Annotated in this window: 50 protein-coding genes (2 of these 50 cut by a window edge); 26 read left to right on the forward strand and 24 right to left on the reverse strand. The window is 36.9% G+C overall.

All coding sequences use genetic code 11. The features are described 5' to 3' along the window. Positions 1-229, forward strand: the 3' end of a protein-coding gene (locus ACMGDK_RS18410; protein WP_436809273.1) for a patatin-like phospholipase family protein. 572 nt of this gene lie to the left of the window's left edge; the window shows 229 of its 801 coding nt (coding positions 573-801); its start codon lies off the left edge, out of view; its stop codon occupies positions 227-229. A gap of 29 nt (positions 230-258) precedes the next feature. On the opposite strand, the gene ACMGDK_RS18415 is transcribed toward ACMGDK_RS18410, so the two are convergent. The 4 genes from ACMGDK_RS18415 to ACMGDK_RS18430 all read right to left on the reverse strand — a co-directional run bounded on the left by ACMGDK_RS18415 (position 259) and on the right by ACMGDK_RS18430 (position 3,236). Then, on the reverse strand, positions 259-702 hold the full coding sequence (locus ACMGDK_RS18415; RefSeq protein ID WP_436809274.1) for a hypothetical protein: 444 nt from the start codon (positions 700-702) through the stop codon (positions 259-261). Positions 703-760: 58 nt separating this feature from the next. Next, complete coding sequence (locus tag ACMGDK_RS18420) at positions 761-1,798, reverse strand: hypothetical protein (RefSeq protein ID WP_436809275.1); 1,038 nt, start codon at positions 1,796-1,798, stop codon at positions 761-763. A 6-nt stretch (positions 1,799-1,804) separates the two neighbouring features. Further along, the gene (locus tag ACMGDK_RS18425) at positions 1,805-2,506 is read right to left on the reverse strand and encodes an ABC transporter ATP-binding protein (protein WP_436809276.1); all 702 of its coding nucleotides are present in this window, start codon (positions 2,504-2,506) and stop codon (positions 1,805-1,807) included. 160 nt (positions 2,507-2,666) lie between these two features. Next, positions 2,667-3,236 carry a hypothetical protein gene (locus ACMGDK_RS18430; RefSeq protein ID WP_436809277.1) on the reverse strand — a complete coding sequence of 190 codons (570 nt, stop codon included), beginning with the start codon at positions 3,234-3,236 and terminating at the stop codon, positions 2,667-2,669. Positions 3,237-3,805: 569 nt separating this feature from the next. Here ACMGDK_RS18430 and ACMGDK_RS18435 point away from each other — a divergent pair. Further along, positions 3,806-4,306 carry a GNAT family N-acetyltransferase gene (locus tag ACMGDK_RS18435; RefSeq protein ID WP_436809278.1) on the forward strand — a complete coding sequence of 167 codons (501 nt, stop codon included), beginning with the start codon at positions 3,806-3,808 and terminating at the stop codon, positions 4,304-4,306. Between the two features lie 116 nt (positions 4,307-4,422). Here ACMGDK_RS18435 and ACMGDK_RS18440 read toward each other — a convergent pair whose 3' ends face one another. Then, positions 4,423-5,523, reverse strand: coding sequence for an alkene reductase (locus ACMGDK_RS18440; protein ID WP_436809279.1), 1,101 nt, complete (start codon positions 5,521-5,523; stop codon positions 4,423-4,425). Between the two features lie 77 nt (positions 5,524-5,600). On the opposite strand from ACMGDK_RS18440, the gene ACMGDK_RS18445 reads away from it, so the two are divergent. The 12 genes from ACMGDK_RS18445 (at position 5,601) to ACMGDK_RS18500 (ending at position 20,368) form a co-directional block, all read left to right on the forward strand. Then, positions 5,601-6,458 carry an AraC family transcriptional regulator gene (locus ACMGDK_RS18445; protein ID WP_436809280.1) on the forward strand — a complete coding sequence of 286 codons (858 nt, stop codon included), beginning with the start codon at positions 5,601-5,603 and terminating at the stop codon, positions 6,456-6,458. A 136-nt stretch (positions 6,459-6,594) separates the two neighbouring features. Beyond that, positions 6,595-7,590, forward strand: coding sequence for an alpha/beta hydrolase (locus ACMGDK_RS18450; protein WP_436809281.1), 996 nt, complete (start codon positions 6,595-6,597; stop codon positions 7,588-7,590). Between the two features lie 181 nt (positions 7,591-7,771). After that, positions 7,772-8,902, forward strand: a complete 1,131-nt coding sequence (locus tag ACMGDK_RS18455) for an alpha/beta hydrolase-fold protein (protein WP_436809282.1) — start codon at positions 7,772-7,774, stop codon at positions 8,900-8,902. A 61-nt stretch (positions 8,903-8,963) separates the two neighbouring features. Next, positions 8,964-9,839 (forward strand): helix-turn-helix transcriptional regulator, encoded by an 876-nt coding sequence (locus ACMGDK_RS18460; protein WP_436809283.1) that lies wholly within the window; start codon positions 8,964-8,966, stop codon positions 9,837-9,839. Between the two features lie 230 nt (positions 9,840-10,069). Beyond that, on the forward strand, positions 10,070-11,602 hold the full coding sequence (locus tag ACMGDK_RS18465) for a long-chain-fatty-acid--CoA ligase (protein WP_436809284.1): 1,533 nt from the start codon (positions 10,070-10,072) through the stop codon (positions 11,600-11,602). After that, positions 11,599-12,477, forward strand: coding sequence for a prolyl oligopeptidase family serine peptidase (locus tag ACMGDK_RS18470; protein WP_436809285.1), 879 nt, complete (start codon positions 11,599-11,601; stop codon positions 12,475-12,477). Before ACMGDK_RS18465 ends, ACMGDK_RS18470 begins: the two co-directional genes overlap by 4 nt. Continuing rightward, the gene (locus ACMGDK_RS18475; RefSeq protein WP_436809286.1) at positions 12,464-15,151 is read left to right on the forward strand and encodes a TonB-dependent receptor domain-containing protein; all 2,688 of its coding nucleotides are present in this window, start codon (positions 12,464-12,466) and stop codon (positions 15,149-15,151) included. Before ACMGDK_RS18470 ends, ACMGDK_RS18475 begins: the two co-directional genes overlap by 14 nt. Positions 15,152-15,155: 4 nt before the next feature. Beyond that, positions 15,156-16,340, forward strand: coding sequence for an alpha/beta hydrolase (locus ACMGDK_RS18480; RefSeq protein ID WP_436809287.1), 1,185 nt, complete (start codon positions 15,156-15,158; stop codon positions 16,338-16,340). Between the two features lie 675 nt (positions 16,341-17,015). Then, positions 17,016-17,801 carry a hypothetical protein gene (locus ACMGDK_RS18485; RefSeq protein ID WP_436809288.1) on the forward strand — a complete coding sequence of 262 codons (786 nt, stop codon included), beginning with the start codon at positions 17,016-17,018 and terminating at the stop codon, positions 17,799-17,801. Between the two features lie 81 nt (positions 17,802-17,882). Continuing rightward, entirely contained in the window at positions 17,883-18,494 is a 612-nt protein-coding gene (locus tag ACMGDK_RS18490) for a ferritin-like domain-containing protein (RefSeq protein WP_436809289.1), read from the forward strand. A gap of 234 nt (positions 18,495-18,728) precedes the next feature. Further along, a complete protein-coding gene (locus ACMGDK_RS18495; RefSeq protein WP_436809290.1) occupies positions 18,729-18,857 on the forward strand; it encodes a hypothetical protein in 129 nt (42 codons plus the stop codon). A gap of 2 nt (positions 18,858-18,859) precedes the next feature. After that, complete coding sequence (locus ACMGDK_RS18500; protein ID WP_436809291.1) at positions 18,860-20,368, forward strand: FAD-dependent oxidoreductase; 1,509 nt, start codon at positions 18,860-18,862, stop codon at positions 20,366-20,368. 89 nt (positions 20,369-20,457) lie between these two features. On the opposite strand, the gene ACMGDK_RS18505 is transcribed toward ACMGDK_RS18500, so the two are convergent. Together ACMGDK_RS18505 and ACMGDK_RS18510 are read right to left on the reverse strand one after the other, a co-directional pair. Continuing rightward, the gene (locus tag ACMGDK_RS18505) at positions 20,458-20,919 is read right to left on the reverse strand and encodes a PA2169 family four-helix-bundle protein (protein WP_436809292.1); all 462 of its coding nucleotides are present in this window, start codon (positions 20,917-20,919) and stop codon (positions 20,458-20,460) included. A gap of 3 nt (positions 20,920-20,922) precedes the next feature. Continuing rightward, a complete protein-coding gene (locus ACMGDK_RS18510; protein WP_436809293.1) occupies positions 20,923-22,197 on the reverse strand; it encodes an NAD(P)/FAD-dependent oxidoreductase in 1,275 nt (424 codons plus the stop codon). Between the two features lie 319 nt (positions 22,198-22,516). Between ACMGDK_RS18510 and ACMGDK_RS18515 the strand changes: the two genes are divergently transcribed. Next, positions 22,517-23,113, forward strand: a complete 597-nt coding sequence (locus ACMGDK_RS18515) for a Crp/Fnr family transcriptional regulator (protein WP_436809294.1) — start codon at positions 22,517-22,519, stop codon at positions 23,111-23,113. A 385-nt stretch (positions 23,114-23,498) separates the two neighbouring features. After that, positions 23,499-25,034: a membrane-binding protein gene (locus ACMGDK_RS18520; RefSeq protein ID WP_436809295.1), complete on the forward strand. Its 1,536-nt coding sequence runs from the start codon at positions 23,499-23,501 to the stop codon at positions 25,032-25,034. Between the two features lie 219 nt (positions 25,035-25,253). Here the strand turns inward: ACMGDK_RS18520 and ACMGDK_RS18525 are convergent, their stop codons facing one another. Next, on the reverse strand, positions 25,254-25,694 hold the full coding sequence (locus ACMGDK_RS18525) for a hypothetical protein (RefSeq protein ID WP_436809296.1): 441 nt from the start codon (positions 25,692-25,694) through the stop codon (positions 25,254-25,256). A 170-nt stretch (positions 25,695-25,864) separates the two neighbouring features. Continuing rightward, positions 25,865-26,011 carry a hypothetical protein gene (locus ACMGDK_RS18530; RefSeq protein ID WP_429934505.1) on the reverse strand — a complete coding sequence of 49 codons (147 nt, stop codon included), beginning with the start codon at positions 26,009-26,011 and terminating at the stop codon, positions 25,865-25,867. Between the two features lie 315 nt (positions 26,012-26,326). Between ACMGDK_RS18530 and ACMGDK_RS18535 the strand changes: the two genes are divergently transcribed. Both ACMGDK_RS18535 and ACMGDK_RS18540 read left to right on the forward strand, forming a co-directional pair. Beyond that, positions 26,327-26,953 (forward strand): hypothetical protein, encoded by a 627-nt coding sequence (locus tag ACMGDK_RS18535; protein ID WP_436809297.1) that lies wholly within the window; start codon positions 26,327-26,329, stop codon positions 26,951-26,953. Positions 26,954-27,150: 197 nt separating this feature from the next. After that, positions 27,151-27,717 carry an REP-associated tyrosine transposase gene (locus ACMGDK_RS18540; RefSeq protein ID WP_436809298.1) on the forward strand — a complete coding sequence of 189 codons (567 nt, stop codon included), beginning with the start codon at positions 27,151-27,153 and terminating at the stop codon, positions 27,715-27,717. A gap of 77 nt (positions 27,718-27,794) precedes the next feature. Here the strand turns inward: ACMGDK_RS18540 and ACMGDK_RS18545 are convergent, their stop codons facing one another. The 10 genes from ACMGDK_RS18545 to ACMGDK_RS18590 all read right to left on the reverse strand — a co-directional run bounded on the left by ACMGDK_RS18545 (position 27,795) and on the right by ACMGDK_RS18590 (position 38,692). Beyond that, positions 27,795-28,778, reverse strand: a complete 984-nt coding sequence (locus tag ACMGDK_RS18545) for a toxin-antitoxin system YwqK family antitoxin (protein WP_436809299.1) — start codon at positions 28,776-28,778, stop codon at positions 27,795-27,797. Next, a complete protein-coding gene (locus ACMGDK_RS18550) occupies positions 28,771-30,360 on the reverse strand; it encodes a hypothetical protein (RefSeq protein ID WP_436809300.1) in 1,590 nt (529 codons plus the stop codon). The genes ACMGDK_RS18545 and ACMGDK_RS18550 overlap by 8 nt, the downstream gene beginning before the upstream one ends. A 32-nt stretch (positions 30,361-30,392) precedes the next feature. Then, complete coding sequence (locus ACMGDK_RS18555) at positions 30,393-30,563, reverse strand: hypothetical protein (RefSeq protein WP_436809301.1); 171 nt, start codon at positions 30,561-30,563, stop codon at positions 30,393-30,395. Continuing rightward, positions 30,550-31,419, reverse strand: coding sequence for a hypothetical protein (locus tag ACMGDK_RS18560; protein WP_436809302.1), 870 nt, complete (start codon positions 31,417-31,419; stop codon positions 30,550-30,552). Before ACMGDK_RS18560 ends, ACMGDK_RS18555 begins: the two co-directional genes overlap by 14 nt. A gap of 18 nt (positions 31,420-31,437) precedes the next feature. Beyond that, positions 31,438-31,920 carry a hypothetical protein gene (locus ACMGDK_RS18565; protein WP_436809303.1) on the reverse strand — a complete coding sequence of 161 codons (483 nt, stop codon included), beginning with the start codon at positions 31,918-31,920 and terminating at the stop codon, positions 31,438-31,440. Beyond that, positions 31,917-33,584, reverse strand: a complete 1,668-nt coding sequence (locus ACMGDK_RS18570) for a hypothetical protein (RefSeq protein ID WP_436809304.1) — start codon at positions 33,582-33,584, stop codon at positions 31,917-31,919. Before ACMGDK_RS18570 ends, ACMGDK_RS18565 begins: the two co-directional genes overlap by 4 nt. 81 nt (positions 33,585-33,665) lie before the next feature. Next, positions 33,666-34,481 (reverse strand): hypothetical protein, encoded by an 816-nt coding sequence (locus tag ACMGDK_RS18575; protein WP_436809305.1) that lies wholly within the window; start codon positions 34,479-34,481, stop codon positions 33,666-33,668. After that, positions 34,468-35,043, reverse strand: coding sequence for a hypothetical protein (locus tag ACMGDK_RS18580; protein WP_436809306.1), 576 nt, complete (start codon positions 35,041-35,043; stop codon positions 34,468-34,470). Before ACMGDK_RS18580 ends, ACMGDK_RS18575 begins: the two co-directional genes overlap by 14 nt. Next, on the reverse strand, positions 35,024-36,703 hold the full coding sequence (locus ACMGDK_RS18585) for a PAAR-like protein (protein ID WP_436809307.1): 1,680 nt from the start codon (positions 36,701-36,703) through the stop codon (positions 35,024-35,026). The genes ACMGDK_RS18580 and ACMGDK_RS18585 overlap by 20 nt, the downstream gene beginning before the upstream one ends. A 105-nt stretch (positions 36,704-36,808) precedes the next feature. Then, complete coding sequence (locus ACMGDK_RS18590; RefSeq protein ID WP_436809308.1) at positions 36,809-38,692, reverse strand: type VI secretion system Vgr family protein; 1,884 nt, start codon at positions 38,690-38,692, stop codon at positions 36,809-36,811. 453 nt (positions 38,693-39,145) lie between these two features. Between ACMGDK_RS18590 and ACMGDK_RS18595 the strand changes: the two genes are divergently transcribed. The 6 genes from ACMGDK_RS18595 to ACMGDK_RS18620 all read left to right on the forward strand — a co-directional run bounded on the left by ACMGDK_RS18595 (position 39,146) and on the right by ACMGDK_RS18620 (position 47,681). Beyond that, on the forward strand, positions 39,146-39,274 hold the full coding sequence (locus ACMGDK_RS18595; RefSeq protein ID WP_436809309.1) for a hypothetical protein: 129 nt from the start codon (positions 39,146-39,148) through the stop codon (positions 39,272-39,274). Between the two features lie 500 nt (positions 39,275-39,774). Beyond that, complete coding sequence (locus tag ACMGDK_RS18600; protein ID WP_436809310.1) at positions 39,775-40,170, forward strand: hypothetical protein; 396 nt, start codon at positions 39,775-39,777, stop codon at positions 40,168-40,170. A gap of 564 nt (positions 40,171-40,734) precedes the next feature. After that, on the forward strand, positions 40,735-42,129 hold the full coding sequence (locus tag ACMGDK_RS18605) for a DUF4960 domain-containing protein (protein ID WP_436809311.1): 1,395 nt from the start codon (positions 40,735-40,737) through the stop codon (positions 42,127-42,129). Between the two features lie 711 nt (positions 42,130-42,840). After that, entirely contained in the window at positions 42,841-45,345 is a 2,505-nt protein-coding gene (locus ACMGDK_RS18610) for a PIG-L family deacetylase (protein ID WP_436809312.1), read from the forward strand. A gap of 100 nt (positions 45,346-45,445) precedes the next feature. Then, a complete protein-coding gene (locus ACMGDK_RS18615) occupies positions 45,446-47,137 on the forward strand; it encodes a sodium:solute symporter family protein (RefSeq protein ID WP_436809313.1) in 1,692 nt (563 codons plus the stop codon). Between the two features lie 25 nt (positions 47,138-47,162). Beyond that, on the forward strand, positions 47,163-47,681 hold the full coding sequence (locus ACMGDK_RS18620) for a DUF2911 domain-containing protein (RefSeq protein WP_436809314.1): 519 nt from the start codon (positions 47,163-47,165) through the stop codon (positions 47,679-47,681). 416 nt (positions 47,682-48,097) lie between these two features. On the opposite strand, the gene ACMGDK_RS18625 is transcribed toward ACMGDK_RS18620, so the two are convergent. Beyond that, positions 48,098-49,879 carry an alkaline phosphatase gene (locus tag ACMGDK_RS18625; protein WP_436809315.1) on the reverse strand — a complete coding sequence of 594 codons (1,782 nt, stop codon included), beginning with the start codon at positions 49,877-49,879 and terminating at the stop codon, positions 48,098-48,100. Positions 49,880-49,899: 20 nt separating this feature from the next. Continuing rightward, on the reverse strand, positions 49,900-51,024 hold the full coding sequence (locus ACMGDK_RS18630) for an alkaline phosphatase (protein WP_436809316.1): 1,125 nt from the start codon (positions 51,022-51,024) through the stop codon (positions 49,900-49,902). Positions 51,025-51,305: 281 nt separating this feature from the next. On the opposite strand from ACMGDK_RS18630, the gene ACMGDK_RS18635 reads away from it, so the two are divergent. Both ACMGDK_RS18635 and ACMGDK_RS18640 read left to right on the forward strand, forming a co-directional pair. Then, positions 51,306-54,071 (forward strand): SusC/RagA family TonB-linked outer membrane protein, encoded by a 2,766-nt coding sequence (locus tag ACMGDK_RS18635; protein WP_436809317.1) that lies wholly within the window; start codon positions 51,306-51,308, stop codon positions 54,069-54,071. 22 nt (positions 54,072-54,093) lie between these two features. Beyond that, positions 54,094-55,830 (forward strand): RagB/SusD family nutrient uptake outer membrane protein, encoded by a 1,737-nt coding sequence (locus ACMGDK_RS18640; RefSeq protein ID WP_436809318.1) that lies wholly within the window; start codon positions 54,094-54,096, stop codon positions 55,828-55,830. A 136-nt stretch (positions 55,831-55,966) separates the two neighbouring features. Here ACMGDK_RS18640 and ACMGDK_RS18645 read toward each other — a convergent pair whose 3' ends face one another. The 3 genes from ACMGDK_RS18645 to ACMGDK_RS18655 all read right to left on the reverse strand — a co-directional run. Next, on the reverse strand, positions 55,967-56,545 hold the full coding sequence (locus tag ACMGDK_RS18645) for a peroxiredoxin family protein (protein WP_436809319.1): 579 nt from the start codon (positions 56,543-56,545) through the stop codon (positions 55,967-55,969). Positions 56,546-56,902: 357 nt separating this feature from the next. Next, positions 56,903-57,376, reverse strand: a complete 474-nt coding sequence (locus ACMGDK_RS18650; protein ID WP_436809320.1) for a hypothetical protein — start codon at positions 57,374-57,376, stop codon at positions 56,903-56,905. A 2-nt stretch (positions 57,377-57,378) separates the two neighbouring features. Further along, positions 57,379-57,671, reverse strand: the 3' portion of a protein-coding gene (locus ACMGDK_RS18655) for a hypothetical protein (protein WP_436809321.1). The gene runs 64 nt beyond the window's last position; 293 of the gene's 357 nt are visible here — the last part of the coding sequence; its start codon lies off the right edge, out of view; it ends in the stop codon at positions 57,379-57,381.

Here is a 57,671-nt window from a genome sequence, read left to right on the forward strand (position 1 = left end):
CATTAAAGCAATTGTTTCCCGTTCCTACGACCTTCTTTCCTATAGAGTGGAAAAAGGAAAATTCGATTACTGTGACTGGTTTATTTCCTCCCAGAAACTTTCCTCATACGGAACTTTTGAGCGCAAAAAAGACCGTCTGGAAGAAATCTTTAACATAGGATATAAAGCTGCTGAAGAAAGCTATGAAACAAGCAGTTTCCATACACAGCTGAGACAGTTTGGTTCGTAATATTAAAACTTTAATCAGTTCTTTTACTTTTATTGCTTCACTACAAACCCGTCCTGGCGCACAATTTCCTGATCATTCTCATCATTTACGGTCAGTGTGTAAGGTGCTTTGGAAGCTGAATCGGTAAGGTAATTTCTCCAGATCTGATAGGTGTGGCCCTTATTTACAAAATTGAAATAGTAATTTCCTCCGGAACCATCCGGGATAAGCTCACCGTCACTAATGATCATGCTTGGCTTTGACGTGAGCCTGGCATTGGCAGCCCATGACTGGTAAAGATATTTTCCATTAGGCTGTTTGTCGATCCTGATTTTAAATTTTTTCGTTTTGATGATCACTGTTTTCGGAATTTGCTGAGAAGGAAGTATCTCGCTGGAAACAGAAATGAAATTGGATGCTACCGGCTTTTCGATTGCATAAGCAAAAGAAAACTGAGCCATACAAAAGGCTCCTAATAAGATTCTTTTAATCATTGCACAATAGGTTATTGGTTAGATTAATAAACCCATCAAATATGAAGCCACGGGCCATTTATCGTAAGATGGTTTCCTTGATCCATACATTCAGCTCCATTGTGTTTCTAAGGGTTGTCAGGAACCATAAATTCGTTTTTTGTCTTTCAGAATATTGAGGTGAATATACATTTAAACCCTTTTTGAAACTAAAGAAGCTAAGGTGAACGTTATCCCTTAAAAAATCGAGCCGCCTGTCCAGCCACTTTCTATCATCTGTAGAACCGGACTCGTGATGCCTGATCAATACTTCAATGATAGAGGTGTCAATTCTTTCCGATTCTTTCAGCATTTTATCCAGGGCATTGGTCATTTTTTCATCATTGATAAAATTAATGTTGGGCAGATTTTCATCGTTATTCTGAAAAAGATGCTCAAATTCAATATCCTGAAGTAAGTAATGCGCTCCATGCATGATTTCTGATGTATGACTGTAGTCGTTATTATCTTTTACAACAAAAACTGCCGGGATATCCATTTTCAAACGGATGTATGCTTCAATTTTATGGTGTCCGTCCAAAACAAAGGCACAGCTCATCATTGGATCCAGATGGTAAAGACTGTAAAATACAACAGGTTTCGGGCGGCCTCCTTTTCTGATAAGATCCATGTAATATTCTATTCTTTTGGGATCTATGCTTTTACTTTCCAGCGTATACAGATAATTAAAATCCTGGAAAGGGTAGAACCAGCCGGAAAATCTCTGGTCAGAAGCATTTTCAGCAGCAGGTAAAGGTCTGGCCATATAAAACTTGGAATTGTCAAACGGGATTTTACCCAGATTGACCTGGTAACTGCCATTCTCAAAAAGGGTAAGGAAATCCTCAATTCCAGCCATGATCTCAGCTTCTGTTCCATCCGTAAGGGCATGGTTAAGACTGTCAGACAAAGTTATTTTCTCTTCTCCGGAGAGTTCTGATACCGCATAATATTCACCCACACTTCCTCTGGAATCCGGCCAGTTAACGGCCACAGGACGTCTGATGATTAAGCAGCTGGCAAAACCATCGTACAGAACTTTGATAATGTTCTGTCCGTGAGTGATGTGTATTTCCATGAGTAATTAAGAAACAGCCGTATAGCTCGCAAAAGCTTCTTCCAGACTGTCGAATCTGCCTTTAAATTCATCAATAGGGCAGTCCTGAAGAATATTTCCCTTATGAATCAGAATGACACGTGAGCAAAGCGCTTCCACTTCCTGCATAATATGAGTAGACAGAAGTACTGTTTTCTGTTGCCCGATTTCTTTCACTACATTTCTTATCTCAATAATCTGGTTAGGATCCAGGCCGTTGGTTGGTTCATCCAGGATCAACAGGTCCGGCTGATGAATGATGGCCTGCGCAAGACCAACCCTCTGTTTATATCCTTTAGACAGCTGCCCGATCTTTTTTGACTTTTCCGGAGTAATTCCCACAAGCTCAATCACTTCATCTACTCTGGCTGCAGATATTTGATGGATGTTAGCAACAAACTGAAGGTATTCTTTTACATACATTTCCAGGTATAACGGATTGTTTTCGGGAAGAAAACCTATTTTTTTCTTGCTTTCGATCTCGTTTTCGGAAATATTCATTCCGTTAAAGATAATTTCGCCCTGATCAATTTTCAATGCCCCGACAATAGATTTCATCAGTGTGGATTTTCCGGCTCCGTTAGGACCCAAAAGGCCAATGATTTCATTTTTATCAATAGAAATATTGATGTTGTTTAGTGCAGTCTGTTCCCCAAATTTCTTGGTTAAATTGATTATCTGAAGCGGCATAATAAATAATGTCTTTATGCAAAAGTAAAAAATAAAAAACTCATTTCGTAATGTACGGTTGCGTAATATTAGAAATAATAGTGGTATATCCGGGATTTATCTTAAAAATAAAAAACTCATCCGGGTGAATGAGTTTAGTATTATTGAAAAATAAATATGATTATTTTCTTGATTTTTTGTTTTTACTGCCGCTGTTTGATGCTGGTGCTGCAGTGGATGCCTGATTTGAGGAAGATTTTGTACCATTAATCTGGTGCATGGTAGCAGGCTTCTCATACATCGCGGATTTACCGTTTGTTCTTCCAAATACTTTATCTACCTGCTTTTTGGTTAAAAATTGTGATTTTCCAACATACTTCCGGTTTTTATTGATGTATTGGATAAACTGTACAGTCGGCTGGCCGTAATTCTTCTCGTAATGAAGTTCAACAATATCATTAGGAAGTTCCAGGATGATGTTTTCGTCCGGGGAGGATATGAACCCGTCCATGAGCAGTTTATACAGGCCGGATACATCGCTGTTCAGATTCTGGAAGGAAAAAGACCTTATCGTATTCAGGTTACTTGTATTCAGGTCCTGGTAGTTGATGGTAAATTTATCCTCTTTTTTATATAAACCTACGGAATTATCTTTGCCAATTTCCACCAAGCTTTCATTTTTCAACACTTTAATCTGTGAGAAAACTGAAATACCGAACATGCATGTAATGAGTAGAATTATTTTTCTCATGTGGAAGGGATTTTAATGTTTTATAAATTTGTGTCTTAAAATTACTAATAAAAAGTTTCAAAGCAATTTTATTATTTCAAACAAAAGTAAGATTTTTTTTTAATATCCATGATGGGAAAGCTGTTGATATTATGCATGCCATTGCATGCGGGAAGGTTTGCAAATCATTTGGTGGCAGACGTTTATAAGTTATCTGCATCATTTCCAAAATATTAAATAAGCTGAATAAGCTTTTTAATGTTGTAAACTATTAATTAACGGGACTTTAAATTATTCTGAGTTTATTTAGTGTCCGTAGCTGACCACTCTTGAAATTTTCCACCCGTCAGGAGTCTTTTTCCAGACGTGAACAAACTTAAATGTTCCACAGTTGGCCAGAGAGCTGTTTTGCTTTTCAATTTGTTCAGAGATAATTAATTAAGTTTCAAAAGCTGCGAAATATAAAGTTTCTGAATGAACAGACTATTACAAAAGTGCCTGCTTTCAAAAAATATGAGTGATCAGCATTATAATGTTGATAAAGCTATATAATTTGTAATTTTATCCTTTCATTAGTATAATTTTCCAATATGAATATTCTACATCAGGATCAAAGCTTTATTATCCGCCAATTTTCAGTTGAAGAACAAAACCTGTTTTGTGACCTTTTTGAAGATGCGGAGGTTACCAAATATCTTCCTTATCGTTCACCTGAACAGTATATAGAAATGTTCGAAATAGCCCTGGAGGATTACCTTGAAGGCCCGTTTGGCCGTTTTGGAATATTTGATTCCGAAAATAATGATTTTATCGGAATGTGCCTGGCCAGGAACTTTGCAGATGCCACCGGTCAGGTTGAAATAGGATATACTTTAAGTAAAAAATATTGGGGGAAAGGAATAGCAACAGAAGTGAGCCGTGCTCTCATAAAATATTGCTTTTTAAAGACTGAGACAAATGAAGTTGTAGCCGTAACTGATCTTGATAACATCGGTTCACAAAAAGTATTGGAAAAAGCAGGTTTTGTGCGTTCGGATAACCTGAAAAGAGCAGATGGTGAATTAGCTTATTATATTGTTAAACGCAGTTAAAACCGTACTCTGAAAGATAAAATCCCCGTGAAGAATCAGAGGGATTTCGAAGATACAATTCGATGACATGAACATGAAGGTACTATTTCTATAGCAACAATGGTTGAAATTTGTTTTTAATAATTGACACATTTGCTATAAGAGAAATTTGGATAATCAATGTATCCTTTGTCTCCACCGTGATAAAAAGTCTCCTCATCCCAATCTGCCAGCGGAAGATCATTTTTTATACGTTCTGCCAAATCAGGATTTGAAATATAAAGTTTGCCAAAGGCGACCAAATTGACAAGCCCTGTTTGCAAAATCTCTTCAGCTGTTTTTACCGTAAAGCCACCTGCAATCATGATGATATTTTTAAAACGCTGTCTCGCATTCTCTAAAAAGCTCAATGGAATTGAAGGTTTTCCATCAGCTACCGCATTAGAAAAGTGAACATACAAAATATCCAGTTTCTGTAGTTCATCAAGGATGTATTCGTGGGTTGCCAGTTCCTCAGGATAAGTCTTCAGATCATAAATTTCGCGGAAAGGGGAAAGTCTTATACCTACTTTATTCTTACCAATTGCTGCAATAACTTCCTGCATGACTTCAAAAAGAAACCTCGTTCTGTTTCCCATACTTCCGCCATATTCATCCGTTCGGGTATTGCTCAGAGGATTGATGAACTGGTCGATCAGAAAGCCATGAGCTGCATGAATTTCAACACCGTCAAATCCCGCTTCCATTGCGTTGATAGCTGCTTCTTTAAAAACTTTTACCCAAACCGGAATCTCTTCCGTGCTGATAGCATCAGGGATGGTCATGCTTTGATAACTGTTATCAGGAATACGGATAGTTTCATTCACAGGTATGGCAGACGGTGCTACCAATGGCTCATTATTTTGGATGGCCGGATGGCCAACACGGCCTGACTGTACCAACTGGGCAAATATTTTTCCGCCTTTTGCATGGACTCCTTCCACCACTTTTTTCCAGGCCAATTTCTGTTCTTCGGTATATATTCCCGGGGTGTTTATATAGGCTCCGCCGTTAGAGGAAACAGCAATGTTATCCGAGATTAATAATCCGGCACCGGCTCTCTGCTGATAATAGGTAATCATGGATGGTGACGGGATGCCTTTAATGGCTCTTCTACGGTTCATGGGAGCCATTACGACTCTGCTGGAAAGGGAAATGTTTTCGCTGATTAATGAGGTGGTTAACTTTTTCTGTATCATATTTTTTTGACAAAATTAACACGAACCAAGAGGTAAAAACAGGGATATCGGGCGGTTTTTTTTGTACATTTCGGGTAATGAAAACTAAACATTTACATAAACCTTTAGATATATTTGTATCCGATATGGAACACTGGCGTGAACGTCCGCTGATCTATCAGTTCTTCGAAATTGTACAGATCATAGACGGTGAAGGCATCAGGATTATTAATGAAAACAAGTTTCCATATACTAAAGGCAGTATTTTTTTATTTACCCCGCTAGACTGCAGAGGCTTTGAGAGCACTACCCATACCCGCTATTGTTCCATCCGGTTTTCCGCAGTCTTTCTTGAACAGTACAAAACCAAACACGAAAAAGAAAGAGTCATAGAATGGTTAAAGCAGCTGGAAACTATTTTCACGCATCACAACCGCTTTGAGCAGGTATTGATTAAAGATGAGAGAGACTGCAACATGATAGCTTCATTAATTGAAAATATGGTCATAGAATACAACAACAAGCCTTCTTATTTTGATGAAAACTTGCAGCATTTGGTCGTTCTTGTGTTAAATGTCATTTCTCGTAACGTTAATCCTCAACAGGTTATATCAGATACAACCATGGATGAACCTTTGATTAATAAAATACTCGTTTATCTGCACCAGAATATACACAGTCCTAAGAATTTAAGAATAAAACATCTTGCAGAACAGTTTAACCTGTCGGCAAATTATATCGGCGAATATTTTAAGAACCTCACCGGAGACAGCTTACACTGTTATCTCACTCAGTATAAAATGAATATTGTAGAACAGCGGCTAATCTACAGTGAATATTCAATAGGACAGATTGCAGACGATTTAGGGTTTTCTGATGAAAGTCATTTAAGCAGACAGTTCAAAAAGCATAAAGGAATGACTGCTGCTGCTTTCCGGAAACAGTTTAAAAGCTAAAGAAAAAAACTGCTTACAAATTTGAAAATCCGGTTATAAAAATTTCTTTTTCGTATCACAAAATTTCCTTTTCGTATCATTTGATGATAAGCATAATATTACTTTTGAAAGAATACAATCCGTCATTACCGCTATTATGAAAAAATGTCTGTTATTCTTAATATCTTTCCTGATCCCGGGCCTATCACTTGCACAGGAATATCATCCACTGACTCCTCAGGAAGCAGAAAAGAGATTACTGCCTCAGTTTCAGGTGATAGATAACACTCCGATCCGGAATATTACGTTTGAAGAAGTGAAAAAAGACCGCAAAATTCAGGCAGAAATGCCTTGGCCGGAACTGAAAAACAAAGACAGCGTTGATGTAACCCAGTCTAAAATTCCAGGACTGAATGCCAAAGATCCTGAAATCCCGGTAACGATTTATAAACCCAAAAACGCGAAAAATCTTCCCTTGTTTCTTTGGTTCCACGGGGGTGGTTTTGTATATGGAACACCCAAATGGGATCATCAGAGGTGTGCAGGTTATGCTTTGAAAGGAAATACTGTTGTTATCAATATAGATTACCGTTTCGCTCCGGAAAATCCTTTTCCAGCAGCCCTCCATGATGCTTATGCCTCATTATTATGGGGCAATGAAAATGCAGGAAATATAGGTGGAAATCCAAACCTCATTGCAGTGGGAGGTTCCAGCGCGGGAGCCGCTATAGCCGGAGGTCTGACACAATATACAAGAGATCAGAAAGGTCCGAAAATTAGTTTACAGGTTTTGGAAATTCCGCCGGGGGATTTCAGAATGGACTATCCATCGGTTATTGAATTTAAAAGAATCCGGGGTCTTAAAAGTGATGATTTTCCAGTTTTAAAAGACTTCTATATAGGGAAAAATAGCAATTCAAAAGAAAAATATGTGTTGCCTGGGAACATTAAAGATGTCTCTAATCTTCCGCCAGCTGTAGTTTTTGTTGCCGGAACAGATCCTTTACGGGACAGTGGTATCGCTTATGCAGATCGTCTGATAAAAGAAGGTATTTTTACCGAATTACATGTCTTTGCAGGCTATGCCCACGGAATGCCACTCCCGGAAAGCATGGAAATCACGCTGAGAATGATGAATCAGTTCCTTAAATAATCAGGACAGGGATGAGGCAAAAATCTGGATTTCAAACTGTCACAGAATAATATTCTATAGATCCGGATAAAGAAAAAATAATTTCCTTAATATTGATGTAAGATCATAGGATTAACAGAAATAACAAGGCTCCTTTTCAGGAAAGCCGTCTGACTGTGAATCATATTTTAAAACTAAAATAATGCAGTATTCAAAAAAAATACCCTTAATTCTTGTTTTATTTTCTTCAGTTGTATTTTCCCAGGCTTATAAAACTTCTTCAACAGTTTTACCGGGAAAGGAATTTCCGAGAATAGACTCTGAGAAAAAAGTAGAATTTCGTGTTTACTTTCCGGATGCAAAATCTGTAATTTTAGATGGAGGAGACGGGATGAAAAGTATAAAATCTTCCGTTTCCAAAGATAAAGATGGCTTTTGGAACATTTCCACGACACCTATGGAAATAGGCTTTCATTATTACTGGTTCAATGTGGATGGCCAGCGTACCAACGATCCCAATACGCAGCTGTATTTCGGGTACGGCCAGCCGACCAGTGGAATTGAAGTTCCTTCCGCTGAAGATTTTTTCCTGGAAAAAAATGTAAAGCATGGGAAAATCATTAATGATAGTTTAAACTCACAAATTACCCAGGGTAAACGGAATTTTAAAGTATATCTTCCTCCCAATTACGGTGCTAAAAAATTACCTGTTTTATATCTGTACCACGGTACCGGGGAAGATATTACAGGCTGGGAAAAGCAAGGGTATATCCTTAACATTTTAGACAATCTTTTCGCAGAAAAAAAAGCACGGGAAATGATAGTGGTGATGGACTATGGGGTTGCCCTGAATCCCGAACAGGAAAAAATGCCTGATAACTATCCCAGAACGGTACTTTCTTCCAAAAATCTTGATAAAATCATTACTCGGGAACTGATTCCTTATATTGAGAAAAAATATAAAACTTCAGGTAAAAAAGCCATCGCAGGACTTTCCCGTGGCAGCTATCAGGCTATGCTTATTGGTACTTCTCATCCTGAAGCATTTTCGGCGATCGGAGCATTTAGTCCTGTGATCTATGAAGGAACTGAGGCAGAACCCTTTAAAGAACTTCCCATCGGAAACTTACTGAAATCCAAGAAAAAACCTTACTTCTTCATCGGAATCGGGGAAAAAGAAGACGTAATGTTTTTTAAATTTAATCAATTATTGACGGATTTTTTAAACCAGAATAATTATCCTTATTTCCAATATAAATCTCCTGAAACCTACCATGAATGGCTTACGTGGAGAAGATCTCTTTATCAGTTTACCCAGAAGATTTTTAAATAAAAAACATGATATTTGTCATGTTTTAAAATTTTATTAACTTACACCAATAAATTACCGTTGTATGGAATTACTCCTTCCTTATCTGGAGCCAAATGGTTTTAAACAAGGTCTGATGCAGGATTACAGGTTTTGTGATAAAGATTTCCTGAACTCTACTGTTCTGGAAATGCCGGAGGATTTAGGAACCGGGAAGCTGATACTTTTCAACAAAAGGAATTTTCATTTTTTCCGCGGAACATGGAACTTTCATGAAGAAACTATTTTCCATTCTCCACATAAAGTCGGTGACAACGGAATGATGGATTTCCGGATCAATAAAGAAGGGAAGATCAGCAGTAATTTTATCAATAATGAAAAAGAATTTGAGCACAATACGACAGATATTGACGGGGTAAGAATTTTTGTCCCGAAAAGTATCTTTCCAAAAGATAACGGACTGCTGAAAGAGAAGCTGGAAAATGCACAGCGCAATTATATGAGCCAGGATAAGCTCAAAACTATTTTCGATACTCCGTTTGATGATGCTTCCTGCAGTATCATTCTCGAAAGCAGGATTCTGGAATTCTTGAGTTACTGGATTCATTATCTTCTTTCTGATGAAAAAACCTTTGAGCATAAAAAGGCATTTGAAGACAAAATAAAACTGGCGAAAGATTTTGTGGATACCAACACATTCCAGACCTTGGCCATCAGGGAAATCAGCCGTTACTGTGGGCTCAACAGCAGTGATCTGAAAAAAGGATTTAAAGACTATACCCAATTGCCTATCCATCAATACATCATTAAAGCCAGAATGGAAACAGCCCGTTCCATGCTTCTGGAAACCGAAAAATCGGTAGGAGAGATCAGCGATTTTATCGGGTATAATAACCGTGGGCATTTTTCCCAACTTTATCTCCGTCATTTTGGGAAGCTTCCTTCCGAAGAACGTCTGTAAAACTTAAACACTTTTATACGGAATATCGTGAATGTCTGTTATACCTGACATTTGCTTGAAGTTACATTTTTATACACTTGGAAAAAATTTCCTTTTCGTATCACGGAATTTCCTTTTCGTGTCAGCACCTGTTCAGCATATCATTAATTTGGAGTTAAGATTAGTTCATATGAAATATCCTTTAACCAAGGCCCTTTTCATATCAACATTAACTCAATATGAACAAAATTATGCTGAACTTATCAATTTTAGTGGAAGAAAGTGCAAGAAGAGATCCGGGAAAGCCCGCTTTAAGCCTTGGAGACACTACAGCCAATTATAGAATCTTCCATGAAAAAATCTGTCAGGCGGCCAATGCATTGACAAAAAAAGGAATAGGTTACGGAGACAAAATTGCTTTGCTTTGTCCTAATATTCCTCAATTCCCGGTTATTTTTTTTGCCATATTAAAGACCGGAGCAACTGTTGTTCCACTTAGTATTTTTCTTAAGCCTGAAGAGATTGCCTATCAGCTGTCCGATTCTGACAGTAAAATGTTTCTGTGTTTTGCAGGAACTCCGGAAATGCCTGTTGGAAAATTCGGGAAAGAAGGCTTTGATAAAAGTGCAGCATGCAAAGACTTTATCAGTATAGGACATATAGCAGAAGATATCCGGAATTTTGATGATTTCATTAAAGATGAAAAAACAGATTTCGAATCTTACATGACCTCATCAGAAGATACGGCCGTCATCATTTATACTTCAGGAACTACAGGAAAACCAAAAGGGGCGGAGCTTTCGCATATTAATCTTTTTACCAATGCAGAAGCAAGCACCAGCATAATCGATTCTGCTGAATTTGAAGCCCAGTTAGTTGTTTTGCCATTATTTCACATTTTTGGTTTAACGGTGATGATGCTTGCAGGAATCCGGAGATCACTTCATCTGATCCTGATGCCAAAATTTGATGCCAAAATGGTTTATCAGCTCATTAGCCGTTTTGATACCAGAATTTTTGCCGGCGTTCCTTCCATGTATTGGGCACTTTTGAATGAAGAAGATACCGATGAAAACAGAAGCATCATTAAACAATTAAGAATATGTGTTTCCGGTGGAGCTTCTCTTCCTGTAAAAATCATTGACGAATTTGAAACCCGTTTTGGCGTTCCCATTATTGAAGGATATGGAATGTCCGAAGGCTCTCCTGTGGTGACATTCAATCAGCTGGCAGTGGGACGAAAGCCCGGTTCTATCGGAACTCCAATCTGGGGAGTTGAAGTAAAGATTGTAGATGATCAGTGTAATGAGCTTCCGGCTGGTGAAAAAGGAGAACTTATCTATCGCGGTCCCAATGTGATGAAAGCCTATTACAAAAGGCCTGAAGAAACTCAGGAAGTTCTGAAGAACGGATGGATGTTTTCCGGAGACATCGCAGTAAAGGATGAGGATGGTTTTTTCTTCATCGTTGACCGTAAAAAAGAAATGATTATCCGGGGCGGAATGAACGTTTATCCCCGTGAAGTAGAGGAAGTGATGATGAGAAATCCTGATGTTTCCATGGTGGCCATCATCGGAATTGATGATGAAAAACTGGGTGAAGAAATTAAAGCATTTGTAGTAAGAAAAAAAGAAAGCAACGCTTCCGAAGAAGATATCAGGCAGTGGACAAAAGAAAGAATTGCCAAATATAAATATCCTAGAATTATCGAATTTATAGACGAGATGCCTTTAAGCGCTACAGGAAAAATACTTAAAAAGAATTTAAAAAAACAACTGAAATGAATTATTTTAAAATCGCAGCCCTGTCCATTACATTATTGACAGTAAGCTGTTCAACACAAAATGTTGAAAACACCAAAACGGTTTCTGTAAGCCAGAAAGAAGAAAAAATTACCGGTATACAATACGGTTCACACGAAAGAAACGTAATGGATGTTTATCTACCTGCAGACAGAAGCCCGAAAACCGCCTTTCTTGTTAACATCCACGGAGGAGCCTGGACGCAAGGTGACAGGACATATGATGGTAAAATTTCCGAATATCTTCTCTCACAGGGAATTGCTGTTGCCAATCTCAATTACCGTTATGCCAATCTTACCGATACCCATCTTCCTGAACTTTTAGATGATATTGATAACGTTGTAAAATATCTTTCTTCCCATGCCAATGAATGGAATACCAGAAAAAACGGGTTTTCAATTTCCGGAGGGAGCTCCGGTGCCCATGTTTCGCTGATGTATGCCTATACAAAAAATCCTCAGATCAAAACCATCATAGAAATGTGCGGTCCCGTAGATTTTACAGATGTTCAGACTCTGACGTATGTAAAAGCAGCTAACCTTTTGGAGGTTCTGGATAAAATGTCAGGAAACAAAGTAGTCTGGAAACCCGGTGATGCGATCCCGGAAGCTTACGCTAAAACCAGTCCTGTAAAATTTGTCAATCAGATTCCCACAATGATTATTCATGGCGATAAGGATGAGGTAGTTCCTATCCAGCAGGCTTATATTCTGGAAAAAGCACTGAAAGCAAAAGGTGTTCAGCACAAATTGGTGGTAGTTCCCGGAGCAGGACATCTCATTACAAAATTACCGGCGGATGAGCAGATGGTATTCACTCATGTGGCGGAATGGCTTAAAAAGTATGGCACAAATTAATGATTATAATATTATGAAGACTACATTTTTAAATACAAAAATCACGGTAGCAGTAATATTCCTGGCAACCTTTTCCAATCTAACAGCCCAGAAAAAAGAAACTGACACAGCAAAAACAAAAGATATTGATGAGGTGATCATGACCGGAGTATTTGATAAACGGACAAGAATGAATGCACCCGTTGCGATCTCTGTTCTGAAAAGCGATGTCATTGAAAAACAGGTTCCCAACAGTGCTGCGGACCTGCTCAAAAATGTCCCCGGAGTCTATGTGAATTCATCCTTGGGGGAAATCAGGAATAATGTAAGCTCCAGAGGAATCAGTGCCGGTTCTTCAGACGGTACGTTTGCTTACGAATATATATCTATGCAGGAAGACGGCTTGCCGGTAACTAATACTACTTATTATAATTACGGTCCCGACTTTTTTCTAAGAGCAGATGCGACCATTTCCCAAATTGATGCAGTAAGAGGAGGCCCTGCTTCTATTACGGCTGCCAATGCACCGGGCGGAATTTTCAATTATATTTCCAAAACAGGCGGCAATAAATTCGGAGGTGAGATCCGGGCCAAATATGGAGTTCAGGGAGCAGATAATTCCGGATATCACAGAATTGATGCCAACTTTGGTGGGCCTTTGGGAGACAACTGGTTTTTTAATATCGGCGGCTTTTACCGATACGATTTAGGGGCCAGATATGCCGGATATCCTTTTAATAATGGAGGACAGGTAAAAGCAAATATTGTAAAAAAATACAATAAAGGAAGTCTGAAAGTATTTCTAAAGTATCTAGACGACAAAAATGGCTATGCCCAATTGGTTCCTACAAGAAATTATACAGATCCAGAGCCGGCAGAAGGGTTCAGCAGCAGTTCATCCTTGCTGATTCCGAAACTACAGTATAATTCTCCGGATTTTATTCATGGAGGGAATATAGATTATAACTCAGGCCGTCTGGTTAGTAATAAATACCGTTCCGTAGGACTGAACTGGGACCATAATCTTGGAAATGGCTGGAAGCTTTTCCTGGCAAGCAAATATTCTGATAATGATGTGGTGCAGAACAGCGTAGGAAATTCTTTTCTTACATCGCTGGATGATATGACTTCTTATTTTTTAGTCGGCGGACTGGGAGTGGGAACTTATTCTTTTAAGGATGCACTTACAGGCCAGGAGCTTGCCAGTGTGAATGCCGCCCTGGGAGCCGGAGGATTGCCTGTTTACCAGATCACCAAGAATCAGTTGCCGGGTCAGTCTATTCAGAATAATTCATTTGTAATGTCAGCCCTTAATTTTTATGAAAATAAAGTGAAGGAATCTATGAACCAGTTGACTATCAATAAAAAATGGAATACTATGAATTTCTCATTTGGCGGTTATTACGGCTACTCGGATGTATGGCGATTTTCAGGAATTAATGGGATTGGGCTTACCACCTTAGAGAACAGGCCAAGAATGATGACTTTAAGCTTAACAGGGGTTACCACTTTAGATTTTACAAAACCCGGTGTGTATCAGCTGACTAATAATGATGGCTTTGCACAGGCAGCCGGAAGCACGGGAGATTTACTGGAATTCAAAGCTAAACAGCAGCAGGGTGCCGTGTTTTTCGGACATACCTGGGATATTACGGATCACCTGACGCTGGATTGGGGAATACGGTATGAAAAAGTCTGGATCAAAGGGGATAATACCCGAACCTACCTGTTTTCAGATAAAAACGGAGGTACAGATAACAGCATTTATACCCTTTACAATAATAATGCTTTGACAAAACTTACTAACGTTGTTTATAGCAGACAGCCGGAAAACTTTTCCTATTCAGCTGCAGTGAACTATAAATTTAATAATAACCTCGCCGTATATGCCAGATATTCCAAAGGAAGCAAATCTCCGGACCTTGACATGTTCTTTGCGGCCAACAGACCGGAAACCATAGGTTTACTCGATCCGCAATCCAGAAAAACGCAGCAGGTGGAAATGGGGTTTAAGGCTAAAACAACCTATTTCGATGCTTTTGTAACCCCGTTTTACAGTTTACTGAGCAATGTTCCCTACAGCTTTCTGGCAGATGACGGAAAGGGCGGGTTTTATACAACCCCTTCACTATACAATAAGAATGAAACCTATGGTATTGAACTGGAAACCAATATAAGACCCACCGATAATTTCAGTGTCAGGGCTGTGCTTACATTACAAGACCCAAAAGTGAAGGAAGGCTATCTGTGGAACCTGGGAAGCGCTCCCGGGCCATCGGATGATACGGTATCTTCATATTCAGGAACTACTATTGCCTATACACCGAAAATTATGGCCAATATAACTCCCAATCTGAAAATTGGTAAAGCATTCGGATTTGTAACCTGGAATTATATGGGGAAAAGGGAAGGTAGTAATACCAATGTTTACAAATTGCCGGGATTTTCACAGTTTGATCTGGGACTTGGATACAATTTAAATGAAAATCTAAACATGTTGATCAATGTAAACAATGTATTTAATAAATATGGAGTAATGAGCTACCAGAGACCGGGAACTCTTCAGCAACAGCTTGCCGGCTTCGAAAACTTTACCCAGGCCGAATATGCTTCTGCAGTGGCTAATAATACTCCTTATTTTACAATTGCAATTCCGCCCACTTCCGGATATTTTACGGTAACTTATAAATTTTAATCCCATGAAAAAGTTTTTAAATATATTCTTTGCAGTTGTGCTCTTCATCATTCTGATATTATTGGTTGTTCCCATGATTTCAGTGTATCTGAAAGCACCCATGCTTCTGAGCGGTTACAGCAGCTCGTTTGCCATGCAGTTCAATTCACAGTTTGTTGTTTTGGGCTTGGTTTTACTATTGATCTGTTTTCTTTTCTACCGATATGGAAAATACTGGCGGAAATTACTGATAGCCAATTTGATCCTTTCCGTTCTGTTTTTTCTTGCCCAGATTTACTTCACTGCCGTCATGTTTTCTACTGCAAAAAAATACAATACTAAAGTTTCCTTTTCCCAGGGATTAAAAAGTTCCGGAGAGCCGGTAAAGCCTACGGAGACCTATTCTTATCTTACGATTTACAATGAAGAGCAGCATATAGATGTTTTCCGTCCGGAAACAAAATCTTCTGCGCCTGCAATTCCCGTTATTCTTGTGCATGGCGGTGCTTTTATTGAGGGAAACAGAACCCAGGTCGGCTATGCTGCCAACTGGTTTAAAGATCATGGATATGTTGTTTTCTCCATCGATTATCCTTTAGGAAAAGAAGACCGGCACAATTGGGAATCTGCTGTTAATTCAGTGGTGACTTCGATGGGATTCGTTGTGAAAAATTCAAAAAAATTCAATGTTGATCCGGAAAAAATAGTTTTGGTAGGCGGCTCCGCTGGGGCAGCTTTAGTGATGCAGGCCGATTTAGGATTAAGGAAAGGTTTTGCAAAATCTTATGATTCCGCGCAGCCTCCGCTTCCGGCTGGAGTTATTGCTATTTATCCGCCTGTCAGCCTATCCGAGCTTTGGCAGAAAATAGATGAAAAAAAGAATATTGACCTCAAACATGCAGCCAGAAAATACCTCGGAGGTTCACCCACCGAATTCCCACAACGCTATGCACAACTGAATTTAATAGACCAGCTTTCCGAAGGAATTTCCCCTACATTTATTATTGCAGGAGAAATAGATCATGTTGTAAACGTAGAAGCGACAAGAAAATTTGTGAAAAAAGCGGAAGAAATGAAGCTTCCCGTTTCCTATGTTGAAATTCCTTACGGAGAACATGTTTTTGATGCCAATTCCAATTCTATTGCCGGACAGATTGAATGGAATAAAATAGAAGAGTTCCTAAAGATTAATCATCTGGAAAGCCGATAGGAGCAAAGAGATAATCTTTTCTGAATAATTTTTAAACCTAATATATTTGGGCCTTCCTACTCAGGAAGGCTTTTTTGTATCCAAAATCTTTGTTATTATATTTTGATTTTTATTGAATAATATAATTGTTAAAATATGTTATTTTTATGTAATAAAATATAATTTTGTGATTATGTTGAAGAATGTTTATCTTTATGAGGTAAATCATAAAAATAAATTATACAGAGTTGTACTTTTGAAATACATGCAACCACAAAATTTAATATTATGAAAATCTATTACATCAGCATAAAACATATATTTTCTCGTCACACGTAAAAAATTATCTCATACATTCCACCTGGTAACACCTGGCATATTTTACCGGAATCAGTGTGAAGATAGCGGCAAAACAATCAAGATGATGGAGAAGGACAATAGTCTAACGATCATCAACAGAAAAATTTTATATTAAATTATTCAATATGATGCGAGTCATAAACACGGGAATTATTCTGTTGTAAATTTGAGATATCAAACCGATTAAAAATCGGATTCTTCCCTAATGGGAGTTACACGTAAGCTGTTCAGCTTAATGAAAATTATCATTAATACACTAAAACCATTGCTTTTCTGATACTAGTTAAGAACAGCAATACATCACTTATATATTAATTTTTTTTAAAACATTCGATTATGAACACTAGAAATTCAAACAATCGTAGTTCAAGAAGTAATTCTTCAAACAGTGAAAGATCTACTTTAGAGGAAGTTTATCAGTTAGGATATGACCATGGTTATAACGATGCATCTGAAGATGAAGATTATGATGATGATTTCTCTGATTATGAGAATTATTATGATGATTATGAAAACAGCTATGATGATGACGACTACGAGGATGATGATGATGAAGATTATGATGAGTATGATGATAACGAGGACGATAACGATAACGATAACAGAGGACGTGTAAGCTCCGGAGGAAGAGGAGGTTCCAGAGGAGGTAATCAACAGAGAGATAACCAGGGAAGATTTGCTTCTGGAGGCAGAGGAGGCTCTGGATCAGGTTCTGGTTCTAGATCCGGCTCGTCAGGAAGAGGAAGATCATCTTCAGGTTCAGGAAATGGAACTTCAAGAAGAGGCTTTGCATCCCTGAGTAAGGCAGAGCGTACCAGAATCGCCCGTATGGGAGGAGAAGCTTCCCATGGAGGCGGACGTTCTTCCAGTTCAAATTCAGGAAGATCGGGCTCAGGCGGTAGTTCAAGAGGTTCAGACTCAAGATCAGGAAACGGTGGTGGATCAGGCCGTGGTTCAGGCTCAGGAAATTCAGGAAGCGGAAATTCAAGAAGAGGTTTTGCTGCTATGAGTAAGGCTGAGCGTACCAGGATTGCCCGCATGGGAGGACAGGCTTCTCATGGTGGCGGAAGGTCCTCTGGTTCAGGAAGATCAGGATTTGGAGGCAGACGTAATAATTCATAATTTTTTAGATTACCTCTTTATAAAGCTGTAAAGAGGTAATCTTTTAATTTAAATTTCAACACCACATCATATACATATATCATGGCAACAAAAACAACAGAAAATAGTACAGCCACATCTGCAGGCACTGTAACCACATCTGCTGCAGATAAGAAAATGAAAGTAGATAATGCTTCGGTAGACAAAAACGAAATGAAAAATTCTCCACTGCACAAATTCTTTGTGACTTCACTTAAAGATATTTATTTCGCAGAAAATGCCATCATCGACGCACTGGAAAAAATGCAGGAAGCAGCAACAACCGAAGAGCTGAAAGAGGCATTTGAAGACCACCAGCTTCAGACCAAAAAGCATGTAAGCCGTTTGGAAAAAGTTTTTAAGCTTATCGATGAGACTCCTGCAAAAAAAGAATGTGAAGCAATAAAAGGAATCATAAAAGAAGGCGAAGAGGTTATAAAATCTACCGAAGAAGGCTCTATGACAAGAGATGCAGCTCTGATTATTGCTGCGCAGAAAGTAGAACATTATGAGATTGCAACCTACGGCGGCCTGGCCCAGCTTGCCATTACCATGGGTCACGATAAGGCAGCAGACCTGCTCGAAAAAACACTTCAGGAAGAAGAAGATACAGATTATAATCTTACTGAAATTGCTGAAACCTTCATCAACTTTGATGCAGAACAGGAGGATTAAATCAAATAATACATCATGCCATATGGATTTCAAAATCTATATGGCATTTTAATCCGGAAACTACCAGAGATATTGTCTGAATAAACTCTTCACACCACTAAATATTAACATTATGAAGCCGGATGATATTATTACGCACCCTCTTTCCCTTGAAGATGTTTCTAAAGGATACGAAATCTTTGACAAAACCTTTTTCAAACAATAAAATAATAGATAACCCCTAACAAAAAAAATATGAAGACAATCATTTTAATGGCATTTTGCCTTGCGAGTTTAGCAGCCTGCCGTTGTGAGGTAGACGAGGATGAAGCACACAGGAAAAACGATCTGAGAATAAAAAGTGACACTTTAAAAGCTAAATAGTGATGAACAGGGATGGAGCCAGAAAAAGCATATGGCAGGAGGAAATTAAAAAAATTTCTTTAGGTCCAGCCTTGGAGAAACATTATGATGTTGCCATCGTTGGAGCCGGTATTACCGGCATTTCTGCTGCAATAAGACTACAGAAAGAAGGTCAGAAATGTATTGTCCTGGAAGCTGCCAACATTGGCTTTGGAACTACCGGCGGAACCACAGCCCACTTAAATGACTTCTTTGATACCACCTATGCCCAGGCCATTAAAGATTTTGGTTTAAATAACGCAAAACTCCTGAAATATGTGGGCATTGAAGCCAAAAATATCATCAGGAATAATATCAGAGAATTTAACATCGACTGTGATTTTGAAAACAAAACAGCCTACCTTTTTGCCTTGGACGAAAAGCAGGAAAAACAATTGGAGGATATTGTAAAAGGGGCATCACAGGTAGGACATCAGATGACGTTCACCAATGAAATTCCTTTTCCTTTTGCATTCAAGAAAGCAGCTGTTATTCCCAATCAGGGGCAGTTTCATCCCATCAAATATATCAGGAGCCTGGCAGAGGCATTTATCAGCCTGGGTGGAACGATCTTAGAGGGCTGCGTGTGTGAAGGGCATGATGAACAGGAAAACTCAGTAGTTTTGCAAACTTCAACAGGAAATATTAATGCAGGTCATGTTATTTATGCCACTCATATTCCTCCCGGAGTGAGTATCCTTCATCTGATGAATGCTCCTTACCGCAGTTATGCCATTGCATTTAGTCTGAAAGGAGATCATTATCCTAAAGATCTCGGGTATGATCTTACCGATCCCTATCATTACTATAGAATTCAGAATATAAATGGTGAAGATCTGCTGATTGCCGGTGGTGAAGACCATAAAACAGGACATACAGAGGACACCGGAGAATGCTTTTCAAAACTGGAAAACTATGTCAGAGAGCATTTTGATGTAGATACTGCTGTTTACAGCTGGTCCAGCCAGTACTATGAGCCAACTGACGGGCTCCCTTATATTGGAATATTGCCGGGATGTAAAAAGATCTACACAGCCACGGGATTCCGGGGGAATGGGATGATTTTTGGAACCATTGCCTCACAAATTCTTGGGGACTTAATCTTAACCGGTTCCAGTAAGTATAAGGAACTTTTCGATCCGGGAAGGATAAAACCGGTGGCCGGCTTTACTAATTTTGTGAAAGAGCAGGCCAGTGTAGTATTGGATTTTGTAAAAGACAAATTGTTTATCGAGAAAATAAATTCCCTGACCGAACTGACTGAAGGCGAGGCGAAGGTTGTAAAATACGAAGGCGAATCTTACGCTGTATATAAAGACAGTGGAGGAAAGGTACATCTTGTTAAAAGTACATGCCCTCATTTAAAATGCGAAGTACGCTGGAACAGTGCAGAGATAAGCTGGGACTGCCCCTGTCATGGTTCCAGGTTCAATGTCAATGGGAAAATGCTTACAGGTCCTACGGTAAAGGATCTGCATAGAATTGAACTTTAGACCCAAATAGTAAAGTTAACTATGATCGATTAAAAGCCACCTTGTGGTGGCTTCATTAATTATTGCTATTTTTCCTATAGTATTTTTTCTTATTCTTTCTTTTTATACTCTTCAATCTTTTTAAACTGATTATAAGATACCTTCAGGCTGTGTAATTGTTCTGAAACAATTTTTTCACTTTTTTCACAGAGATTTCCGCTGTCAAGAGCTTTTTGATAGGCCTCAATAGCAGCTTTTTCACCAAAGATCACAATCTCTAAAGTAGATTCTTCGAGATTTCCCAGGGTAAAAGAATTTTTAATATCTATCCATGTTCTGTGGAGAGCTCCTGCAATAGAAGTTGAATCTTCAGGTTTTCCGTTTTTTTCAGTGATCAGGTTAATCAGCTCATTTTTCATGATTTTTGACTGGTAAATCATACGGTCATACTCATCTTTTATTCCAGGATACATTTCCCATATTTTTCCTTCAACTTTTTCAAATCCTTCTATCCTGTCATTCGTAATATGCAACAGGTCATTGAGGACAGCTACTGTTTCTTCTGTTTTCATACTTTATTTTTTTTGTTGAGTTGTATTTCTTTTTGGATAAAGAATTAAACGGATGGATGGGTTATTGGTGATAAACAGCCGGAACCAATCCAGTGCTAGCCTGATTTTACTTCTAAAACCTACCAGTGGGATGATGTGGATAAACAGCCAGGTAAGCCAGGCTGGAAAACCTTTGAAAGAAAATTTAGGAAGGTCTACCACAGCATTGAATTTTGAAATGATCGCCATACTGCCCTTATCATTATATTCGAAGGGAATAAGTGCTTTTCTGTCTTCAAGCCTGATGAAATTTTTAGCCAGATTTTTACCCTGCTGTATGGCCACCTGGGCAAGCTGTGGATGTCCTTTCGGGAAGTTTTTATCGGTTAACTGAAGAGCAATATCACCTACAGCATGAACATTTTCCATTCCTTCAACCCTGTTGTATTCATCGGTTAAAATTCTTCTTCCTTTTCCGATTTTGTCTTCCGGAATTCCCGGAACTTCCCGTCCTATAACTCCGGAGGTCCAGATCAGGGTTTCAGTGTCTATAGACGTTCCGTCGGACAGAAGCACCTGATTATTGACATAGTCTTTTACTGAAACATTAAGAAGTATTTTTACACCAAGCTCCTGTAAAGTCTTGTAGGAAGTCTGCTGCGCCATTTTACTCATTGGGGAAAGGAGAGTAGGCAACGCATCAATCAGATACAGATTGGAAAGGCTAAGCTTAATCTCCGGATACTCTTTTTCAGCAATATATTTCCCCATTTCCGCGATCATTCCTGCCAGCTCCACACCGGTAGGACCGCCACCTGCTATAACCACATTCTGTAATCTTTCTGCAGTTTTCGGGTCTTTATTTCTGGCGGCTTCCTCGAGATTGAGGAGTATATGATTTCGCAGATAAAGCGCCTCTTCTATATTTTTCATAGGAAGCGCACATTTCTGTACATTCTCCATTCCGAAAAAGTTGGATTCGGTACCCAATGCAATAACCAGATAATCATAGGTCAGATTTCCCGTATCTGTTTTTATGGTTTTGCTTTCGGGATCAATTCTGAGAAGGCTTCCCATATGAAAATTCACATTTTTGTATGTTGAAAATAATCTCCGGAAAGGGTAGCTGATATTGGATGCCTGAATAAAAGAGGTAGCCACCTGGTAAATAAGAGGAGGAAAGAAATGATAATTGTTCTTATCAACAAGCGTGATAAGAAATCTATTGTCATTTTTTAAGGATTTAATAAGATTAATTCCTGCAAATCCTCCACCAACAATAATGATATGCTTTTTCATGTTAATTGATATTTGGAATGGTTTTAATTATCCTCCAATAATGGCACCAAAAAATAGATCAGTATGTTACGATTAATTTAACAAGAGATCAGAAATGCAATGCTTTATAAAACCGTGTTGTTTCAGTTTGCCATTAGGCATGCTAATCTTCATAAAATTAGCAAACACTTATCATTGGTATTATTATCTTGATCATAATCAACTTATTTTTTATTTAAATATTTTTTGCAACAATAATCGAATATGGCTTGCTTTTTGATATTGAAAAAGCACCAATTTCTCCTAGGATGTTCATTACTTAACAATAAAATTTTAAGATATGATAATCAGTGAAGACCTTTTGTTAGCTTATGGAGGTGAATATGAAACTTATTTACCTAATGAAACTATTTTTAGTGAAGGAAGCTTTGCTAAATTTTATTATCAAATTGTTAATGGTGTTGTAGAGCTCAATAACTACCATGAGGATGGTAAGGAATTCACACAGAATATTCTTTCTGATGGGCAAAGTATTGGAGAATCATTACTTTTCAATGATAAGCCGTATCCCATGAGTGCGGTTGCTAAAATACAATGTACCGTCCTGAAACTTTCTCAGACGGATTTCTTTTCACTCATTCATCAAAATAAGGATGTGATGATGGATATGTTTAAATGTATGGCCGACCGGCTTTATTACAAATATTTAATGCTTTTTAATATTTCATCTACAGATCCGCATTTCAAAATCAAAACGGTCATGGATTATTTAAAGGCAACGCAATGTAATGACAATAACCAGACCTTTCAGGTGCCCTATACCAGACAGCAAATTGCCAACCTTACAGGGTTACGTGTTGAGACGGTCATAAGAACCATTAAGAAAATGGAAAGTGAAAATATGGTAAAAATTGAAGGCCGGAAAATACTTTATTGAGCTTTATAACCGGTCTTTAATTTATTAACATATTAATTAATATTTATAAATAACGCCATATGATTCATATGGCGTTATTTGTGAACTTCACAGTAGAAACATAATATAAATCGGCAGCATTGTGATGTAATTATCCCTTTTATTGAGAGCGGTCATTCTCAGGTATCAATTTTCCCATTTGTAATTTTTTATTGACAAATACCATTACATAAATTAGCTGAAAGCAGGGATTTTCTGCAGTTGTGATTTTCCGGATCTTTGTTTCAGTCATTTCAGGACACAAAAAACACATTGATGAAATTTTTTCCTTTTGTCGAGAAAATATAATATAAAACGATGATAGAGCTGTTTTACTGCTTTTGCATACATCTAAACCTTTAAGAACATGAAGAAATTATTTACGTCAGCGGTTTTCGCCCTGATCATAAACATTAACGCAGGTGCACAGCAAAAAATCTATTTTGATGAAAACTGGGAGAAAACCACTCAGGACAAAATGGAATTTTACCGTGAAACTGAAAATAAAGGAAAACTTACTTTAATCAGGGATTTTTATAAAAACAGAACACTTCAGATGGAAGGACTTGTTTCGGATGCTACACCGGGCAGCGAAATCTATGAAGGTAAAATTACCTGGTACAATCCTGAAGGTAAAGTATTGAGCACAGGGACATACGCCGCAGGTCGGCAAATTGGACCGGCCATGTCTTTTGATGAGCAGGGAAGGCCTTTGGAGGATCTGATTTATAAAGCGGACGGTACTTTTACGGGAAAAATATACAACTATAAAAATCCCGAGGAAATGTCTTATTATAACATTCTTACAACGTATGAAACTCCCGATAGTTTCAAAACGATTGTTTATGATGAAGATATTAAAGGAATCCGTTATGAAGCCATTGCTGACGGTAAAGGCTTGCTTGAAACTAAATTTTATGGTGAAAAAGGGAAATATATTGGCTCCAATAGTTCCGGCGATTCCGGTGATAAGGTAACAGTAGAGTATTATCAGGATCCGATGAGGGTCTCAAAAATCGAAAAGCAAAGTAAAGAAGGAAGGGTAACGGAAAGTATCATCTACTCCCAAAAAGGGGGAATTTTGCAGGAAGAAAAGAAGAATAAAAAAGGAGGTTATCAAAAAACGTATGATGAAGCGGGTAAGCAGATAGGCAGTCTTACCTACATGTATGATAAAGAAATCAATGATTACAAGCCGCAGGACGGAGAAGAGTATGTTTTTAATTATGAATTCTCGGGATTCACTGCTGTTAATGTTTATAAAAACGGGTCTGCAATCCTGAATAAATATTTTGATGAGAATGGGAAATTATCTTCCGAGCAGGTATTAAAAGATGAGGTAACCCAGGAAATCAGATATTATCATCCGGACGGACGGCCAAAAGGTTCTGTGACGTATAAAGATGATATGCCTTATAATGGTACGCTGTACGAGGGACTTATGGAACAGCATTATAAAGACGGCATTTTAGTGCACTCGAAGTCTTTCAGGCTGGAGGGGAATTTAAAAACGGAAACGAAAATCAATGCAGATCAGACGGTATACAATTCTACTGTTTATGATGAAAATGGAGCTGTTGCCTACACTTACAGTCATCCGCTTGAGCAGGGTGATGGTTTCACAGCGCAGATTGTACAGTATGCCAAGGGAAAGCCTGTCAATAAAGCGGTTGTAAAAGGCGGCGTCCTTGAAAGTGGAAAACTTAAGTACAAATCTGAATTCGGGTTAAAGGAACTGGAGCGCAGTGGAAAATGGATTATCGTAAAAATTTATAATACGGAAGGAAAACTGGTTCAGGATTCTAAAGTACTTGCAGAAACGCAGGAGCCGGATGCTTACAATTCATTAAATACGCAGATTACTGAGGCTGATCTTCAGTATGAACCTTTTGAGACTATATAAATTGAAGGTCAATTATTAATTCTGCTGTATCTTTTATGCAATCTTTTAGGATGTTATCTGATATTATGGAAAATGAAATCTCCAAAGTCGGTAGACCTTGGAGATTCTATATTCTGTAAATATCTAGTGATTATTTTGTTGACCAGTACGACAGACTTTGTAGATTCCGGAATAAAAACTTCTGATATTTTCTATAATTACCGGAAAAGGTTAAAAAAACTAGCGGATAAGAAGATAGATTCCAACACCAATTGCAGCATAAGCTGTAACCGTAAGAATATCAGCTATGGGTTGTGAAAAGCGTTTTTCTGCAATTTTCTCAGCATTGATCTGGTTCTTATGGAATTTCAGAATTTTTTTAGGATTATGAACCGGGTGTGCCACCAGACTGTCGCTTTCCCATCTGTCAACAATTACTTTATGACTCTTGCCATCTGCTTCAATTCTAACATTTTTACCGGATGCAAGTTTCTCCTGAATATTGATAGGAGCAGGCATTTGTTGTGCGTTCGGGCTTTGGGAAGCAGCTGTTGTGCTTTTCATTTGTGCAGCTGTATTTTGTTTATTATCAGCCGCTGGATCCACTTGTTTTTTTACCTGGTACGTATAGCAGCTGGTAAGGGAAAATAATATAATGATGAAATAAAGATTCTTTCGCATGAGCCAAATTTAAGAATTAAACGGAATATTTGGTGTTTTGTTTTGAAAGATGGTGGATTTTTAATGCCATAAACAAATTATTATAAGTGTTACCATCTTCCGTAAAAGAAAAATCCCAGCACTGCTGAGATTTTAAAATTACCTGTGATGATTCTTGAATCGGTTATTGATCATTTTGAATCTCCGGGTTTGTGTTTGTGAGGTTTTAGTTCCGGATGTTTCGGTTTTGTTTCCGGTGTTACTCTTCTCCTTTTGTCAGGAGTTCCGTCAGCCTTATCAGGTTTTGGACCAGGCTTAATTGCTTTAATTGTTTCCATAATAAAATTTATTTAACATACTAAATTTAAGGTAAGTCAAACTTCCCACATTACGGAAAACCACAATTGATGTATTATAATCTTCTTATTTTTATATATAAATAACTTAATATGATACTAACGTTAATTAATATCTCATTTGGTATTGGTGAATTCTTCTCAACAACATTCTTAATTTTAATTATTTTATCATTCTGCGTTTATCTCTACAGGATTTCCAAATATAAAAGGTATCAGAAATCTAAATATGCAATTTCATGTCTTTCAATCATATTAATTCTACATTTAGTAGTCTTTCCTTTTCTATATACTTTAATGCTCAAAAGTAATCCAGCTAGTTTTGAATTTAAAACAGCTATTCATGATAGTCGAAAACGAGTGGTGCTTAATGAGTGGATTGATGATTCTAAGAATATTCCTTATGAGATTAAATCTCTCGAAAATATTAAATCCTCAAATTATACGATTTTAAATAAGTCATTAAAAGAATTAAAACAATTAACTTTTACAGACAGTAGTATAATACATTCAGATTTTAATTTTAGTATTCCTAGTAGAAATAATGATCTTACAGCAACTATTTACATATTTGATAAAAGAGGTCTTCTAAAAAAGAAATTATACAAAGGTGGAAGTCAAACTGGATTAGATTCTGTGAAATTTGGAAGTATAATAAATCAAAATATTAAATACCTTAAAAATGAATTGCATTATTATAAAGTAAAAAAAGCAGAATTAGATAAAAATAATTTTTGGACTTATGCAACACTACTTCCATATAGTATATCTTCAATATTTACAGGAAATATGTCTCCATTAACGCCAATGGCTAATATATTATATACTATTCATTATGCTGTCATCTATTGTATTGGGATAGGCATTTTTCTTTATTTTCTAATTAAAAATCTGGAGTTCATTATTAGGAATCGAAAACCTTAATTCTTTTGACTATGATTATGAAAGTGTTGCGTTTTTTCAAATATTTTTTTTTATTTTTTGCTTTAAGTAATATCTCTAAAGTCTGGAGGCTGCGAAGAGCGGAGCTATTACCCCCTCGCTACCGCACGAATCTTTTCGTGTGGTTTTTATTTCAGCCACTTTCTCATTAAGTTTTTATCTTTATAAAAACATAATTGATGAGTCGTAATTACAAATTCCACAATCCTGAAGGATTATATTTCATAAGTTTTGCTGTTGTAGGTTGGCTGGATGTTTTTATTAGAAATGAATACAAAGAAATTCTTTTAGAAAGTTTAAGATTTTGCCAAAAGAGTAAAGGAATGGAAATACATGCATGGTGCATCATGCCAAGCCATGTACACTTAGTTTTCAGAAGTATAAATGGGCAGAAACCAGAAGCTCTGATTGGTGATTTAAAAAGATTTACAAGCAAAGCAATTGTGACAGCAATCAAGGAAAATCCTACAGAAAGCAGAAAAGAGTTTTTATTAGATTTCTTCCTTAAAGAAGGTTCAAAAACTTCAAATGTAACTCAATATCAATTTTGGAGACATGATAATAAACCTATTGAGTTATGGAGCAACAGAGTGATTAACCAGAAAATTAATTATGTACATCAAAATCCGGTAGAAGCAGGTTTAGTTTTTCGTGCGGAAGATTATAGATACAGCAGTGCAACTGATTATTCTGATGAAAAAGGACTTTTAGATAATATTGTTGTTTTTAGAATGTTTGATTTATAATGCTAAAACCACACGAAAGGATTCGTGCGGTAGCGGGGGTAGGGAAAAACATTTTATTTTGATATTCTTTAATTGCGTTAATGAAATTCCCGCTTTTCTAAAACTCCGTCTCTATACATTTCAGTGTAGATCAATTGTCCTTTTTTCCTTGTATTTAAAATGGGCTCTCCTGTTTCTTCATTGTATTTTTGCAGTAATTTATAGAATTTCCATTTTCCGGTTGGTAAACCATTTTTATACTCCGCTTCCAGATAAGTATAGGGATCTGTAAATTCCGGATGTTTTTGTAAATCCATCGATCCATTGGGTTTAAATTCTATCCATTTTCCTTCTTTATGGTGATTTTTTACCACGCCCTGTTCTTCATCATCTTTATAAGGACCATCATTATCGTAGTATCTGGTAAACTTTCCGTTGGGCAGAATCTGGTATTTTTTTAAAGGTTTTAGTTTAAAAGGATTTTCAGTAAACTCATAATCCTGTAGAGAAATGATATAATTTTTATCGATATTAAACAAGGTATAGTTTGCAAATCCCATTTCCCCCTGATGATTAAGATATACTCTCTTCATATCGTTCAGCTTACCGTCCTTCGTTGAAACTAAATACATTTTTTCAATAAACGGTTCGGCATAACGAACGGTATTATAGACCGCCATAAAGTACAGTGAATAGTCTCCATAACACAGAAAATCTGAGGCTATTTTAATCTGGTCATATTTTTCATTCACATTTTTGCTGAATGGCAGGAAAACATCATATTCTTCAGGCAGCAATACAAGATCTTTTTTTATTTGTTTTTCAAATTGTAGTGCATTGATTTCCTTTAATTTATTTTCATCCTGTATAGCAGACAGAATAGAGTCAACGGTTATCCGTTTTGAAATATCTGAATATCCAAATGGCAGATTGATGCAATCAGCTTTATTGGTATTAAAGAAAACTGATCCTTTGTCTGTTGAATGTGCTGCTGTGTTTACTTTATTTTCTGTTTGAGCCTTACTGTAGCAGGAAAAAAGAAAAAGCAAAACAGTAAAACAGGCGATATTAATTTTAGGCATATATATCTAATATTGGGGTGAAACCGTGAACATGCAAATGGTTATTATGTCTTGGAGTAGCGGTATGCGTGGTATGAGGTAACCGTGTATTGGCATTGTCTGCAGTACTGGCATTTGAGGTGTTTGAAAAGTTTTCCGACCGGCCTGACCCGAATCCAAAATCAAAAAGAATATTCCGGAGAATAACCTGGCTGTCATAATCAAAATTCGCTGCCGCAAGGACTGTATTGATTCCATTTTGCTGAGTCGTTAATAAATTCAAATCTCCTGCTTCTCCATTCACATGTTCTGCACTGGGATAGCAGGATGCATCAGAATAAGAAAAACCTTGTGATACGATGTAGTGAGTGTGTCCTTCCTGTCTGAATTGTGCTAATGACCCTAAGAAACCGGCAAATAAATCCGGCTGAACGCTTCTTCTTCTGGTATGCTGAAATCCATACCGAATGATGACTCCGTCTCGATTATAATTGAATGCTTCAAAAATCTGCGGTCCTACACCATTATTCGCTAAAATATCCATATCGACCAACTCGACATTTCCTGGTTGATTGGCGTACCATTTGTCTGTGGCTCCATCACCAAGAGTTCCGTTGGAATACACCAATAACTGATGGGCATCTATATTTTCTCCGGCAGCTCTGTTCGCCGTGAAATCTATTGTATCCAAAAGATTTCCTCTTTGGGCAAGCGGCGGAATGGTATTGACTCTTCTTTTTCTGGTTACAGTTTCTTTAGTTCTGTTACAAATCCTGTGTTCATTATCGTTTTGGTCGTAATAAAAAAAGATAACATCAGTGGAATGGTTATTCAGAACCTTCTGAATCCTTCTTCTTCTTTCCGGGTTTGTACTGATCACTGCTAAAGTATTGTACGTATTACTGCCATGGTAAATGGTATATATATTTTTATTGACCACTCTGAATCTTCCTGTGTCATCATTTAAGAAAATACCTGCTCCGTTTACCTCTTCCTGTCCGTCTCTATAGGCGCAGGGATTATTATCTGTTCTTTCTACGGCTACTTCCAAATTAATACTGCCGTCTGCCAGTCTTCTGGTCCAGTCATCAAAAGCAGCTCTTCCGTCGGGCCTTAGTTGCAGCTTAATAATAGCTTTATTGATATGATCATTTAAGTTACCATAATGGCCATGGTTACCATTTCTATCATTCAGGGCATCAAAATTTCCTACCTGTACCGTAAACAGCCTCTGTGCCTCATATCTGGCAGGAGATACAAAACGCATCAATTGTAATGGATCTGTATTTTCTGTCATCGTACCTGCTGAAGGCCTTATCACCGCATCTATACTCAGGTCTGTCATGTTGCTGGTCTCTATGATCAGATACACTGTTTTGCCTAATATGGAATCGTATGGAATATTTTGATTCTGATGATCTTGCTGCGCATGAGCAGAATCAATTTTTGTGAAATTTACTCTTGTTCCGTTGTCTGTTGTCGTTTTCTTGGCAAAATAAACTTCAGTAATTCGCTGTAATGAGTTATCGGGAGTATCCGGAGCCAATGGACCGTTTAAAGTTTGTGTTTGCCCGGAATCTGTTATTGTAATACGTGTCGCCATTTTAAGATTTTTCTTTTTTAATACGGGAGTTTTTATATTTCCTGACGAGGATTATCCACGATTTTATTTTCCTTAAATGATGTAAAGCCAAGAACTTCATATAATAAAAATACAAAACCGACATGGTATAATTTTTTGCTGAATTTTTCATCCAGTTGGTCCTGCATTTCTTCAATCCATCCTGTTTTTTTATAGTTCTTCATGGCCTATTTCTTTTATATGATAGATGATTTTCTTTTGGTAGTTTTCTCCCAGGGAAAATTCTATAGTAAGTTTATGCTCCAACACTTCTTTGGTAATAAAATCTAATAACATCTGCCCTTTATATTTGTCAAGTTTTGGAAAATCTGTTTCCCTGTTATAAGCAATTTCCTTTCTGTTCATTTCTCCATAAAACATTTCCCAATTTTTATCTGAAGGAATGTTGCCGGTATATTGTAACAGTAATAATTCATCATCACAACGCATAGCTTCCGTTTGTACATGCTCTTCTATGTCTATTACAGTATTGGGCATAAAATTACGGTAACGCACGCTATACTTTACCTGATTCTCCTTCTCGTACCTTCCATAAAATTTATGGATGATCATTCCAAAATGAATGTTTTTTAAAAAATCCTTACACACCAAATTTTCCTGTTGAGAAAATGCTTTTAAAAATTGATAAGAATCTTCTGCCTGTTTGCCAACATAGGACCGGGAGAGCTTTTCTACTGTTTTTTCCACTTTATCCTGAAGAACTGACAACCCCTGTACATTTTTTAAGTTTCCATATTCGTCCGTTATGAGCACTACATCATCATTGATATCTGCAATTCTGGCTAAAAAATCTTTTTCGGACAGTGAGAGTTCCTTATCCCTATGAACTCTGTCAAAAATTTCGATATGGTATTCAAACTTCTCTTTTTCTAAATGCTTCAGCGTAACATGAAAATTTTTGTTGAGCTCGCTTCTGTGGGTTTCTCCATTGATGGTGGTATATTCATTGTAGGAAAATCGGTAAAATTTCTTTCCTTCCGAAAGGTTTAATTTAATATCTATGGGAAATACGGGCTCCATAATTTTCGCTCATTATTTTTACTTAAAAACTATTTTGCCTCCGGAGGAAACCCATTGGTTTTTTTTGTTCCAAGACCCATCGCAATCCTGTTGCATTTGTTTAACTATTTTTGCTTTTTTTATGTCAATAATGGCACACGTGTAGTTTTCATGCAGAGTACTGTCTTTATCACTTTCATGTACATATTCTTTAATGATGCCGTCTACAACTACGTACTTTGCATTAGGGGACAGTGAAGAAAAGAGCTCGCTTCCGGTCCCTTTAAATTCACTTCCTTTACCTACTTTTATCTTTTTCTTTTTATTAATAATATGGAGATTATACCATAGCTTCATAGGACTGTTGTAGGAAGCATAATACAATGATAAAGTATCATTTAAAGTTATGATAGTGTCTTTCTTTACCGTTTTCTTCTGTACATCATGATGTTTTTGGGAAATAACGTTTCCACAGGTAACAAAAATGATTACAATCATTAGCATAAATGTCAATTTTTTCATGATGATAAGTTTGAGTTTTTTTCCATTTTTTCATACCGTTTATCCATATCTGTGCCTCTTCTTTTATTCCCGTAATCATCAAGAATTTCCTGCTCGTATTTACTGTGCATATCTCCCCATTCGCCAGGATTTCTTGATGTATTTTCTAGTTTTTCCCCTTCTTTTCTGGTTTTGTTTTCTTTGGCTGTGTTAGCATCTTTTTTTGCAAAAAACCGGTCTAATGCAGAGCCGAAATCGTCTTGTACATATCCTGGTCTGTTAATGTGATGATCCAATGCAGTTGCTTTGCCTAATTTTGATTTTAAATAATCTGACAGTTTATATGAATATCCTGTAGGAGTTAAAGGAAGTACAACTTCTTTCAATCTCTTAATAAAATCCAGCACTTGTTTTTCCTGAAATACTTTATCAATAACAGCATTCACGATCGGTTGCAGAGGTTTACATTCTACTGTTTTTCCAAATAAAGATTCTTTACAATTTTCTCTGATTTTATTTGATAATGTATTTCCTGTAATTTTCTCCGCTTTAGGATCTGCCGGATCTTTATAGTATAGAATCCCAGAGTCCACCGTCCATCCGCATGATACAAATAACTCGTCATATTTTTCAGGATGCTGAGCTTTAAATTCTTCAACCTGTGTAGTAAATTCACCTTTTCCGGTATGATCAACTGTTTTCTGCATGGCCCCCGCAGTTAATATCATTTGTTCACCTGAAAGGTCCCAGTCATAGGATTGAACAGAATCTAATTTGCCTTCATTTTCAGACATTCCCACCAAAATAGCCTTTTCTTCAGCCGTAATTTTCTTTTCTTCAATCAATGTATCCCAATCGGAATAATTTTCAAGTTTTTTCGATCCCCAGTAGGCTGGTCCATATTTTTTACTATATCGGGTACATGTAATATCATAGTTGTTTCCACAATTACAATATCTGATTTCAAACCTCTCACTGTCTTTATTTAAAAACTCATGTGTCTCATCCGGAAATTTCACTTCATCTTCTGTTCCTGTTACTTCAGCTTTGAAGTATAAAAAGGCGTTCGCATCCTCTCTTTTAGCAAATTTCTCCACCAGTTTTTTTAGATCTTCATCAGTTTTGGGACGCATCGTTATTTCTTTGGCATACACCAGTGTTCCGTTGATAGTGAATTCTATTTTGCTTTTCTCCGCCTCGCCATCTAAAAATTTGACAGGATTTTCATATACGTTTTCAGTATTTTTCAATTTATTTTCATGGATATCAACAGAGAGTTTGCCGCTTGCTCCTTCACAATTGGCTACAACCCATACTTTCTTTTTAATGGTGGTGCTGTTTATTCTCTCAAAATCAAAATCCGGACTGCCATCAGCTTTTTTTGCTGGTATTTCCTCTTCCCAAGTAATTTTTACTGATTCTTTTGCCTTTAATTTTACAGAATCCTCCTGATCTGCCTTGAGGTTCCTTCTTCCTTTTTTTTCGTACTTCTTTTTGACATCAGATACCAGACCTCCACTTTTAACAGTATAAGTTTCTTCTTTAGTTTCCCAGGTCATTTTAGGAACTTGTTTTGCAAAATATATTTTTACCACATTCACTTCATGATCCACCTGGTGGGGGAGATCATAAACCTTCTGATTGGGGTTTACAGAATAATCATCTTTTTCTTGTACTTCACTCATAACTTTTTATTTTGAGCTGATTATTGAAAATTGTTTGAACTATTATACTTTGTTTCCAGGTCTTAACTTTTAAAAATTTATCTACCAACAAAATTTATCTGATACTGCATATTCTGTACATTGATCAACAGTCTTTAATTTACCTCCAACAATTTTATTTTTATAGAGTTTTCTTTCTCGGGTATCACTCACTCCGGTTATTAGATATTTTCCTGTTTTGTCCCATCCATAGAAAGGGGCTTTATCGAAAAAATCTGGCATAAATATAAATCTGTTTTCTTTTTCAGACCATTTGTAAAATTGATACATATCATTGTCTCTCATAGAGCTTGCAAGATCGAGGATAAGAAGGTCTTCATATCCATCATTATCAACATCTGTTACTGATATAAAATTGTAGTCTTCATTACGAAAAATCATTTTTTTCTTACTTACAAAATCATTTTCTTTAAAATCTTTATTCTTATAATAATCATAAGTATCATAATATGAACTCTTATTGTTCACTTGCCAATGCTGAAGTTCAACTGTTCCTTCTATACATTCGTAGGCAGACCTGGGTAAAAGGCCATTGGTGTCTTCCTGTATTTCAGGAATGGTATAATTTTTTCGTCCTGCCAAATCTTCAGACTTCGAAAGTCGCAACCGAATGTCCATCTTTTTTTTATTGACTTCCAACGGAATGGTTACCACATATTGCAAAAGAATACTCAATGTATCTACATATTTTTGCATACTTTGCTTCTTGGAAGACGCCGATATTTTACCACCAATTTCCGTAGAATCAATTTTTGCTATATTGATATCCTCTTTGTCTGAGGTTCTTTTAGATTGATTTCTAGCACAGGAAATCAACAGTAATATAAAACATATTTTAAACTGATTAGTAAAAATCATTTGAGTTATTATATTTTGTTTTTAAGTCTTTAATCATTTTTAATCTTAATGTTGAGGGTAAATCTTTTAATGTAATGTTCAGATTATCATTTAGTTTACATTTGCCATCTTCTCCACAAAAATATTTTATATGATACAGATATTTTTTATGGTTATAAAATATAATGTAGGAGACTTTTGTATCATTATCCCAATTTCCACAATATGTAAAGGGTATGAAGACTGCCTGATGCTTATTGATGTTATGATCAGATATATTATCTGTTTTTAAATTGATTAAACCGGATTGCGCATATGGATAATTATAAACTAGGCTATCGCTGTAATTTTTATTTTTGACAGTAGCGCTGATATTAGTTACAGCTCCGTCGAATCTGTTTTTTTCAGAGTTACAGGGATTAATTACTTTTACGGTAAGTTTGTTTGATATTGTTCCGTCTTTAAAGTTTTTTTGTATGATCAATGAATCCTGATAATACCTTTTCAAAGTATCATTCAAAGGCTTTTGTCCGCAAACAGGGATAAAGAACAATAATATCAAACTAGTAACTAAGCTTTTCATTTTTTGTATAATAAATAGGTAACTCATCGTCTTCAGGTTTTTTGGTATATTCTACAGGGTATATGGAAGAGGTTCTTTGTCCGAAAGTTCCCACACAGACTTTGTTTCCCTGATTTCCTCCAAGATAATATATGGTTTTACCATCACTGCTCTTTCCAACAGCTATACTTACGTGGTGCTTATTTAATAAAACACATATTGAACCTACCAAAGGTTGATTCCCTGCTATAAGCTTCCCCCATACCGGATCATCAAATTCCTCTTTTTCCAGACCTTTTTTATCTGTTGGATTTTTCTTAAAACCAGCTCTATATCTGGTCTTTTCTTCTCCATATGAATAGGCACCCGGATCTAATTGGGCAGAATACCCGCTGTTTTTCAAACACCAGCCTACAAATGAGGCACACCAAGAACTGTTATCGGTATTAGCACAGGCTTTTGGTTTATTTTGTCGGTTGATGGCGTGGTATTCATCTATGATCTTTGAGCAATGGGTAGATTCTGAAACTCCCAGTTCCTGTTCTTCTCGGGCTTTAACAACCCATGGCTGTTCCAGATATTTTATTTTAAAATATTTCCCTAATTCATTTAAGAAGGTATTTTTTAAACTGCTGTTTCCTTCTTTACCAAGATATTCAATTTTTGGTTCGTCAGAAGTCACTTCTATATATACCGATGCTTCTTTTTCAGGACTTGCTGCTATGAGTTTAGCCAAATTAAATGATAAATCATCAGCGCGTTGATTGAGCATGAGTTTGAGCACTGCTTTGTTTTTGAATTGGCTCGAATTTTCTATTGTGGAATCATTTGCAAAATTGTCAACTTCTATTTCAAATTCACTTTTTGCTTTTATGCTTGCATATTTTGCAGCATCTGTAACTTTTTCCACCTCTTTTATATCAATTAAACTTACCTCAGCATCAACATCTGTTAAGACTTTATTTTTACCGCTTTTAATCTTAACCTTTATTTTCTTTCCAGAAAGTCCTTCAGTTTCAACAATTAAAGCAACCTGATAACTTAATCCCCGTTCTGATATTCTTTCTGTAGATATTTTCGTAGTCTCTTCTTTCTTTTTAACAGTAACTTTTTTACCCAGTTTCTTGTTGTAGACTTCCTCTTCTTTTTCAACAGAAGTGCCTTTCTCCGAAATCCATTTCACAAAATAGGCATCAATAATTTTAGGGATTTCATTGTTTTGAATCTCACTTTTTATACTTGCTGCCTGCGGAATCGGTGTTGCAGTAGCTGTATTAAACTCAGGATCACAATCGATATAGGATTCTTTTACCAAAACAGTTTGTTCCTGTATAATAGAGGTTCCCAGGTTTTGCCAAGGCGTTAATTTTATAACGCTCATACAGGGTGGAGGAGACATGTTTCTTGCAGGCCATTTCGGGTGCCCGCAAGTTCCTTTAAACTGAAGGTTTACCATATTGTTTCCATCGCCATGTGTAGCAAATAGCTTATCCTGAAGGATTATTTCGTTAGAGGTAACTTTCAGTTCTCCGGGCGCCTGAGCATAAGGACACTTCAACTTGGCTCCATGCATTACCATTTCTCTTTTTTCTAAAGGAGAATTTTCGTTGGCTTTTTTTTGTTTTTCTGCTCTTTTTTCAGAAAGCTTACGGTCATGCGCTGAAGTATTCTGATTTTCCATGTGTTAATATTTTGAATTGGATTCAATTGTTGAAACCGGAATCGCACTTGTTGGTAACCAATGAAAATTTATTTTTATCCATCGTTATAAATTATCGTTATAAATTTATCCTTTACTTACTTTAACGTCTTTTCCTCCCTGAAATACGGCCAATGATGTTCCCCTCAGTTTTAAATCGCCTTTAGAGGTCTGTATATCGGCTTCTCCGGAAGTGCTTCTAAATTTATTGCCGGTGCTTTCTGTCTGATCCTGTTTAACGGTAACGCTTTTATTTTCAGAGGTCTGAGTATATCTCTTTGTAATAGATTCAGTATGGTCGTTTCCAATATGCATGCTGCTGTCCTGTCCAATCTTAGTGGTCATATTCCTTCCCACAGAAATATGCATATCTTCTCCTGCTGTGAAAGTCATATTCTTTGGTGCAGTAACATGAATATTACCCTGACCATCCATAAAATAAGTATTTCCGCTTGGATCCTTAATGGTTACACTTTTTTCTGCATCATTCATTAAAACCTTAATGCCGCTTCTCGTCTGTATAGACTTCAGATGATTATTCACACCGCCGCCCAGGCCTACCTGCCCATGAAACATTCCACCCATTGCAAAAGGAAAATCGGGATTGTGATATTCAAACCCTACCATAACCTGATCGCCAATCTCAGGAACAGCTACAAAACCCCTGTTTTGTGTTACAGCATCTGTTCCACCTGCATCAGGGCTCATCATTCTGATAAAATGGGTCGTATCATTTACCTGCCAGTCAAAACGGACCTGTATTCTACCCTGATTCAATGGATCTACATTGGATATGACGGTTGCCACCTGCGGTTCTGCTTTGGGCATTTCAAAATCAGGTTTTGGCATAAAACCAGTGCCTTCAGCGATGGCTTCAAAGCTTCCTGTATAATATCCTCTTGCATCAACTTCATGGCTCACCTCTGTAATCATAAGTGTCGTAAAATGGGAGGTTTCATTGCTGCCGGTCTTTCTCATGGCCAGATCTGCAACACAGCCAATATAGAGGAATGGAACTGTGGTTTGTCCTGTAACGGTAAAAACTTCTACTGCCTTACTTCCCCTTGCACTCTTTTGGGAATCATCCACATCTCGGAACATATTGGCATTGATGGGAGTAGGAGTCAATGACCGGGTTGTAAAAATAGTATCATTCAGTTCATAAGCTTTCGAAGATAATTCTCCCAAATGTTGTATGCGATCATCAGCGCCCATCATTTTAGTATGGTTGCTGCTGTTATAGCCAAAGTATTCCGGTTTGGTGTGAACGGCTTTCAGCTCAACATTCACATCATTTACATTGCTTCCGTACACCAGCAGGATAGGTTTTTCAGAAGAAGGGAGCTTTCCGAAATGAAGGACCTCACCGTCATAATAGAACTGTTCTCCGTAGGATTCTGCAATTCTTGTAAGGTAATTATAATGAGTTTCGTTGTATTGTGAACTGTAATTAATATAACTTTTGTTTTGGGTATCTATCCTGAAATCAAATTTATTTGCTCCTAATGTCTCCTTAATAATCCGGTTGGCAATAATATTGGTATTCACCTCCTGGCTTCCTCCGAAACTTTGGGTATGCGGAGCAGAATCCATGAGAATAGTGGGGCTTTTTCCTTTTAAAATAATATTTCCCAGGCTCATTTTTTCCTGACTGAATGCCACTTTGGTAATAAGACCCACAAATGTTCTTTCGGGACTTTCAGTTTCGGCATCTTTATATTTAAAAACAATGGTGATTCTTTTTCCTAAAAACTTTTGGGCCTGTTCAAGGTTATGGTTTTGTGCTTCGCCTAAAGAGTCATGAGCCAATACCAGTTCAAAATCATGGTGTCTTCTTGCACTTTGTTGTAAACGAAAGTGTTTAAAGTGATTGACAGCCTTGCCCTCAACCACAATGTTCAGTTTGACCACACGGTTGATCCCCGAAATATGGTTTTCTGAAACTTTATCAGAATTTGAGGTGTTTTTCATAATATTTTGTGCGTTTTTGATATTATGTCACCTAAGTTAGATAAAAATATATTGCTAAATATAAAATTTCCTTAAATCTTCAAAATTGTAGTAAAACTACGATCGGCTAAAAATGTTGCTCAGAATAGCTTTATATTGATGATCTGAAGATGAACAGGCGTCAACAGGATTACGATATACTTTTAGTTAGCCAACGGGTTTTAATGTCGCTGATTGCTTTTTCAGCTTCTGTTTTTTGAAAAGTTCTATTTTCCACTAAGTTAGGTCCATGCTTCTCTAAAAGTTAACTCGATGATGTTTAATTATACTCACTTGGGCAATATGAATCTTTTTTCAAACTTTATTATGATTCGTATCATAAAAATAACTGAATTTACTTCACTATATTTGGATTTATATTTAAACTAGTTTCCATGGAATAAGCATGATGATAATTTTAAAAAATTATATAGTATGAAAGACTTATTCTATTATTCTTTTAAAGGAAAAAGGAAAGAGCAAATCCTTCAGTATCTTAAAAGAAATGTAGTCACATTTATAAGAAGAAAACTTGGTCAGGTTTACAATCCGAAACTGGTATAGGAAGATAGTAATTTCTTGTTTATTGTATAATGATTTAGTCACTTTAATCATAGTAAGAACAAATATAACCCCGTTTTATGAAAAATATACTGTTCATTAATTATGATGCCAGCGCTGCTTAACTGTTAGTTTTTACTAGAAGTTGAGTAACATGTATACTTTATTCCTGTGGTAACATGAACTCAAATTCACAAATTGTTAAGTTTTTTCATATTTGTAAAGGTCGAAAAGGCAAGATATTCTGCTAAGCTTTCGACAGACCTTGCGAGTTGCGAGCTAGCGCTCCAGTAATTTTTCCTGTGTTCAGGTGTTAAGCCAGATTTAAATTTTTCAAGTGTAAAATAGTGCTAACTAACTTTCTTTTCATAATTCTATTAGTTCAGAAAGTTTAAAATTACACATCTAAATATGCTTATAAGGCAATCCAGCATAACGGGGATAAAAATTATTACATCACCGTTAAAAGACTAGAGTACCCGTATCATTTACCGTCGGCTGACATGTTTGGGGTCATAATCAGTACAATCAGCACAGCACTATACGGTAAGAATACTCAACCAAATCTACAAGGTTTAGACGAAGAAATTAAAAATATTATGACTGATTGTAAGGGAGTTGGTTTATCAGTAGCTATTGTAAAGGATGATAAAATGATTTATTCCCAGGGATTTGGCTTTAGTGATGTCGAAAAAAAACTTCCTACAAGTATGATTTCTAATCGGATGTTAGGACTGAATGAGGAGAGACCTTATGCTTATACCAAAGAAATTTATGATATTAAAAAGCCTGAAAAGGTTATTAAATCTATTAATCAGAAGAAAAAGCCGACTTTCGATTTGAGTAACTATATGGGAAAGTATACACACTTGTCATCTTTCTTTTGTAATTGTTTATGACAAAGAATAAAATAAAACAGGTTAACCCCTAAATCTCGACACTTTATACGTTGAAATGAGCTTGATCTAATTATTAATCTGTTGTTTTTGTGACCTTGTCGAGCATATCTTTAAACACTTTTATCAATGATTTGATTCGTTTGAGTCAAATTAAACAAGAATTGCAAGGCTCATTTTTATCAGGTAATTTTCTTGTGGGTTAATCCTCTTGCAATTTAGTTTTACACATTTGAAATAAGGAAACTTAGTAAAGTAAGTCAAATTGACTTTGTTTGTTTTGTACAACAACCGAAAAATATCGAAATATTTGGGTGAAGATTAAAAAATAATTTTAAACAATTTAGATTGAATTTATATAACTTGCAAAAGCAATTACTCCGTTTTTTTTGAGGGCTAACTACCAATCATTAGTTCTGATTGATAAACATTTAACAGAAAGCTAAAATAGAATTGAAAGGCGGGATTTGACCACGGAATTGAAGAATACTGTCCGATTCCTTCGGTACAGATTAATTTCAGTTAGAGACTTTACAAGCAAATAACGAATATTAAAACAAAATATAAATGAAAATCATACTTAAAAAAACTCACATTATTATCATTCTGCTGATGTCTGCTGCTTTTATTTGGTCTTGCGACAGTCAGATAGAAGATAGGCTTGTTACTGATGTTTCAGTTAATATTTCTTCTTTCAGGGTGGACGGGGTTTCTGGGCAAATTGACCATAAGAATGGTAAAATCACAGTCATACTTCCATATGGAAAAAGTGTTAAGTCATTGGCTCCGGTTATTGAAATTCCACAGGGAGCAGTAGTTTCGCCAGCATCAGGTGCAGCGATTGATTTTTCACAACCTGTTAAATTCAGAGTGAAAAATGGCAAAATCTACAAAGATTATCAGGTAACTGTAAATGCTCAGGATCCAATTATTAGCTTTAAGATCAACGGTTTATCTGCTACCATTAATAATTCGAGTAAAACGATTTCTCTTACAATGCCGGAAGGAACAAATCTTAATGCATTGAAGCCAATCATAACAACCGGATATGGAGTAAGCATCTACCCTGAATCGGGAGCAACTGTTAACTTTACCAATCAGGTTTCGTTTACTGTTTCTAATGGTACCGTTACAGAGGTGTATATGGCCAATGTAGCAACGCCTACTTCCGGATCTCTCATTGCATTCCTTGGAACTGCTGCTACAAGAACAGGATTAACAAATCCGGATGAGATTGCAGCTTCTAAATGGCTTTTTGAGAAATTTCCAGGAGCGTTATATATTTCGATTGCTGATATTGCAAGCGGAGTGGTAAACCTCAACAATATTGATGTGATCTGGTGGCATTTCGATTCTGCTATAACTTTACCGGCAGATATGATGAGTCAGAATGTGACTTCTAAGATCAAGACTTACCTTAATGGCGGAGGAAATATTTTACTGACAAGCTTTGCTGCACAATATGTTGAGGCACTGGGGATAGTTCCTGCAGGAAAAGGACCGAATAATGTTTTTGGAGATTTTCTTCCAAACGGGTTTGTAGATATGGGAAATGATTGGGGAATTTCTTTCAAAGGCTATGAGAATCATCCAGTTTTCAATGGTCTTCAGACGTACGAATCCGGAAAAGCCAACCTGCTTGAGAAAGGTACATTCCGTTTGAATCACACAGCCCAGTGGTTCCTTCCTGATTGGGGTGGATACGTAAATGGTGTGGGCTGGAGAAACCAGACAGGAGGTAATAATCTTGCAAGTGAGGTTTGGGACAATACTTTGAACGGACGTGTTACCGTCGCCGAATTTCCTGGCGGAACTGCCAACAAAAAATGTATGGTCATCTGTATGGGCGCCTACGATTGGTATAATGAAACAGTGAACGCAAATCCGAGCGAGCCTAACTCGTTTCACGATAATATCAAAAAGATAACGGAGAACAGTCTCAAATATCTTGTAACCCATTAATATAAGAATCCATGTCAATTAAATATAGGTAACCTTCGTACTAGTGTTGGCAACATTTTCATGTCAGAATCACGATTTGGAAACTGAGGTTAATTCGGGAGATATTTACAGCAAACCAATATCTTTCCTCAGCCACCCAGCCAGTGGATGGGATAGAGTAATTTCCATTCGTTCTTTCTATTAAGGAAGACTGATTTCTTATGGAACTGCCTCAGAAGGCGATTTCGTAGTGGGAACAGGAAGTTTGTAGCTTTAGGAAACGCAGATCTACCCTGTTATGGAATGATTAATTATATAGACACGAAGACTATCCTGTAAAAGTGGCAGATACAGTATGGGACAGAAGATTCTTTTTTTAGCCCGCCTGATTACGAATTGCTTTCACATCAAAATCCTAATGAAACTCTTAATTTTGCCAGTGCCCTGGCGCTTTGGTAGCGAGTTATTCCGGTGCAAATCTTATAATAGTAAGTTCTGAAATAGAGACAAAGCTCATTTTTATCAGGTAATTTTCTTGTTGGCTAAACTTTTTGCAATATAATCTTAAGTATTCGAAACAATCGAAGTTGACATAGTTGGACTTTATTTTGTTTCGATTCTCTTTTACCTTCACACAAAGATTTTACGAAGAATATAATAATGTTTGGAGTTGTTAATTTAAGGTTGAAAGAAAGATGATTTACTTATATTTGCCCTGCAAAGCAAATTCAAATGTTCAAAAAAGTAAGCACTGTATTTATCCTTGGCTTTTATACGGTTTTTTGTTCGGCCCAACAGGTTCGGCCCTCAAAATCATCTGAAATTTACCGCGAACTCAAAACCCTTAAACACATACCAAAAGTTTTATACCTAGCGGCTCATCCCGATGATGAAAATACAGGATTGCTCTCCTGGCTAATCAACGACCAAAATGTAGAAACGGGCTATCTGTCTTTAACCAGAGGTGATGGTGGTCAGAATTTATTAGGCACAGAGCAGGGTGCTGCACTGGGTTTAATCAGAACACATGAGCTTTTAGAAGCAAGAAAACTAGACGGCGCCCAACAGTTTTTTACCCGGGCGATTGATTTCGGGTTTTCCAAAAATACGACCGATACCTTTAAACAATGGAATGCAGATAGCATTGTTGCTGATGTAGTTTGGGTAATCCGTAAATTCCGTCCTGATGTTATCATTTGCCGTTTTCCTCCTACTGCTGCGGCAGGACACGGACAACATGCGGCTTCGGCCGTAGTTGCGGAAAAAGCTTTTAAGCTGGCAGGAGATAAAACGGCTTTCCCAGATCAACTAAAATATGTTAATGCATGGCAGCCAAAACGCGTATTGTGGAATACTTTCCGCTTTGGAGGGGTCAATACTACAGCTGAAAATCAACTGAAAGTTACCGTTGGGCAATATGATGCGCAACTGGGAATGGGCTATGGTGAACTGGCAGGATTAAGCAGAAGTTTACATAAAAGCCAGGGTGCGGGAACACAGTCTGTAGCCGGGATAAGAACAGAATATTTTGCCCACGTTATTGGCGAGCCTGCAAAAGCAACACTTTTTGATGGAGTAGTTAAAACCTGGACTGCAAAAGGAAATGCTGATATTGACCAATCATTAGATAAAATTATTTCTGCTTTCAATTTCAATAATCCAGACCTTAGCTTACCCGCTTTGTTTGCTTTACGAAAAAAGGTTGTAGCTCTTCAGGATGGAGATCTAAAAAAGGATAAAATTAAATCTCTTGACCATATCATTTTAAGCTGTGCCGGATTTATGGGCGAGGTGGTTACCAGTCAGGCTGAAGCTGTTGCGGGGGAGCATTATAATTTCAGGTTAAATTTGATTTCAAGAGCTGCAAACCCTGTCGTTTTAGAAGATGTAAAATGGTTAAGTCAATCAGAAAGTTTCAACAGAAAACTATCAAAAGATTCTTTAATTACCATTGAGCATAAAATTCAGATTCCTGCAGATGCAGCACTTACAGAACCTTATTGGTTGGCAAAATCTCCTACGAACGCAGCAACCTTTTCTGTTCCAAATGATACTTTAATCGGTTTGCCTGAGGCAGAATCACCATTGAATGTTTTGCTTGGTTTAAAAATCGGTTCGGAAAAGTTTCAGGTTAAACTTCCTTTATCTTTCAAGAAATTAGACCCGGTGCGTGGTGATGTAGTCGAAGCCTTGCGCATTGTTCCTGCATTGGAACTGAAATTTACACAACCACTTTATTGGGTTAAAGAAAATGAAGATTTACATTTGAGTTTAAATGTTAAGGTTAATTCTAACAGACAGTACAGTAACGGTAAAGTAAACCTGATGTATAACGGAGAACGATTAGGCGGTGCTGATGTAAGTTCGCTCAATGGAAAGGATACTACAATCGATTACGTTATTCCAAAAACTAAGCTTGCCGCAATACATTCATCTCGTTTGCAATTGGATGCCAATTTTGTTGCAGATGGAGTAACTTATAATAAAAAACAAGTATTAATTCAGTATCCGCATTTACCCTCCTTACAATATTTTGCGCCTGCAACGATTACCGTAATGAAAGGTGATATTCAGGCGAAGGTTAAAAAAGTAGGTTACATAGAAGGTGCGGGCGATTTCATTCCTGAGTTCCTACGCATTGCAGGTATTCAGGTCGATATTTTGAAAGACGGAGACTTTTATGGGAACATAGATGAATCCGGCGGAAACGGTAGTCAAAACAAGCTATCACAATATGATGCAATTGTACTTGGTGTTCGTGCCAATAATACAGAGAAAAAGTTGGGCCGCTGGATGCCTTTTTTATGGTCTTATGTAAAAGCCGGAGGTAATTTGGTGATGCAGTATAACACCAACCAGGATACAACCGTTGACCAATTGGGGATGTATAATTTCAGTATTGCCAATAAGCGGGTTACCGAAGAAAATGCTGCGGTTACGTTTTTAAATCCAAATCATAAATTACTGAACTTTCCGAACAAAATTACTGCGGATGATTTTAACGGTTGGGTACAGGAGCGTGGTGCCTATTTCCCTGCTCAATGGGATGCAGCGTATGAGCCACTTTTTGAAATGCACGATACAGATGAAGAGCCGCTGCAGGGATCAACTTTATATGCCAAATACGGGAAGGGTAATTTTATTTATACACCGTTGGCATTTTTCAGACAGCTGCCTGCGGGAAATGTTGGGGCGGCACGTTTATTTTTTAACTTTTTATCTGCACAGAAAAACTGATGAACAAGCAACTTAAAAATTGGAATACCTGGTACATACTATTAGCCGTTGCATTAGTATTGCAGATCGCATTTTATTATTTGTTTACTAAATTCTGGGCATGAGTACTATAGATTGGACCGTTCTTATTTTTACACTTGTTGCAGTGGTTGTTTACGGCGTATTCATCGGTCGTGGCCAAAAAAGCAACGAAACCTACCTGAAAGCAGATAATAAAATGCCCTGGTACATTGTGCTGATAGGTATTATGGCCACGCAGGCAAGTGCCATTACTTTTCTTTCGGCACCGGGGCAGGCTTATACGGACGGTATGCGTTTCGTTCAGTATTACTTTGGTTTGCCTTTAGCAATGATTGTTATCTGTATTACTTTCATCCCGATTTTTCAGCGCTTAAATGTTTACACTGCCTATGAATATCTGGAAAACCGTTTTGATAAAAAAACAAGGGTGCTCACTTCACTGCTTTTCCTTTTTTCCAGAGGTTTATCAACAGGAATCAGTATCTACGCTCCGAGTATCATCTTGTCAAGCGTTTTAAACTGGAATATTTATTTAACCAATGTTTTAACAGGTGGCATTCTGTTGATTTATACCTATGTTGGCGGTGCAAAAGCGATCGCTCACACCCAAAAATTACAGTTTCTTATTATTCTGGGAACAATGGCTTTTGCAGGTTATCTGCTTATTCAGAATATGCCGAATGGAATTGGTTTTAAGGATGCACTGTATCTGGCGGGGAAATCCGGAAAGCTGAATGTAATCACCACAGAATTCGATTGGAAAGATAAATACAATATTTGGAGCGGGTTAATTGGCGGTTTTTTTCTGGCACTTTCTTACTTCGGTACGGACCAGAGTCAGGTCGGCAGGTATATTACTGCGAAAGACAATACCAATGCAAAAATGGGTTTGCTGCTGAACGGATTGGTTAAAATCCCGATGCAATTTGCTATTCTTCTGATTGGTGCCTTACTTTTCGCATTCTTTTCTCTAAAACCGGCTCCGATTTATTTTAATGAACGCTCTTATCAATATTTGAAGGAAACAAAACCTGAACAAGCTGCGGTTTTTGAAAAAGAACATCAGGATTTACAAATAAAATTTAATGCAGAATCGAAAGAAATTCTAAAGTTGAAAGAAGCTCATTCTCCCCAACTTAACAAAACAATTCAGGATTTTAAAAACACACAAACCCAAGTAAAAGCATTGCACGGCAGGGTAGAGGAAGCTATCAATAACTCAAACTATAATGCGGAGAAAACGGATACCAATTACATTTTCCTGTATTTCGTGAAAAATACCTTGCCTGTAGGGATGATCGGTTTACTGTTTGCCGTTATTTTTCTGGCCAGCTGGGGTTCAATTTCCGCAGCGCTGAATTCCCTTGCCGCCTGCTCATTAAAAGATGTTCATTTGATATTTAGTAAAGAAATTCCTGATGATGAAACCGAATTGAAGTACAGTCGCTTGCACACCTTAGCCTGGGGTATTTTCTCAATCGGTGTTGCCATGTTTGCCACTCAGATGGGTTCCCTTATTGAAGCGGTTAATGTATTGGGTTCTCTTTTCTACGGGCCGATCTTGGGGATTTTTCTTGTCGCATTTTACTATAAAAAAATCACCGGTTCAAATGTATTTATTTCTGCAATTTTATCAGAAATTGCAGTTATTGCCGTTTATAATTTTGATATCGTTTCTTTCCTTTGGCTTAATGTAATAGGGGCAGCGGCAGTCATTATATTTTCTGCAATCGGGTTGCTGTTTTATAAGCCGAAAGCAGTAAATTCGTAAACGAACAACAACAAACAAAAATATTATGAAAACAATGATTAAATCTGTTACCGTAGTTATTGCTGCAATGACGATTTCAGTAAATGCATTTGCACAGGAGGCTAAAAAACCTGCCAGCCCTGCGGCTACTGCAACGGGAAAAATTAAAGATGCAACCATTACAATAGCCTACAGCAGTCCTTCTGTTAAAGGGCGTACAATCTGGGGTGGTCTGGAAGCTTATGATAAAGTTTGGCGTGCAGGTGCCAATGAAGCAACAACTTTCGAAACGGATAAAGACATTACCGTTCAGGGTAAAAAACTTCCCGCAGGTAAATACAGCTTTTTCTTAATCCCTAAACAAAGTGGAACCTGGACTGCGATTTTTAACAAGGAGCCAAAACAATGGGGTGCTTATAAATACGAAGAAGCTAAAGATGCTTTACGTGTTGATGTAAAAACAAAAGCTTTACAGGCAACACAGGAAACTTTAGTGTATAAAATAAACAATAATGGATTCACAATGGATTGGGATAAAATCTCAGTTCCTGTAGAGATAAAATAAATTTAAATATAAGAAATAAAAATCCCGTTAATACGGGATTTTTTGTTTACAATTTTGATATTGTATCAAAGACTACTATTGTAAATTCCAGTGATATAAAAAGACCAGTATAGCTGGTCTTAGTTTGTGTTTCTAGAATCATTGCACTTTCAAAATTGCATTGAGGCTATTCTCGAATTAATTTGTTTCAAACTGTTTTCTCCATTTGGAGACTGTAATCCACTCAGATTCTAGTCCTTTGAATGTCTTATCTGAAAAATTTCCGTAAAGATCCTGAAAATGAGCATCTGCCAAAAATGCTATTTGATGGCTTTCTGTTGTGCAAATACGTTTGACGAAAGCAGTAAATCGACCAATAGATGAATAGAAAAATGTTTTTTCAAAGCTGTATGTATTTAGAAAAAGTAATTGTAAAACTAATTCACGTTCAAAATTTTCAATATTTTATGGAAAATTTCATTATTCTCGTATACTCCCGTAAAAATTTCCGAGCCTGAACCGTAGGAAAACACAGGAATTAATGTAGCTGAGTGGTCGTCTGTCGTAAAATCACCTTCTACAGTGCTTGTTTCCAGATCGCCATGAGGAATACTAAAACCCCCTGTCTCGTGATCTGCAGTAATTATCACCAAAGTCCCGGGATTCTGATCTGCAAACTGTACTGCTTTTGTAATTGCTCTGTCAAAATCAATACCTTCAGTAACGATGGTTCCTACATTATTGCTGTGGCCGCCGCTGTCAATTTGCGCTGCCTCAATCATGATGAAGAATGGTTTTTTCTTGCTTTTTAAAAATTGCAGTCCACTTTCTACAGTTTCAGCCAAAAGATTCCCGCGACCTTTCAAAACTTGCGGGACACCGTTATCGGAAAGATAGTATGCCAAACGGCTGGCTTTACTTTCTGCAACCTCCTTCGGGTTTTCGGCTAATTTAAAATCATAGAGGCCGGAAACTTTAGATTTCCCACCCGCTGCAAAAAAGTTAAGTTTTGATTTTGGCAAATCTTCAGCAATTTCCTTTTCCATACTACGGTCTTTCTGATGAGCATAAAATGCAGAAGGTGTTGCTCCCACAATTTCGTCAGTTGTAATAATTCCGGTGCTGAAGCCTTTTTCTGATAGAATTTCAGTAAGGTTTGCCGTTTTTTGCCCCTTAGAGTCTACTCCGATAAATCTGTTTTTTGTTTTTTTTCCTGTTGAAAAAGCAGTTGCTCCTGCTGCAGAATCTGTGGTGAAATTATCAGTCGAAGTAGTCTTAATTAAACCAATATTTTTCAATTGCGTTAACGTTAATTGTCCTTTATTGGCTAAAACGGATGAAGAAATTTGTGAAAGACCATTTCCGTCACCGATTAATAAAATAACATTTTTTACAGGAACATTTTTGTTCAGATAGGAAAATTCAGGCTGATAAACTTCTGAAAACAGATTATTCTTAAAAGTTCTTTTCTCCAAAGAATTTACATATTCCACACATTCTTTCGGATGATCTGTATTAATAAAATCAACACCGTTGTGTGCAAAAAACTCCCAGGAAGTTTTCCCGTCGGGAATCGCCCAGAATCTGAATGGTTTCCCAAATGATTTTGCTTTTTTGATGACTTCGGTTACTTTCGGTAAATCTTCTTCCGTTAAACCTCCTTTACCGTTCCATTTAGAATATTGCGGAAAGCTTAAGCTAAGCAAAGCAACTTTATTCCATTGATCTGTTGTTAAATTATCCAGTTTTTGATAATCAAAAAAAATAAATCCGGGATAAGAAGTATATTCTTCCGGTTTTGGCTGGTTCCCTGAAATAACAAAACGTACTTTTTTTTGAGCTGTAATGGCCGGATATTTCTGAATTGTTTTTACAATCCGCTTTAAAGTTGTTTTAGCATCTGTTTTAATATCAATCAAAATCTGTAGAGATTCCTGTTTGATCATATTCATTCCTAATGCTTTATCAATAGGATTCAGATATAAACTTTCAAATGTTCGTTCATTGGTAATGTCTTTTTTGTTGTGAGCTACAAAAAGTTCGTTGTTTTCAAGAAAAACATCCACTTCAATTGAATTTGCATCAGAACCTAAGGCATACCAAAATGGGATTTTCTGTTCATAATCATTATGAGAGTGTACTCTTGTAGTTTGACTGAAAACAGTTGCAACAAAAAAAAGAGTTACAAAGCTTGTGATTTTTTTTAAATGTAAGTACATAAAATTTCAGTAAAAATAAATTATCTAATAGTGGTTCCGTTTTTTTTCAAAGCTTCAACAAGCTTGTGATAGATGATGTTGTTGGGGTATACGCCAGAGAAAAGCTCCTGGTTTTTTCCCATCGCAAAAACGGGAACTAAAGCCGCAGTGTGTTGATTGTCGATGAAATTCACCTGCACTTTGTCTTTAATGTTCTTCTCTTTTCCTGTTGAATCTTTTTCCATGAATTTTCCGATACTTGCACCGCCCGTCTCGTGATCTGCTGTGACAACCAACAGCGTATTCGGGTTTTCTTTGATGAATTCCATCACCACGCCTATAGTTTTATCGAAGTCTAAAACTTCTTTTACCATCATTTCGCCATCTTTTGCATGACCGCCCCAATCGATAAATGAACCTTCCACCATCAAGAAGAAAGGCTTTTTGTTTTTAGATAAGTAATCTAAAGCGGCTTGTGTGGCTTCAGGAAGAAAATCTCCTCTTCCCTGAACTTTATTCGGGAGTTCGTCCTGCGCCAAAAGATAAAAGTTGTTTTTATTTTGAATTGGTTTTGAAAGTTTCAGCGTGTCTATATTATAATTGAGCTTTTTAAATTCATTTAAAAGATTTTTTCCATCTTTTCTTTTATTGAAAAATTTTAAACCTCCGCCTGCTAAAAAATTGACGTTTGCTTTTACAAGGTCAAGCGCAATATCTTCATGAAGATCTCTGTCTTTTACATGAGCGTAGTAAGAAGCAGGTGTTGCATGGGTAATGCTTGTAAGACTTACTAATCCTGTCTGATAATTTTTTTTCTGCAGCTGTTCTAATATCGTTGGAAGTGCTACCGAATCTTTATTTACGCCAATCGCACGTTTGTAAGTTTTTTCACCTGTTGATAAAGCGGTTGCCCCGGCAGCAGAATCTGTAACCCAGTCGCTGGTTGAAGATGTTTCAGACAGACCTACAATTTTAAATTTTTGAAAATTAGGTTCTGAACTTCCAAAATAGAATGCAGAAGTAACCTGTGAAACGCCCATTCCATCACCAATCATAAAAATGATATTCAAAGGTTTTTGCATTTGCGCTTCAATCAATAATGTAAAAAGAAGAAAAAATAATAATAGTGCTTTTTTTGCTTTATTAATTGTGTATGTAAATTTCATAATGATTGGATTTTTAATAATTATAATTAATGGTAAATCAGTGTGCAAAATTACTTACAAAGTATAGTTGAAAAAATAGAGTTAAATCCGGAAATCCAATGTTAACAGCTATTATTTTGGTTTTTAGATCCTTAAAAATGAGATTGATTTAAAAGTTTATGTAAATTTAATTTTCGATAATAAATTGCATATTATGTTAACTTTTTAATGTTCATTTGTTAAAGGTTGATTAATATATTTTATTCTTTGGGCGAGCTAATTTTGCACGAAAATAATAAGGAATGAAACGTATTTATCTCGTGCCGACAGTTTTGATGAGTTGTGTCAGCTTAACATTTGCACAAAAAAAAGAATCCGACACGCTCAAGGATGAGAACAAATTGACAGATATTGAAGAAGTGGTGATGATAGGCTACGGAAGTCAAAAAAAATCTGATGTAACCGGAGCTGTAGGTTCTGTAAAAAGCGAAGATTTTAATAAAGGAATGGTTGCCAATGTTGGTCAGTTGCTTCAGGGAAAAGTTGCCGGAGTAAATGTTGCGAATGTAAGTGGTGAACCGGGAGCTAACCAAAATATTATCATCAGAGGAGTCGGAAGTTTACGTTCAGGAACGACTCCACTTTACGTTATCGACGGGTTCGTAATCGATAACAGCAACACCGGAACAGCTAACAACCCGATGAACTTCATTAATCCTGATGATATTGAATCATTGGATATTTTGAAAGATGCTTCTGCAGCTGCAATCTATGGAGCAAGAGGAGCCAATGGAGTGATTATCATCACGACTAAAAAAGGTAAAAAAGGTAGAATTCAGATGAATCTTTCTTCCAATCTTACGATTTCCAATCTTGCGAACAAAATGAAGGTTTTTGGGGCAGACGAATTCAGAAGACAGGTAACCGCAGCCGGAGGAAAATTGGATGATATGGGAGGAAATACTGATTGGCAGGATGAGTTGACAAGAACGGGCGTTTCTAAAAACGTAAATTTTTCAGCAGCCGGAGCGACAGATACTTCGAATTATTATGCTGCTTTAGGATATGAAGATCAGGAAGGAATTCTTCACAACAGTAATCTAAAAAGATATTCTGGTCGTATCAATGTTTCACAAAAAGCTTTTGACGGAAGAGTAAACATTGACTTTAACCTAAACGGAGTAAGAACCGAAAATAACAGACCCAATTCAACAGACGTAGTTTCCACTATGCTTACATGGAATCCTACGTATCCCGCATATACAAATGGGGCACCAACTACTGTCTTTAATAATGGGGCTTTTAACCCATTAATTCGTCGCGAGATTTACAAGGATTTTACAACAAATAACAGAATTTTAGCCAACATTTCTCCTTCTGTAGAAATTATTAAAGGATTGACTTATAAGCTGAATTTAGGAATTGACTATTCTACAGCAGAAAGAGTTATCCAGAATATTCCGCATGCTATTCCTCTGGAGATCGGAACTTTAAACCTAAGCAATTATTCAAATAATAATACTCTTGTAGAAAATACATTAACGTATAAATTTAAAATCAACAGTCATGATTTTAATATAATGGCTGGGCATTCTTACCAGAGATTAATGTTAACATCGAGAGGATGGTATTATCAGAATTTCCCAATTAATGGAATCGAACCGCAATATCAGATTCCTGCTGCAGGTGCAACGAATCAGACAACGTCAATTATTGCCAATAAAAATGAATTACAGTCCTGGTTTGGGAGGGTAAATTATGACTTCCAGGATAAATATCTTTTAACAGCAACTTTAAGAGCCGATGGATCTTCTAAATTCGGAGCGAATAACAAGTACGGAATATTCCCGTCAGTCGCTGCAGGATGGAACATCAGTAAAGAAAAATTTCTTTCGGATGTAGAGCAGATCAACAATCTGAAATTAAGAGCAAGCTGGGGTAAAACAGGAAATCAGGAAATACCGGGTAAGGTAACAAAAAGAAGTTACCAAGCGGATTCTAGCGGAACTGCACAGGCAACTTATCCTCTAAATGACAGTGGGAATTATCCTGTAGGAGTGTACTTGGTAAGAGCCGACAACCCGGATCTACAATGGGAAGTAACAACACAAACCAATATTGGATTAGACTTTGGAATTTTAAATAACAGGTTGACAGGTACTGTAGATTTCTTCAGAAAAGTTTCTGATAACATTATTTCGATCATAAATACTCCGGATCCTGTATCGCCGGCTCCAACAATGTGGAAGAATATCCCGAATATGCAGATCAACAATACGGGTTGGGAAATTTCATTACACTACAACAGCAATCCGGATAAAGCATTTACATATAGCATTGGAGGAAATGCTTCTTTTATTAAAAATGAAGTAAAAAATTCTCCATACAAAGTAATCTCCACAGGAGAAGCACAAGGACCGGGAACAACCAACGCTGTTATCAACGGATATATTAATAATGAACCAATCGGAACTTTCTACGTAAGGGAATTTCTAGGATTAAGCGAAAACGGCACCAATATCTTCAGAGATGTAAACGGAGACGGAATTATCACAGACAACGACAGAGTTGCTGCAGGAAGCGCTTTACCGGATTTCACTTATAATCTTTACCTGAAAGCAGCTTACAAAAACTTCGATTTAGGATTAAATTTCAACGGCGTTTCAGGCAATATGATTTATAACAATACTGCTTCTACGTTATTTTCAAGAGGTAGATTGGGATTATCTCACAACACAACAGACGCTGCAACACAATTTCCTAATGAAAGTGTAAACAATACCAATGTAATTTCAACAAGATACCTTGAAAAGGGAGATTTTTTCAGATTGAATAATGCGACTTTAGGTTACAATCTGAATCCGAAAATTCTGGGAATTGGTGAGCATATCAGAAATATCAGATTCTCAGTGACCGCTCAAAATTTATTCGTGATTACGAAATATTCAGGTTTCGATCCTGAAATTAATACCGGTTTATCTCAGGGCGGAATTCAGTCTTTCGGAATTGATTACGTTACTTATCCTAAAGCCAGAAGCTTTGTATTTGGTGTAAACGTAGCATTTTAATTAATTATTTAAAAAGAAAAAAATGAAAAATAAATTTTTAACCTCTATTTTTAGTCTAAGTGCTTTGGCACTTGTAGGATGTACAGATCTTGAGGAATTGGTTATCGATGAATCGCTTGATGCGCAAACAACAACGCCCGTTGAATCTTTCATCGCTCCGGCTTACGGCCCGCTTTCAGATGCATTTACCCACACCAAAAATTATGGGCTTCAGCTGATCAGCTCAGACCAAGCCATTCTTCCTCCAAGAGGAAGTGGAAACGATTGGTATGATGGCGGAAAATACATTGAACTTCATCAGCACACCACTACAACTACAAACGTTGTTGTACAACAAACCTGGGATGCAATAAGATTAATGCTTTCGAGAACCGTAACTGCAATCGAAAAGCTACAACCTCTTGCTGCAACAAATCCCAATGCTGCTAAAGCTGTTGCAGAAATGCGTGCTTTGAGAGCTTATTACAATATGCTAATGCTTGATTATTGGGGAATTGCATTTAAAAAAGACAATATAGATCAAAACTCTGAAATTTTAAGAAAGCAGCAAGCTGTTTCATATATTGAAAGTGAATTTTTAGCTGTTGTAAATGATCTGGACAACACGAAAGGTCCGGGAAGAGTTTCTCAAGCAGCAGTAAACGGATTTTTAGCACAGCTTTACCTTAATGCAGCGGTTTACAGAAACCCTTACGGAACTCCTTCTTTTGCAGCGGGAGATATGGATAAGGTAATTGAATATACTAACAAAGTCATCAACAGCGGATTATTTAGTTTATCCGCGGAATATTTTGCCATATTTGATGACAATAACCATTCAAACAAAGAATTAATTTTTGCGATTGATCAACGTCAGGACCTTAACACATCACACAACAGATTAGGTTATTGGTCTTTGTCAGGAAGTCAGTATCCTTTAGCTGCATTCCCTAAAGCCAACGGAACAGATGGACCTGCGATAACTTCTGATTTTTATAAGACATGGGTTGAGGCTTACGGAAGCACTGATCCGGCTCAGGCAGATGCCAGATTTTATAAGGAAAACTTTAGTGTTCCGGCAAATCTACAGGATTTAACCGGAGTGACTCCTGCAAATGATGCGAATCATTATTTCCTTGTGAATGGTGCTACTTATGAAATTAACAGAGGAATTCAGAGAGGAGTTCAGTGGGGATTGCGAAACGCATCAAATGGACAGCCTTTCCAAACTCTGAACGGACAATATAAAATTTATCCTATCATAGAGCAGAGAAACGGATTTGTAAGTTATGTAAATCACACGCTGGATATCGATTTAGAAAATCCAAACAATAAAGATTACACCGATGGATACCGAGTTTCAAAATACCAGTTCAGCAGAACTTCAGATACAGGAAGAAACAGAGGAAATGCAGACATTGTCCTTTTACGCTTAGCGGATATTTATCTGATGAGAGCAGAAGCCCAGTTAAGAAAAGGAAATGCAGGGGCAGCTTTAGCGGATGTTAATCTGGTTAGAGCATCTAGAACAGCCAGACCTAACGTTACACCTCCTGCACTGACAGTGATGAATCTTGATCTTTTATACAGAGAAAGAGGTTTTGAGTTTTACTGGGAATATTCCAGAAGAACAGATATGATCCGTTTTGGTCATTATGAAGATGCCTATACCTCTAAAACAAATGCTGATGTACGAAAAAGGCTTTTCCCGATTCCACAATCGACAATTGACGGAGCGTCAAGCGTTCCTGGATATCTGGTTCAGAACGAGGGATATTAATATTACATTTTTTTACTTTCAAAAAAACTGTCAGCAGAATTTCTGCTGACAGTTTTGATTTTATGGTCCAACTTGATTATTTGAAAAGCAAATTTCCTACAATTGTAATTATATTGTAACATAGGCAATACTTTAATTATTTTACAATAGCCCTTATACTGTCGAGCTTCTGTTCGATCACCATATTATTGCCATCGCCACAAGAAGAGTGTATAACCTTTCCGTTAGTACCAATAAGAACCTTTGCAGGACTGCAAAATAGATTGTAATTTAATTTTTCTGATTTACTGTAAGATTTGGTATTGTCGATCTGCTCAAACAGAACTTGTGAATGGCTTAGATAATTCTTTAGCTCTTTTTCATCTTCTATAAAACCTTCTACTATACCAATAAAATAAGCGTCATTTTTATACTTCGTATATAGAGTATTGAACTCTTCCGCCATATCATAAGACTCGCTCTTTTTTAAATAAGACTTGTCATATATGAAGACTACAAGATTTTTGTCTTTATAATTCTGTGAATTGAATACAGTACCATTAATTGTTTTAGCTGTAAAATATCTGGGCCTTGCATTGAGTGAAAAATCAATCTGATTTTTTTGTAACTCCTTAGCTTCTTTCTCGAATTCCTTTAAAATTCTCTCTTTTTTTTGTTCTTTGCTTTCGCAAGATAATATGGATAATATTATAAATAAGGCTAAAATGTGTTTCATGATAGTTTTTATGCTCGATGAATGAAATTCTTAAATATACACTAATGTTTTTATTGATGGAACTTTGTATTCTGATAAAAATTAATCCTTATTTCTTAGAGGAAAATAAAAAGCATATACAGTAAAAATCCCCGATATTATTCGAGGATTTGTTTTATAACCAGGAATTTTTCTTCTTCTTTCCCAGAAGCATTGCTGTCCTGATTTCATTCATTTTATCAACTTCCGGATAAAAATCTTCATTACACGCTACAAACGTAAATAACCTAAGTTGGGCAATAATGAATTTTTTATTTTATTATAAATTTGAATTTTTTCAGGATAAATAGAAAAAAGAGAGATCATACTCTCTTTTTCTTATTGGTAAATATATTGTGCCATGAACCCTAAGTCTATAAATGTTAGACTTTCCAAACCTGGCATTGTTATTTTCCATCCGTTAGGTGTTGGAACCTGAACAAAATATGTACAGCTTGTTCCTGCCATCCCGGCAAAATTACTTATTGTAGTATAAAATCTCATGCCTCTAAATACTACATCCGTTGTAGTACTACATACCGGCGTTGGAGATGAACCACATACATATGCATGTGTAAGTTGGTTAGCTGGAACTACAAGGCCAGTATTCATATTTGTAAGAACATTTGAACTTGTCAGTTTCAGTGGAAGCATGTCTCCATCGTAACAACCCATTCCATTAGTTGGACTTGAATAATAAACAAATAAACCTTCTACGTCGTAACTTCCAAAATTATAATAAAAGGTTGGGACTGCCATTGCAAAATTAACTGCGCCAAATACAAGCGCAACTGATAAAAAGAACTTTTTCATGATTATTTTTTTAAGTTAAATGCTGTAAGTATAATAGCTTTGTAATCGTTGTCAAATTTATTAATGGCATCTTCCGTATATCCATTTTCCATAAGAAGTTGTTTGCATTTTGGCAGTAATTTCATTGCCATATCCTTTTGCACTTCCTCCTTAGTTAAGCCGGAAACAGAGTAATGATAATCCTTTGTTGTAAAATATTTGAGAAGATTATCGATTTCTTGCTGAGTTTTGTTTACAGACTTGTTTGCTGTTACCACCTGATTTTGCTCTTGAACTTCCTTTTCTTGATGAGAAT

This window comes from Chryseobacterium hilariae, from assembly GCF_051400735.1.
In the GTDB taxonomy this organism is placed as follows: Bacteria; Bacteroidota; Bacteroidia; order Flavobacteriales; family Weeksellaceae; genus Chryseobacterium.

Bases quoted from the DNA above. Each gene is read 5' to 3' on its own strand.
- ACMGDK_RS18415 (WP_436809274.1), bottom strand. From the start codon at position 702: ATGATTAAAAGAATCTTATTAGGAGCCTTTTGTATGGCTCAGTTTTCT.
- ACMGDK_RS18420 (WP_436809275.1), bottom strand. From the start codon at position 1,798: ATGGAAATACACATCACTCACGGACAGAACATTATCAAAGTTCTGTAC.
- ACMGDK_RS18425 (WP_436809276.1), bottom strand. From the start codon at position 2,506: ATGCCGCTTCAGATAATCAATTTAACCAAGAAATTTGGGGAACAGACT.
- ACMGDK_RS18430 (WP_436809277.1), bottom strand. From the start codon at position 3,236: ATGAGAAAAATAATTCTACTCATTACATGCATGTTCGGTATTTCAGTT.
- ACMGDK_RS18435 (WP_436809278.1), top strand. From the start codon at position 3,806: ATGAATATTCTACATCAGGATCAAAGCTTTATTATCCGCCAATTTTCA.
- ACMGDK_RS18440 (WP_436809279.1), bottom strand. From the start codon at position 5,523: ATGATACAGAAAAAGTTAACCACCTCATTAATCAGCGAAAACATTTCC.
- ACMGDK_RS18445 (WP_436809280.1), top strand. From the start codon at position 5,601: ATGAAAACTAAACATTTACATAAACCTTTAGATATATTTGTATCCGAT.
- ACMGDK_RS18450 (WP_436809281.1), top strand. From the start codon at position 6,595: ATGAAAAAATGTCTGTTATTCTTAATATCTTTCCTGATCCCGGGCCTA.
- ACMGDK_RS18455 (WP_436809282.1), top strand. From the start codon at position 7,772: ATGCAGTATTCAAAAAAAATACCCTTAATTCTTGTTTTATTTTCTTCA.
- ACMGDK_RS18460 (WP_436809283.1), top strand. From the start codon at position 8,964: ATGGAATTACTCCTTCCTTATCTGGAGCCAAATGGTTTTAAACAAGGT.
- ACMGDK_RS18465 (WP_436809284.1), top strand. From the start codon at position 10,070: ATGCTGAACTTATCAATTTTAGTGGAAGAAAGTGCAAGAAGAGATCCG.
- ACMGDK_RS18470 (WP_436809285.1), top strand. From the start codon at position 11,599: ATGAATTATTTTAAAATCGCAGCCCTGTCCATTACATTATTGACAGTA.
- ACMGDK_RS18475 (WP_436809286.1), top strand. From the start codon at position 12,464: ATGGCACAAATTAATGATTATAATATTATGAAGACTACATTTTTAAAT.
- ACMGDK_RS18480 (WP_436809287.1), top strand. From the start codon at position 15,156: ATGAAAAAGTTTTTAAATATATTCTTTGCAGTTGTGCTCTTCATCATT.
- ACMGDK_RS18485 (WP_436809288.1), top strand. From the start codon at position 17,016: ATGAACACTAGAAATTCAAACAATCGTAGTTCAAGAAGTAATTCTTCA.
- ACMGDK_RS18490 (WP_436809289.1), top strand. From the start codon at position 17,883: ATGGCAACAAAAACAACAGAAAATAGTACAGCCACATCTGCAGGCACT.
- ACMGDK_RS18495 (WP_436809290.1), top strand. From the start codon at position 18,729: ATGAAGACAATCATTTTAATGGCATTTTGCCTTGCGAGTTTAGCAGCC.
- ACMGDK_RS18500 (WP_436809291.1), top strand. From the start codon at position 18,860: ATGAACAGGGATGGAGCCAGAAAAAGCATATGGCAGGAGGAAATTAAA.
- ACMGDK_RS18505 (WP_436809292.1), bottom strand. From the start codon at position 20,919: ATGAAAACAGAAGAAACAGTAGCTGTCCTCAATGACCTGTTGCATATT.
- ACMGDK_RS18510 (WP_436809293.1), bottom strand. From the start codon at position 22,197: ATGAAAAAGCATATCATTATTGTTGGTGGAGGATTTGCAGGAATTAAT.
- ACMGDK_RS18515 (WP_436809294.1), top strand. From the start codon at position 22,517: ATGATAATCAGTGAAGACCTTTTGTTAGCTTATGGAGGTGAATATGAA.
- ACMGDK_RS18520 (WP_436809295.1), top strand. From the start codon at position 23,499: ATGAAGAAATTATTTACGTCAGCGGTTTTCGCCCTGATCATAAACATT.
- ACMGDK_RS18525 (WP_436809296.1), bottom strand. From the start codon at position 25,694: ATGCGAAAGAATCTTTATTTCATCATTATATTATTTTCCCTTACCAGC.
- ACMGDK_RS18530 (WP_429934505.1), bottom strand. From the start codon at position 26,011: ATGGAAACAATTAAAGCAATTAAGCCTGGTCCAAAACCTGATAAGGCT.
- ACMGDK_RS18535 (WP_436809297.1), top strand. From the start codon at position 26,327: ATGCTCAAAAGTAATCCAGCTAGTTTTGAATTTAAAACAGCTATTCAT.
- ACMGDK_RS18540 (WP_436809298.1), top strand. From the start codon at position 27,151: ATGAGTCGTAATTACAAATTCCACAATCCTGAAGGATTATATTTCATA.
- ACMGDK_RS18545 (WP_436809299.1), bottom strand. From the start codon at position 28,778: ATGCCTAAAATTAATATCGCCTGTTTTACTGTTTTGCTTTTTCTTTTT.
- ACMGDK_RS18550 (WP_436809300.1), bottom strand. From the start codon at position 30,360: ATGGCGACACGTATTACAATAACAGATTCCGGGCAAACACAAACTTTA.
- ACMGDK_RS18555 (WP_436809301.1), bottom strand. From the start codon at position 30,563: ATGAAGAACTATAAAAAAACAGGATGGATTGAAGAAATGCAGGACCAA.
- ACMGDK_RS18560 (WP_436809302.1), bottom strand. From the start codon at position 31,419: ATGGAGCCCGTATTTCCCATAGATATTAAATTAAACCTTTCGGAAGGA.
- ACMGDK_RS18565 (WP_436809303.1), bottom strand. From the start codon at position 31,920: ATGAAAAAATTGACATTTATGCTAATGATTGTAATCATTTTTGTTACC.
- ACMGDK_RS18570 (WP_436809304.1), bottom strand. From the start codon at position 33,584: ATGAGTGAAGTACAAGAAAAAGATGATTATTCTGTAAACCCCAATCAG.
- ACMGDK_RS18575 (WP_436809305.1), bottom strand. From the start codon at position 34,481: ATGATTTTTACTAATCAGTTTAAAATATGTTTTATATTACTGTTGATT.
- ACMGDK_RS18580 (WP_436809306.1), bottom strand. From the start codon at position 35,043: ATGAAAAGCTTAGTTACTAGTTTGATATTATTGTTCTTTATCCCTGTT.
- ACMGDK_RS18585 (WP_436809307.1), bottom strand. From the start codon at position 36,703: ATGGAAAATCAGAATACTTCAGCGCATGACCGTAAGCTTTCTGAAAAA.
- ACMGDK_RS18590 (WP_436809308.1), bottom strand. From the start codon at position 38,692: ATGAAAAACACCTCAAATTCTGATAAAGTTTCAGAAAACCATATTTCG.
- ACMGDK_RS18595 (WP_436809309.1), top strand. From the start codon at position 39,146: ATGAAAGACTTATTCTATTATTCTTTTAAAGGAAAAAGGAAAGAGCAA.
- ACMGDK_RS18600 (WP_436809310.1), top strand. From the start codon at position 39,775: ATGTTTGGGGTCATAATCAGTACAATCAGCACAGCACTATACGGTAAG.
- ACMGDK_RS18605 (WP_436809311.1), top strand. From the start codon at position 40,735: ATGAAAATCATACTTAAAAAAACTCACATTATTATCATTCTGCTGATG.
- ACMGDK_RS18610 (WP_436809312.1), top strand. From the start codon at position 42,841: ATGTTCAAAAAAGTAAGCACTGTATTTATCCTTGGCTTTTATACGGTT.
- ACMGDK_RS18615 (WP_436809313.1), top strand. From the start codon at position 45,446: ATGAGTACTATAGATTGGACCGTTCTTATTTTTACACTTGTTGCAGTG.
- ACMGDK_RS18620 (WP_436809314.1), top strand. From the start codon at position 47,163: ATGAAAACAATGATTAAATCTGTTACCGTAGTTATTGCTGCAATGACG.
- ACMGDK_RS18625 (WP_436809315.1), bottom strand. From the start codon at position 49,879: ATGTACTTACATTTAAAAAAAATCACAAGCTTTGTAACTCTTTTTTTT.
- ACMGDK_RS18630 (WP_436809316.1), bottom strand. From the start codon at position 51,024: ATGAAATTTACATACACAATTAATAAAGCAAAAAAAGCACTATTATTA.
- ACMGDK_RS18635 (WP_436809317.1), top strand. From the start codon at position 51,306: ATGAAACGTATTTATCTCGTGCCGACAGTTTTGATGAGTTGTGTCAGC.
- ACMGDK_RS18640 (WP_436809318.1), top strand. From the start codon at position 54,094: ATGAAAAATAAATTTTTAACCTCTATTTTTAGTCTAAGTGCTTTGGCA.
- ACMGDK_RS18645 (WP_436809319.1), bottom strand. From the start codon at position 56,545: ATGAAACACATTTTAGCCTTATTTATAATATTATCCATATTATCTTGC.
- ACMGDK_RS18650 (WP_436809320.1), bottom strand. From the start codon at position 57,376: ATGAAAAAGTTCTTTTTATCAGTTGCGCTTGTATTTGGCGCAGTTAAT.